The organism is Aminobacter sp. AP02, assembly GCF_003148805.1.
Taxonomy (GTDB): domain Bacteria; phylum Pseudomonadota; class Alphaproteobacteria; order Rhizobiales; family Rhizobiaceae; genus Aminobacter.
On record NZ_QGGX01000024.1, the window covers coordinates 1 to 54,433 of the forward strand.

General features: G+C 62.2%; 59 protein-coding genes and 1 other RNA gene (1 of these 60 cut by a window edge). 28 read left to right on the top strand and 32 right to left on the bottom strand.

From position 1 onward, the window contains the following. The 3 genes from C8K44_RS23315 to C8K44_RS23325 all read right to left on the bottom strand — a co-directional run. A partial coding sequence (locus C8K44_RS23315; protein ID WP_109578168.1) for an autotransporter outer membrane beta-barrel domain-containing protein occupies positions 1-3,107 on the bottom strand: 3,107 nt, incomplete at its 3' end. A 338-nt stretch (positions 3,108-3,445) separates the two neighbouring features. Further along, positions 3,446-4,402, bottom strand: a complete 957-nt coding sequence (locus C8K44_RS23320) for a DUF2950 family protein (RefSeq protein ID WP_109578169.1) — start codon at positions 4,400-4,402, stop codon at positions 3,446-3,448. 22 nt (positions 4,403-4,424) lie between these two features. Beyond that, positions 4,425-5,873: a DUF3300 domain-containing protein gene (locus tag C8K44_RS23325; RefSeq protein ID WP_109578170.1), complete on the bottom strand. Its 1,449-nt coding sequence runs from the start codon at positions 5,871-5,873 to the stop codon at positions 4,425-4,427. A gap of 355 nt (positions 5,874-6,228) precedes the next feature. On the opposite strand from C8K44_RS23325, the gene C8K44_RS23330 reads away from it, so the two are divergent. Then, the gene (locus tag C8K44_RS23330) at positions 6,229-6,588 is read left to right on the top strand and encodes a hypothetical protein (protein ID WP_109578171.1); all 360 of its coding nucleotides are present in this window, start codon (positions 6,229-6,231) and stop codon (positions 6,586-6,588) included. 3 nt (positions 6,589-6,591) lie between these two features. On the opposite strand, the gene msrB is transcribed toward C8K44_RS23330, so the two are convergent. Then, positions 6,592-6,996 carry a peptide-methionine (R)-S-oxide reductase MsrB gene (msrB, locus tag C8K44_RS23335; protein ID WP_109578172.1) on the bottom strand — a complete coding sequence of 135 codons (405 nt, stop codon included), beginning with the start codon at positions 6,994-6,996 and terminating at the stop codon, positions 6,592-6,594. 89 nt (positions 6,997-7,085) lie between these two features. Continuing rightward, on the bottom strand, positions 7,086-8,276 hold the full coding sequence (locus C8K44_RS23340; protein ID WP_109578173.1) for a VWA domain-containing protein: 1,191 nt from the start codon (positions 8,274-8,276) through the stop codon (positions 7,086-7,088). Between the two features lie 228 nt (positions 8,277-8,504). Here C8K44_RS23340 and C8K44_RS23345 point away from each other — a divergent pair, with 228 nt between their 5' ends. Further along, positions 8,505-9,572, top strand: a complete 1,068-nt coding sequence (locus C8K44_RS23345; RefSeq protein ID WP_109578174.1) for a GH25 family lysozyme — start codon at positions 8,505-8,507, stop codon at positions 9,570-9,572. 39 nt (positions 9,573-9,611) lie between these two features. Here the strand turns inward: C8K44_RS23345 and C8K44_RS23350 are convergent, their stop codons facing one another. After that, positions 9,612-10,058 (bottom strand): GNAT family N-acetyltransferase, encoded by a 447-nt coding sequence (locus C8K44_RS23350; RefSeq protein WP_109578175.1) that lies wholly within the window; start codon positions 10,056-10,058, stop codon positions 9,612-9,614. Positions 10,059-10,322: 264 nt separating this feature from the next. Further along, on the bottom strand, positions 10,323-11,162 hold the full coding sequence (locus tag C8K44_RS23355) for a MoxR family ATPase (protein ID WP_109578176.1): 840 nt from the start codon (positions 11,160-11,162) through the stop codon (positions 10,323-10,325). A gap of 425 nt (positions 11,163-11,587) precedes the next feature. Here C8K44_RS23355 and ssrS point away from each other — a divergent pair. From ssrS to C8K44_RS23375, 4 genes are all read left to right on the top strand, one after another. Beyond that, a non-coding RNA gene (gene ssrS, locus C8K44_RS23360) (6S RNA) lies at positions 11,588-11,743 on the top strand. 123 nt (positions 11,744-11,866) lie between these two features. Further along, complete coding sequence (locus tag C8K44_RS23365; RefSeq protein ID WP_109578177.1) at positions 11,867-12,454, top strand: 5-formyltetrahydrofolate cyclo-ligase; 588 nt, start codon at positions 11,867-11,869, stop codon at positions 12,452-12,454. Positions 12,455-12,462: 8 nt separating this feature from the next. Then, positions 12,463-13,287, top strand: a complete 825-nt coding sequence (locus C8K44_RS23370; protein WP_109578178.1) for a TIGR00282 family metallophosphoesterase — start codon at positions 12,463-12,465, stop codon at positions 13,285-13,287. Positions 13,288-13,438: 151 nt separating this feature from the next. Beyond that, the gene (locus C8K44_RS23375; protein ID WP_109578179.1) at positions 13,439-14,203 is read left to right on the top strand and encodes a TerC family protein; all 765 of its coding nucleotides are present in this window, start codon (positions 13,439-13,441) and stop codon (positions 14,201-14,203) included. Between the two features lie 86 nt (positions 14,204-14,289). Here C8K44_RS23375 and C8K44_RS23380 read toward each other — a convergent pair whose 3' ends face one another. Both C8K44_RS23380 and C8K44_RS23385 read right to left on the bottom strand, forming a co-directional pair. After that, the gene (locus C8K44_RS23380) at positions 14,290-14,652 is read right to left on the bottom strand and encodes a hypothetical protein (protein WP_109578225.1); all 363 of its coding nucleotides are present in this window, start codon (positions 14,650-14,652) and stop codon (positions 14,290-14,292) included. 11 nt (positions 14,653-14,663) lie between these two features. Next, entirely contained in the window at positions 14,664-15,149 is a 486-nt protein-coding gene (locus C8K44_RS23385) for an SRPBCC domain-containing protein (RefSeq protein ID WP_109578180.1), read from the bottom strand. 51 nt (positions 15,150-15,200) lie between these two features. Between C8K44_RS23385 and C8K44_RS23390 the strand changes: the two genes are divergently transcribed. Continuing rightward, on the top strand, positions 15,201-15,524 hold the full coding sequence (locus C8K44_RS23390; protein ID WP_109578181.1) for a metalloregulator ArsR/SmtB family transcription factor: 324 nt from the start codon (positions 15,201-15,203) through the stop codon (positions 15,522-15,524). 23 nt (positions 15,525-15,547) lie between these two features. Here C8K44_RS23390 and C8K44_RS23395 read toward each other — a convergent pair whose 3' ends face one another. Beyond that, positions 15,548-15,892, bottom strand: coding sequence for a helix-turn-helix domain-containing protein (locus C8K44_RS23395; protein WP_109578182.1), 345 nt, complete (start codon positions 15,890-15,892; stop codon positions 15,548-15,550). Positions 15,893-16,021: 129 nt separating this feature from the next. Between C8K44_RS23395 and C8K44_RS23400 the strand changes: the two genes are divergently transcribed. Beyond that, positions 16,022-16,729 (top strand): glutathione S-transferase family protein, encoded by a 708-nt coding sequence (locus C8K44_RS23400; RefSeq protein ID WP_109578226.1) that lies wholly within the window; start codon positions 16,022-16,024, stop codon positions 16,727-16,729. Between the two features lie 329 nt (positions 16,730-17,058). After that, entirely contained in the window at positions 17,059-18,438 is a 1,380-nt protein-coding gene (locus C8K44_RS23405) for a GGDEF domain-containing protein (protein ID WP_158282782.1), read from the top strand. Between the two features lie 9 nt (positions 18,439-18,447). On the opposite strand, the gene C8K44_RS23410 is transcribed toward C8K44_RS23405, so the two are convergent. Next, positions 18,448-19,254, bottom strand: coding sequence for an MBL fold metallo-hydrolase (locus C8K44_RS23410; protein ID WP_109578184.1), 807 nt, complete (start codon positions 19,252-19,254; stop codon positions 18,448-18,450). A gap of 165 nt (positions 19,255-19,419) precedes the next feature. Here C8K44_RS23410 and C8K44_RS23415 point away from each other — a divergent pair, with 165 nt between their 5' ends. From C8K44_RS23415 to C8K44_RS23430, 4 genes are all read left to right on the top strand, one after another. Continuing rightward, complete coding sequence (locus C8K44_RS23415) at positions 19,420-20,169, top strand: YebC/PmpR family DNA-binding transcriptional regulator (RefSeq protein WP_109578185.1); 750 nt, start codon at positions 19,420-19,422, stop codon at positions 20,167-20,169. Between the two features lie 118 nt (positions 20,170-20,287). Next, the gene (locus tag C8K44_RS23420; protein ID WP_109578186.1) at positions 20,288-21,070 is read left to right on the top strand and encodes an RDD family protein; all 783 of its coding nucleotides are present in this window, start codon (positions 20,288-20,290) and stop codon (positions 21,068-21,070) included. Next, positions 21,067-21,369 (top strand): SelT/SelW/SelH family protein, encoded by a 303-nt coding sequence (locus C8K44_RS23425; protein ID WP_109578187.1) that lies wholly within the window; start codon positions 21,067-21,069, stop codon positions 21,367-21,369. Before C8K44_RS23420 ends, C8K44_RS23425 begins: the two co-directional genes overlap by 4 nt. A gap of 117 nt (positions 21,370-21,486) precedes the next feature. Continuing rightward, positions 21,487-22,563: a D-alanine--D-alanine ligase family protein gene (locus tag C8K44_RS23430; protein ID WP_109578188.1), complete on the top strand. Its 1,077-nt coding sequence runs from the start codon at positions 21,487-21,489 to the stop codon at positions 22,561-22,563. 90 nt (positions 22,564-22,653) lie between these two features. Here C8K44_RS23430 and C8K44_RS23435 read toward each other — a convergent pair whose 3' ends face one another. Together C8K44_RS23435 and C8K44_RS23440 are read right to left on the bottom strand one after the other, a co-directional pair. Continuing rightward, complete coding sequence (locus C8K44_RS23435; protein ID WP_109578189.1) at positions 22,654-23,142, bottom strand: anthrone oxygenase family protein; 489 nt, start codon at positions 23,140-23,142, stop codon at positions 22,654-22,656. Further along, positions 23,139-23,963, bottom strand: a complete 825-nt coding sequence (locus C8K44_RS23440; RefSeq protein ID WP_109578227.1) for an NAD(P)H-binding protein — start codon at positions 23,961-23,963, stop codon at positions 23,139-23,141. The genes C8K44_RS23435 and C8K44_RS23440 overlap by 4 nt, the downstream gene beginning before the upstream one ends. Positions 23,964-24,081: 118 nt before the next feature. Here C8K44_RS23440 and C8K44_RS23445 point away from each other — a divergent pair, with 118 nt between their 5' ends. After that, on the top strand, positions 24,082-24,705 hold the full coding sequence (locus C8K44_RS23445; RefSeq protein ID WP_109578190.1) for a TetR/AcrR family transcriptional regulator: 624 nt from the start codon (positions 24,082-24,084) through the stop codon (positions 24,703-24,705). A gap of 235 nt (positions 24,706-24,940) precedes the next feature. Here the strand turns inward: C8K44_RS23445 and rpmE are convergent, their stop codons facing one another. Beyond that, positions 24,941-25,162: a 50S ribosomal protein L31 gene (gene rpmE, locus C8K44_RS23450; protein ID WP_109578228.1), complete on the bottom strand. Its 222-nt coding sequence runs from the start codon at positions 25,160-25,162 to the stop codon at positions 24,941-24,943. Between the two features lie 187 nt (positions 25,163-25,349). Here rpmE and C8K44_RS23455 point away from each other — a divergent pair, with 187 nt between their 5' ends. After that, positions 25,350-27,155, top strand: coding sequence for an ABC transporter transmembrane domain-containing protein (locus tag C8K44_RS23455; protein WP_109578229.1), 1,806 nt, complete (start codon positions 25,350-25,352; stop codon positions 27,153-27,155). Between the two features lie 224 nt (positions 27,156-27,379). Then, positions 27,380-27,523: a hypothetical protein gene (locus tag C8K44_RS27590; protein ID WP_158282783.1), complete on the top strand. Its 144-nt coding sequence runs from the start codon at positions 27,380-27,382 to the stop codon at positions 27,521-27,523. Positions 27,524-27,526: 3 nt separating this feature from the next. Here the strand turns inward: C8K44_RS27590 and C8K44_RS23460 are convergent, their stop codons facing one another. From C8K44_RS23460 to C8K44_RS23470, 3 genes are all read right to left on the bottom strand, one after another. Next, positions 27,527-28,216 (bottom strand): nitroreductase family protein, encoded by a 690-nt coding sequence (locus C8K44_RS23460; protein ID WP_109578191.1) that lies wholly within the window; start codon positions 28,214-28,216, stop codon positions 27,527-27,529. A gap of 106 nt (positions 28,217-28,322) precedes the next feature. Next, positions 28,323-31,184 carry an autotransporter domain-containing protein gene (locus C8K44_RS23465; protein WP_245417599.1) on the bottom strand — a complete coding sequence of 954 codons (2,862 nt, stop codon included), beginning with the start codon at positions 31,182-31,184 and terminating at the stop codon, positions 28,323-28,325. Positions 31,185-31,686: 502 nt separating this feature from the next. Then, positions 31,687-33,171: a carboxypeptidase M32 gene (locus C8K44_RS23470; protein ID WP_109578192.1), complete on the bottom strand. Its 1,485-nt coding sequence runs from the start codon at positions 33,169-33,171 to the stop codon at positions 31,687-31,689. Positions 33,172-33,303: 132 nt separating this feature from the next. Here C8K44_RS23470 and C8K44_RS23475 point away from each other — a divergent pair, with 132 nt between their 5' ends. After that, a complete protein-coding gene (locus C8K44_RS23475) occupies positions 33,304-33,657 on the top strand; it encodes a DUF1304 domain-containing protein (RefSeq protein ID WP_109578193.1) in 354 nt (117 codons plus the stop codon). Between the two features lie 57 nt (positions 33,658-33,714). Here C8K44_RS23475 and C8K44_RS23480 read toward each other — a convergent pair whose 3' ends face one another. The 8 genes from C8K44_RS23480 to C8K44_RS23515 form a co-directional block, all read right to left on the bottom strand. Beyond that, the gene (locus tag C8K44_RS23480) at positions 33,715-34,188 is read right to left on the bottom strand and encodes a hypothetical protein (RefSeq protein WP_146203993.1); all 474 of its coding nucleotides are present in this window, start codon (positions 34,186-34,188) and stop codon (positions 33,715-33,717) included. An 852-nt stretch (positions 34,189-35,040) separates the two neighbouring features. Further along, positions 35,041-36,072 (bottom strand): peptidoglycan -binding protein, encoded by a 1,032-nt coding sequence (locus C8K44_RS23485; RefSeq protein WP_109578195.1) that lies wholly within the window; start codon positions 36,070-36,072, stop codon positions 35,041-35,043. A 1-nt stretch (position 36,073) separates the two neighbouring features. Then, entirely contained in the window at positions 36,074-37,093 is a 1,020-nt protein-coding gene (locus C8K44_RS23490; RefSeq protein WP_109578231.1) for a MotA/TolQ/ExbB proton channel family protein, read from the bottom strand. A gap of 197 nt (positions 37,094-37,290) precedes the next feature. After that, entirely contained in the window at positions 37,291-37,980 is a 690-nt protein-coding gene (locus tag C8K44_RS23495) for a hemolysin III family protein (protein ID WP_109578196.1), read from the bottom strand. A 72-nt stretch (positions 37,981-38,052) separates the two neighbouring features. After that, positions 38,053-38,853, bottom strand: a complete 801-nt coding sequence (locus tag C8K44_RS23500) for an inositol monophosphatase family protein (RefSeq protein ID WP_109578197.1) — start codon at positions 38,851-38,853, stop codon at positions 38,053-38,055. 25 nt (positions 38,854-38,878) lie between these two features. Further along, positions 38,879-39,445 (bottom strand): elongation factor P, encoded by a 567-nt coding sequence (gene efp / locus C8K44_RS23505; protein WP_018429990.1) that lies wholly within the window; start codon positions 39,443-39,445, stop codon positions 38,879-38,881. A 103-nt stretch (positions 39,446-39,548) separates the two neighbouring features. Further along, the gene (locus C8K44_RS23510) at positions 39,549-40,673 is read right to left on the bottom strand and encodes a tetratricopeptide repeat protein (RefSeq protein ID WP_245417600.1); all 1,125 of its coding nucleotides are present in this window, start codon (positions 40,671-40,673) and stop codon (positions 39,549-39,551) included. 6 nt (positions 40,674-40,679) lie between these two features. After that, positions 40,680-41,327: a thiamine phosphate synthase gene (locus C8K44_RS23515; RefSeq protein ID WP_109578198.1), complete on the bottom strand. Its 648-nt coding sequence runs from the start codon at positions 41,325-41,327 to the stop codon at positions 40,680-40,682. Between the two features lie 174 nt (positions 41,328-41,501). Here C8K44_RS23515 and C8K44_RS23520 point away from each other — a divergent pair, with 174 nt between their 5' ends. Together C8K44_RS23520 and C8K44_RS23525 are read left to right on the top strand one after the other, a co-directional pair. Then, complete coding sequence (locus tag C8K44_RS23520) at positions 41,502-42,272, top strand: sulfite exporter TauE/SafE family protein (RefSeq protein ID WP_109578199.1); 771 nt, start codon at positions 41,502-41,504, stop codon at positions 42,270-42,272. A gap of 54 nt (positions 42,273-42,326) precedes the next feature. Next, the gene (locus tag C8K44_RS23525) at positions 42,327-43,961 is read left to right on the top strand and encodes an acyl-CoA synthetase (RefSeq protein WP_109578200.1); all 1,635 of its coding nucleotides are present in this window, start codon (positions 42,327-42,329) and stop codon (positions 43,959-43,961) included. Positions 43,962-44,000: 39 nt separating this feature from the next. Here C8K44_RS23525 and C8K44_RS27995 read toward each other — a convergent pair whose 3' ends face one another. Continuing rightward, entirely contained in the window at positions 44,001-44,234 is a 234-nt protein-coding gene (locus C8K44_RS27995; RefSeq protein ID WP_245417601.1) for a hypothetical protein, read from the bottom strand. Next, entirely contained in the window at positions 44,204-44,551 is a 348-nt protein-coding gene (locus C8K44_RS28000) for a DUF2269 family protein (RefSeq protein ID WP_245417602.1), read from the bottom strand. The genes C8K44_RS27995 and C8K44_RS28000 overlap by 31 nt, the downstream gene beginning before the upstream one ends. Before the next feature lie 472 nt (positions 44,552-45,023). On the opposite strand from C8K44_RS28000, the gene C8K44_RS23535 reads away from it, so the two are divergent. The 8 genes from C8K44_RS23535 (at position 45,024) to ruvB (ending at position 49,729) form a co-directional block, all read left to right on the top strand. Then, positions 45,024-45,401 (top strand): hypothetical protein, encoded by a 378-nt coding sequence (locus C8K44_RS23535; protein ID WP_109578201.1) that lies wholly within the window; start codon positions 45,024-45,026, stop codon positions 45,399-45,401. 418 nt (positions 45,402-45,819) lie between these two features. After that, on the top strand, positions 45,820-46,353 hold the full coding sequence (locus C8K44_RS23540; protein ID WP_109578233.1) for a DUF1465 family protein: 534 nt from the start codon (positions 45,820-45,822) through the stop codon (positions 46,351-46,353). Between the two features lie 90 nt (positions 46,354-46,443). Then, positions 46,444-46,965 (top strand): crossover junction endodeoxyribonuclease RuvC, encoded by a 522-nt coding sequence (ruvC, locus tag C8K44_RS23545; RefSeq protein WP_109578202.1) that lies wholly within the window; start codon positions 46,444-46,446, stop codon positions 46,963-46,965. Positions 46,966-47,025: 60 nt separating this feature from the next. Further along, positions 47,026-47,277 carry an AbrB/MazE/SpoVT family DNA-binding domain-containing protein gene (locus tag C8K44_RS23550; RefSeq protein WP_109578203.1) on the top strand — a complete coding sequence of 84 codons (252 nt, stop codon included), beginning with the start codon at positions 47,026-47,028 and terminating at the stop codon, positions 47,275-47,277. 70 nt (positions 47,278-47,347) lie between these two features. Then, on the top strand, positions 47,348-47,617 hold the full coding sequence (locus C8K44_RS23555; RefSeq protein ID WP_109578204.1) for an AbrB/MazE/SpoVT family DNA-binding domain-containing protein: 270 nt from the start codon (positions 47,348-47,350) through the stop codon (positions 47,615-47,617). Then, the gene (locus tag C8K44_RS23560; protein ID WP_109578205.1) at positions 47,595-48,014 is read left to right on the top strand and encodes a type II toxin-antitoxin system VapC family toxin; all 420 of its coding nucleotides are present in this window, start codon (positions 47,595-47,597) and stop codon (positions 48,012-48,014) included. The genes C8K44_RS23555 and C8K44_RS23560 overlap by 23 nt, the downstream gene beginning before the upstream one ends. A gap of 13 nt (positions 48,015-48,027) precedes the next feature. Next, entirely contained in the window at positions 48,028-48,648 is a 621-nt protein-coding gene (gene ruvA / locus C8K44_RS23565; RefSeq protein ID WP_109578206.1) for a Holliday junction branch migration protein RuvA, read from the top strand. A 40-nt stretch (positions 48,649-48,688) separates the two neighbouring features. Next, positions 48,689-49,729: a Holliday junction branch migration DNA helicase RuvB gene (gene ruvB, locus C8K44_RS23570; protein ID WP_109578207.1), complete on the top strand. Its 1,041-nt coding sequence runs from the start codon at positions 48,689-48,691 to the stop codon at positions 49,727-49,729. Between the two features lie 12 nt (positions 49,730-49,741). Here the strand turns inward: ruvB and C8K44_RS27360 are convergent, their stop codons facing one another. The 5 genes from C8K44_RS27360 to C8K44_RS23605 all read right to left on the bottom strand — a co-directional run bounded on the left by C8K44_RS27360 (position 49,742) and on the right by C8K44_RS23605 (position 54,201). Next, positions 49,742-50,014: a hypothetical protein gene (locus tag C8K44_RS27360; protein ID WP_146203994.1), complete on the bottom strand. Its 273-nt coding sequence runs from the start codon at positions 50,012-50,014 to the stop codon at positions 49,742-49,744. A 417-nt stretch (positions 50,015-50,431) separates the two neighbouring features. Continuing rightward, positions 50,432-50,863: a hypothetical protein gene (locus tag C8K44_RS23585; RefSeq protein ID WP_109578210.1), complete on the bottom strand. Its 432-nt coding sequence runs from the start codon at positions 50,861-50,863 to the stop codon at positions 50,432-50,434. 286 nt (positions 50,864-51,149) lie between these two features. Next, positions 51,150-51,830 carry a hypothetical protein gene (locus C8K44_RS23595; RefSeq protein WP_109578212.1) on the bottom strand — a complete coding sequence of 227 codons (681 nt, stop codon included), beginning with the start codon at positions 51,828-51,830 and terminating at the stop codon, positions 51,150-51,152. Continuing rightward, entirely contained in the window at positions 51,827-52,876 is a 1,050-nt protein-coding gene (locus C8K44_RS27365) for a hypothetical protein (RefSeq protein WP_146203995.1), read from the bottom strand. Before C8K44_RS27365 ends, C8K44_RS23595 begins: the two co-directional genes overlap by 4 nt. Positions 52,877-52,950: 74 nt before the next feature. Further along, positions 52,951-54,201 carry a cellulase family glycosylhydrolase gene (locus tag C8K44_RS23605; protein ID WP_109578214.1) on the bottom strand — a complete coding sequence of 417 codons (1,251 nt, stop codon included), beginning with the start codon at positions 54,199-54,201 and terminating at the stop codon, positions 52,951-52,953. A 54-nt stretch (positions 54,202-54,255) separates the two neighbouring features. On the opposite strand from C8K44_RS23605, the gene ybgC reads away from it, so the two are divergent. After that, positions 54,256-54,433 carry the start of a tol-pal system-associated acyl-CoA thioesterase gene (ybgC, locus tag C8K44_RS23610; protein ID WP_109578215.1) on the top strand. It continues 299 nt past the right edge of the window, so the window shows 178 of its 477 coding nt (coding positions 1-178); it begins with the start codon at positions 54,256-54,258; its stop codon lies off the right edge, out of view.

Below are 54,433 nucleotides of genomic sequence, written 5' to 3' on the forward strand. Positions count from 1 at the left end.
TTACCGACGGCAGCGCCGGCGTAATATTGCGCCTGCGCGCCGGTGACCGGGCACTGGAAGTTCTGCGAGGCGTCCTTGCAGAACACCGTCTCGGGGGCCGGGGCGGGTTCTGTCCAGTAGCGGTTGCCGACACGCTGCTGCATGGTCGGCACCGCCGCCAGCGCAAGCAGGTTTTGCGGATAGACCTCGTAGATCGGAACGCCGGGCTGATAGCGGGGCTTCGGCGGCACGGGCGGGACGGGGCCGGGTGGGTTGGGGATCGCCAGCGAGCGCAAGTACCAATTCTGATCGCCGCTATCTGCACCGACGCCGTTGAAGTGAAGCGTGTAGGCATAGGCGCCACCGACCACCGCCGGCTGACCGTCCTTGGTGATGTAGTCGCCGGCCAGCGTGAACGCGGTGGATTCGGACGTCGCGCCATTGATGGTGTCGACGACCAGAATGCCGTTGGCGACGGTCAACGCACCCGGACCGGTGGTGTTCTTGACGATGAGCGTGGTGTCGCCCGTCGTCGTCCCGCCATTGATGACCAGCATGTCCGACGGTGCCCCATCAGCGCCGAGATAGGTGTTGAGCCCTATCTGGCCGCCTTCGCCGACATAGTTGACGACGGTCAGCGTCTTGTAGCTCGCAAGCTGCGTGGGATCACCGGTCGGCGGCGTATACTGGATCAGGCTCGGATCGTTGAGGAGATTGGTGAGATTGGAATTGCCGGTCATGATCCAGAGGCTGTCGTTCAGCATCCTGACGTTGGATACGCTGCCTACAGCGGTGAAAGCCGAGCCGGTCACCGTCGAGCCGTCCAGCAACACGTTTGCCAGCCCCGGCATGGCGCCGGGCGCCGCAGGTGGAGGGAAGGGGCCCATCGGTGGCGGCAACGGATCATCGGGTCCGATCGGGTCCGGTATTCCCGTTAATGGGGGTTCAGGTGCTGCAAGCAGCGGGAAGTTGTCGATCGTGCCAACGCGCAGCCACTGTCCACTGCCGCCGGCAACCGTGCCGGTCAGGGAGACATTTCCCGCTCCGGCGACGCCGATGGTCGGGCCGCTGACGTTGCGCAGCAGGCTGTTGGCGAAGATGGCGTTGGAGACGGGTCCACCTTCGCCGACGACAAGCAGCGCCGAGGCCTCGGCCCCGATCGCTGTCACCCGCGTATTGTTGCCAACGATCAAGCCACCAGCTTGCGCGACTGATCCATGTGCGATCGCGCCCGTAGCGAGGACCACGGTGTCGTTCATGGTGACCGAGGTCGGGTTGTCGCGAGACAGCGCGCCATGCGCGCCGATGCCCTCGGTGAAGACATTGCTTCGGTTGGCGATTACCGCAGCTTCGCCGCGGCCGGTGATCGGGCGCGTGCCGTAGTCCCCCAGCGTCGCCCGCAATCCGACAGCGCCTTCGCCATGGGTTGTTATCGCGCTGTCGTTGACCGTGAGCGTGGCCTTTTCCACCGGCACGTCGTTGCGCGCCTGGGCGGCGGCGCCATGTGCGAACAGGCCAGACGTATCCACCGTCACGCCGCTCGCCGTCAGGTTTGCGGGAAATTGCGCACCTACCTGTTCAGTGACCGAGTACAGGCCGATACTCCTCAGACCCAGCGTCGTGATCGAATTTCCGTTCAAGATCATCGTGCCGCCATCGTCTGCGACAGCGCCCATCGCGGTAATGCCGGTGGTCAACAATGTCGTATTCGTCGACGTGAGAACGCCACCTGGATTCCGCGCGCCAAGCGCATGCGGAAATGACGCTTGCCGGACCGCATCCCCGTGGGTCGTAACCGTGCCGCCGTTCAGCGTGATCTGGCCGCCACCGTCGGCAAGCACGCCTATCGCGTTGTCGGGGCCAGAGGTCGTCACCACCACATTGGTGGCGACAACCGCACCGCCGGCCGCATAGATGCCGGGAGAATCACGCGCTGTCGTTGTCGTGGAGCCCCCGATCATGGTGGCGGATCCTCCAGTGACGACCCGTAGCCCGTAGCCTATGACACTTGGCGAAGTGCTGCCGGTAATTGCGGTACCGGTCAGGGTAACTGTCGAGCCCGCGTCCTGGACGGAAACGCCGTGATTGTTGTTGGAAATCAGAGTGCTGTTGGTGACGGTGGCCTGGCCGCCGCCGAAGATGAATGCAGCAGGGGCGCGGGCGCCGTCGACCGTGATGGTCGAACCCGAAACGGTCGCTTGCGAGCCGGCGTCCTGGACCGAGAACCCGACGCCCCGGAGGCCCGTCGCATCGATGGTGACACCGCTCAGATTAAGGACACCACCGGATAGCGCCCGCGCCGCCGAGGACGGATCGGCGTCGGTGGCGGCAGTGCTGCTGGACGCGATCGTACCGCCGGTCAGGGAAACCAGGCCGCCGCTTTCGGCTCGCGCGCCGCTTGCAAAAAGGCCAGAAACGCTGATCGCAATGCCAGTGCCAACGATCTGGCTGCCGGCCCCCGTTGCAAACAAGGCATGGCTGCCGACCTGAGCGGCTGTGTTCTGCGCGCCTGTAGTGATCACCTGAGCCGCATTGCCAAGTGTTACTACACCGCCGTTTTGGGCCAATACACCGAAAGAGCCTCTCGACAGAGTCGAGATCGTACCGCCCAGATAGCTGATCTGACTGCCTGCGGCGGTCGCCACCAAACCATGGTTGGAAACGCCGTTCGCACCGCCCAGCATCGTGATAGGCGTGTTGGACAGATTGAGGATGCCGCCGCTTTCGGCGATCGCCCCTGTCAGATTGTTCGCCGTCGTCGTGCCGTTAGGCGGTCCAATCGTGATAGCGGACCCGCTCGAGCTGATCGTGCTAGCCGTTCCATTTGCCCGCAAGCCAACCTGACCTGCGGAATTTGCCGTGGTTGTTGCGGTCGTCAACAGCGTGCTGCCATTGAAGATGATGGTGGCGCCCGCCTGCGCCAATGCGCCTGTGGTGCCTGCCGCGGCAAGGTTGACGGTGATACCGCCTCCGACGATCTGCCCAAGCGCGCCAGACGCATTCAGGCCGATGGCATTGGCCGGGGTGACAGTGATGATCGTTCCAGGAGGAACTGTACAAGCCGTGCCAACGACAACAGCCGGATTCGGGCAAACCTGGGCAAAAGCGGTCAGAGGAAATATTGCCATAGTGGCAAAGACAAATGCCACCGCCCGCGGCCTAAGCGCAAATGGAATGAGGTTCTTTGTAGTTTTCTTCCGGAACCTGATTCGAGGCATGCACTGAGAGTTCACGAAAGACCTCCGGCGACCCCCATCAATCCAACGAGAGCGTGCGCGTATATCTTTAAATGCGCAAGTGCTCCTGACGATGGCAGATACATGGAAGGCCGGGTGTTGCTTTTAGGCACTTGCTAACAACTTTCAACCGAGGCCGTGGCAATAGATGATCGCCAGCCGTTCGGCACCGCCGCTAGCGGTATCGAACGGCCGGAAGACCGCGCCGCCAAACGCTGGCGAGCACTTACTCAGTCACCATTGCTGACGACATCCCAGCTGTCATCAGGGTTGAAGCGGTCGATGTACTTGACGATGTCTTCGGTCGCGGGGCCCAGATCAACTTCGTAGACGATGCCCTGCTGGTTGATGGCGAAGGTCTTGACGCCCGTCTCGGCATATTTGACCGGCCACGCTATGAGACCAAAGCCGGCGATCATGTTGCCATTGATGACGTAGTCATGAGCGCCGCCGGCGATATGATCGCCCTGACCGGTCAGGATGCGGAAACGATAGCCGAAATAGCCTTCGCCTTGCTTGGCCTTGTCGAGCGCCTCGGGATCGACGAGGTCGCCGGCAGGGCTGTCGCCAGCTCCAAGCTCGGCCGGCCAGTAAAGGCCGTCCGTCAGGCCCTCGCTGCTGATCAGCTTCTGGGCATATTCCAGCACGCCGTCGCCGTCATGGTCGTCTTGCGCATACTCGTTCTGCGCGTCGAGGTAGCCGCGCATGGTTTCGATCGCCTGGAGTTCATTTTCGCCGACCCGGCGGTTGATGATCTCCTCCAGCCCGGCAAAGGTATCGAAAGCCCATTTGCCGTCGCTGCCCTTGGTGATGGGGAAAGGCAGCGGCCAGAGCCTTTCGCCTATGTTGAGTATCGTGCGATCGCCAACCTCCTTGGCGACGACCTGTTTTGCCGCGCCTTGCCTGATCTGCTCGAAGGTGTCCAACGTGTCGTTGTCAGTCCTGAGCTTGGCGGCATCGAGGCCGAGAACTTTCGCCAGATCATCCAGCTTGTCGTTGGCGAGCGCGGCCTTGAAGGCCTCCGTTGCCGCCGCCGGCGTGTCGAAGACCGGCGGATCTTCCGCCGCCGCGAAGGCCGAAATGTCGATGTCGTCTTCGGCGAAGGCCGGGGCCGCGAGTGCCAGGCCAGTCAGAATTCCGGCCGCGCAAACCGAGCCGAGCAACATGCGATGAATGGACGTTTTCATGATCTTGTTCCTTCATCCGGAATTAGCGACGACCACCTCGGCCACCACCACCGCGACCCATGTGACCGCCGCCACCGCCGCCACGCGAAATGTGATGACCGCCGCCACCACCGCGCTGGCCGCCGCCCATCGATCTTTGTCCGCGGTTGGACTGGATCTGGGTGACTTTGCCGCGATTCACGTTGCCAAGGCCCGAGGGATTCCTCGGACGGTTATCTGCCCTGGCGCCAGGCTTGACCTTGCCTGAGGGACGGTTGGCATTGGGCCGGTTGATGTTCGACTTGTTGATGTTCGGCCGGTTGCCGGCGTTCGGTCTGTTTCCCGCGTTTGGCCTGTTTCCGGCGTTTGGCCTGTTTCCGGCGTTTGGTCTGTTGATATCAGGGCGGTTGGGGTTGGCCCTCGCCGCCGCCAGGTTGCCTGGATTGTTCTTCAGGCCTTGGAGCGTACTGTTGCGAACGTCCTTGATATTGCCGGCATTGCCCCGAATCCCGTTCGGGTGTTCGCTGCGGATGCTGGCCGCCTTGTTGCGGATCGAGTTGTTGCCATTGCGCTCGATGTTGTTCTTGATGTTGGCGCGGTCGAATTTCTGGAGCTGGTTCCTGTCGATGTTGATTTTCGAACGGTCCACGTTCTTCCAGTCGACATCCTTCAGGTTGATCTTGCCGTTGATGTTGTTGAGGCAATTGTTGCAGTCGATATCGACGTCGCCACCCCAGCGGCCACCCCACACACCCCAGTCATCCCAGTCGACGGCCGCGGCCCAGATTGCGCCCGTTACCGCGGCTGCAAAGAAGGGTGCGGTCGGATAGTAGTAGCTGGGATAGGGATCTGGGTAATAGCTGATCGGGGCCGCAGCGTAATTGGGCTCGTAAAGCATTTCCGGCTGGTATTGCGGAACGTAGATTTTCTCCGGGCTTGCCGACTGGATGATGACGTTGTCGTTGTCGTTGACGACCTTGATCTTGTCGTCGGACTTGATGATGTTCTTGGCGACGGCCTCGTCGCGCAATTGCTGGATGGCGACCAGCACGTCCTTTTGCTGATAGGCGAGCGCATCGCCCAGCGACTGGGTCCATTCGAGATCGTCGCTCATCATCTTGACGATCTGGGGATAGTTCAGCAACGAAATGACACTGCCGTCCCAGCTGTCCTTCGGCTTGAGATTCTTGTCCTTGGCGTATTGGTCGAGATAGCGCGACGCCTCGACAATCTGCAGCGGATAAAGCGCTGCGCCCGAGATTACCGCGACCAGCTCGTCGGGATAAAGCGCGATCCGCGCCACCAGAACTTCAAGCTCGTCTTCGGTGAGGGGCGTCGGGGCTTGCGTTTGCGCGGTTGCGTCAGGCGTCGTCGCTGCAGCCGCAGTTGTCTGATCTTGGGCAAATACCGGGGCTGAGGGCCCTGCCACGAGCATTAGCAGCGCGATGGCGCCAGCATAGCCAGAATGTAACAAAAGGAGTCCCCTGCTCATGATACCACCTCCACTGCTGCCTTCCGGCCTGGATAGATCTCTAGCTCGTGCGCATCGCGCGGCGACGTCTTGAACGTCGCTCGCGGATATGGTTTTGGCAAGGGGGCATCTTCTTGGCGTTACTGCAGCCAGGGTCGCCAATGAAATCGGCGAAGCCTCGAAGAGGGCTGATGTTCAGGAGTTCAATGGTTCGTTGTCTCGCCAGGCGTGGACATCGCCTGCGAAAGTCCTTGCCGCGACTGCAGAATTCCCAGTGCTCGCTCTTGTAGAGACAACGCGGACGATGCCCTGCTAGGATAGTGCGATGAGCCCGCTAGTCAGTTGCGGCTCGCTACCAATGCGACGAGGTCGGGGAATGACCAGTACAGGGCAGTTCCATCCTTCTGACAACACCGCTCCTGTTGGCGGACAAGGCGGCATTGCCGGCTTCTTTTCCAGGCGCTGGAACGGAGCGGTTCCGCTCGGGCAGCTGTTCTGGCGCGACATGGTCACGGTCGGAAGCCTGATCAATGTGGCAAGCACGATCGCCGCGCTGGCCATCCTGGCCGCCAAGATGCCGGCGCTGCTGGCGGTCGCCGTCCACCTGATCCCGCTGCCTTACAATCTGTTTCTCTATGGCAGCGTGTTGCGCAGCGCCGATTTGGCAGGCACGCCAAATGCCAGTGCGCTGAAGATCGGCGCTACGCTGTGGATCATCCTGGCCAGCCTGCTGTAAGGCTCAGGCGGCAGGCTCGAAATTCAGCGCCACGCCGTTGATGCAGTAGCGCAGGCCGGTCGGCGGCGGGCCGTCTGGAAAGACATGGCCGAGATGGCTGCCGCAGCGGGCGCAATGGCATTCCGTGCGCACCATGCCGTGGCTGCGGTCGATGGTGTTTTCGACCGAGCCTTCGACCGGGTCGTTGAAGCTCGGCCAGCCCGTGCCGCTTTCGAACTTCAGCTTGGATTCAAACAGTGGCTGGTCGCAACCGGCGCAGGTGAAGGTGCCGGCGCGCTTTTCGTACAGCAGCGCGCAGCTTCCCGGCCGCTCGGTGCCATGGTTGCGCATCACCTGATACTGCTCGGGCGAAAGCAGCGCGCGCCATTCGGCATCGGTGCGCGTGACGGGATAGGTCTTGGTGTCCATGCTATGGTCTCCCACGCTTTGTCTTTTTCTTCGCACAGATAGTTACGAGTGTTCCCTGCTGACAGGGCATCACTTCACGGTGAAGCGCATCAGTGTCTGCGCGACAGCTGCCTGGTCGCGGCTTCAAGCCCGGCCAGCGTCAGCGGATACATACGGTTGGAAAATATCTCGGAGATCATCTTGACCGAGCTGGTGTAGCCCCAGTGCTTTTCTCGTGTCGGATTGAGCCACACGGCCGTGGGCCATTGCGCGAGCACACGGCGCAGCCACACAGATCCCGGCTCCGGATTCCAGTGCTCGACCGAACCGCCGGCGTAGGCGATCTCGTAAGGGCTCATCGAGGCGTCGCCGACGAAGATGACCTTGTAGTCATGGCCGTATTTGTGCAGCACGTCGAGGGTCGGGATCACCTCTTGGTGACGGCGGCGATTGTCCTTCCACACGCCTTCGTAGAGGCAATTGTGGAAGTAGAAATATTCAAGCTGGCGGAACTCCACGCGTGCCGCCGAAAACAGCTCCTCCACCACCTTGATATGGTCGTCCATCGAACCGCCGACGTCGAAGAACATCAGAAGCTTGACCGCGTTGCGCCGCTCGGGCCGCGTCTTGACGTCGAGATAGCCATGGTCGGCGGTGGCGTGGATGGTGCCCGGCAGATCGAGCTCTTCGTCGGCGCCCTCGCGCACCCAGCGGCGCAGGCGCTTGAGCGCCACCTTGATGTTGCGCGTGCCAAGTTCGACGGAGTCGTCGAAATTCCTGAACTCGCGCTTGTCCCACACCTTCACGGCACGGCGGTGGCGGCTTTCGGCTTGCCCGATGCGCACGCCCTCGGGATTGTAGCCATAGGCGCCAAAGGGCGAGGTGCCGGCGGTGCCGATCCACTTCGAGCCGCCCTGATGGCGGCCTTTTTGCTCTTCCAGACGCTGCTTCAAGGTCTCCATCAGCTTTTCGAAACCGCCAAGTGCCTCGACCAGCTTTTTCTCGTCCTCGCTCAGCGTCTTTTCCGCCAACCTGCGCAGCCATTCCTCGGGAATGTCAGCGACATTGACAGCGCCCTCCCCGGCAATCGCCTCGACGCCCTTGAAGTAGTGCGAAAAGACCTGGTCGAAGCGGTCGATATGGCGCTCGTCCTTCACCAGTGCAGCGCGGGCCAGGTAGTAGAAGCCCTCGACATCATAGGTGACGAGATCGGCGTCGAGCCCTTCGAGAAGGGTCAGATATTCGCGCAGCGACACCGGAACCTTGGCCGCCTTGAGCTCGAGGAAGAAGGGTATGAACATGGCGCGCACTCTGCTTCGGCACGAGCCGGCAGGCAACCCCGTTCGAGCTTAAACGGTCAGGGCGCATAGCCAGGGCAATCACGTTCGGCAGCGTTGCAACACCCAGAATCTAATTAAAGTAAAAATCGGATTCAGTCTTTTTTGGTAATTTCCCGTTAGCAAATCAAACAGTGGGGTCCGGGGGCTGAGTCTGGCTGTCGGTCGGTCTTGTTTTGCGTACGGGTAACAATGCGTCTTTCAGCTGCGTCAGCGATCCTTCTCGCCAGCATGGCCCTTGCCGGCTGCACCTCCAGTTCGGGCCTTGGCGGCCTGATGGAACAGGCTTCGCCATCCCTGGAAACAACAAACTCGGTGGTCAGGCCCTCGGCCGACGTCGCGCCGATGGTCGCGCAGGCGCCCCAGCCGGCGATGCCCGTCCCGACGCAAACAACCGAGGTCGCCGCGCCGCCAGTGCAACTGGCCATGGCAGTGCCGACACCGATGCCCCAGGTCCCGATGCAGCCGGCCATCGAGCTTGAAAACATGCCCGTGCCTGACGCCAAGCCGATCGCGCTGATCGCACCGTCCAACCCGATGAAGGCGACGCCGTTCGCGCCGGGCCAGATCTATGGCCGCCGCTTCCGCGACGCCAAGCCGATCAACTTCGGCAAGGCCATGTCGCCCAAGAACTTTGCCGTCCACGGCGTCGACGTCTCGCGTTGGCAGGGCGAGATCGACTGGCCGAAGTTGCGCACCCAGGGCGCCAACTTCGCCTACATCAAGGCCACCGATGGCGGCGACCATCTCGACCCGATGTTCAGGAAGAACTGGCGCGCCGCCGATGCCGCCGGGCTGCGCCGCGGCGCCTACCACTTCTTCTACTGGTGCCGCACCGCCGGCGAGCAGGCCGACTGGTTCATCCGCAACGTGCCCAAGGTCGCCGGCGCGCTGCCGCCGGTCATCGACGTCGAATACAACGGCGAGTCGAGCTGCAAGCGCCGCCACAGCCCCGAAAAGATCCGCGAGAAGATGCAGGTCTTCATGGACAAGCTGGAGCGTCATTACGGCCAGCGCCCGGTCATCTACACCGCGCCCGACTTCTACCGCGACAACCTGCGCGGCCACTTCCAGAATTATCCTTTCTGGCTGCGCGCCGTGGCCGAACCGCCCTCCAAGGTCTATCCCGGCCGCAACTGGGTGTTCTGGCAATATTCGGGGTCGGGCCTGTCGCATGGCGTCGACGGCAAGATCGATCTCAACGTCTTCCGCGGCAACGAGGCCCAGTGGCACCAGTGGGTGTCGAAGTCGGCCGGCTAGGTTGCGGCCGCTCGAGGCGGCCGCTGACCAACTGAAGGTCTATATCAAGTCATACTCGATGAAGCCGGTGCGGCGGGCGACGCGGTCGTAGAGCTTGCGCGCCGTGGCGTTGGTCTCATGCGTCATCCAGTAGACATTGGTGACTCCGAGCTTAGTGGCTTCCGCCTTCACCGCCGCAATGAGCGCGGCACCCACGCCCTTGCCCCGCGCCGCGGGGTCGGCGAACAGGTCCTGAAGATAGCAGTTGTTGGCTTCGGACCAGCCCGAGCGATGGTAGAGATAGTGGGTCAGCCCGACTGCCTTGCCGTCGACGACGGCGATCAGGCCCTTGGGCTCGAACTCACCTTCGGTGAACAGGCGTTTCCAGGCGAGCTCGTAGATCTTCTCCGGCAGAACCGTGTTGTAGAAATCGAGATAGGCCGTCCATAGCCGGCGCCATTCGGCGTGGTCGGCAAGCTCAAGCGGGCGGATGGTGATGTCGGTCATCGGGCGTTGCTTTCATAACTGCGTCTGTTGCGCGGAACCTGCCCGAGCGGCGATGCGTCGCCAACAGTCCAGAGCGCAAAAAGCGTTGTCCGGGCGGCGGCGCCCTTACCCCCACCCCTAACCCCTCCCCACAAGGGGGAGGGGGATCTTCATCATCGCTGCTGCCAAATCCTTTGAAGGCCGGATCCAGCCTGTGCCGAAAAGTCCCCCTCCCCCTTGTGGGGAGGGGTTAGGGGTGGGGGTACCTTCAACGTGGGTATTCGATCACCCCTGCCTTCTGGCCATGAATGCCAGGCGCTCGAACAGATGCACGTCCTGCTCGTTCTTGAGCAGCGCGCCATGCAGCTTGGGCAGCGCGTTCTTGGGATCGGCGCGGAGGTCTTCGGGTGCGACGTCATCGGCAACGAGCAGGCGGATCCAGTCGAGCGCCTCCGAGGTCGAGGGCTTTTTCTTGAGGCCCGGCACCTCGCGGATCTCGTAGAACTGCGTCACGGCCGCGCGCACCAGGTTCTGCTTGATGCCGGGATAATGGACCTCGACTATTCTGTGCAGCGTGTCGACGTCGGGGAAGCGGATGTAATGGAAGAAGCAGCGGCGCAGGAAGGCGTCGGGCAGTTCCTTCTCGTTGTTTGACGTGATGATGACGATCGGGCGTACATCGGCCTTGATCGTCTCGCCGGTCTCGTAGACGAAGAACTCCATGCGATCGAGTTCCTGCAACAGATCGTTGGGAAATTCGATGTCCGCCTTGTCGATCTCGTCGATCAAAAGCACGACCTTCTTGCCGGCGGCGAAGGCGTCCCACAGCTTGCCGCGCTTGATGTAGTTCCTGATGTCGTTGAAGCGGCCATCGCCGAGCTGGCTGTCGCGCAGGCGCGACACCGCGTCATATTCGTAGAGGCCCTGCTGCGCCTTGGTGGTGGACTTGACGTTCCATTCGATCATCTCGAGGCCGAGGCCCGATGCGACCTGACGCGCCAGTTCGGTCTTGCCCGTGCCCGGTTCGCCCTTGACCAGAAGCGGCCGTTCGAGCGCGATCGCCGCGTTGACCGCCAACATCAGATCCTTGTCGGCGACATAGGCCGACGTTCCTTCAAAGCGCATGCGAAACTCCAAAATTCGTCGGTGGGGACACTAGGGAGGTGCGGGCGATGGGGCAAGGTCGGTAGCGATACCGGTGTTCTTCGTTGGCAACGTGGCAATCTGCGCAAACCGTCACCGTCTCATTTCTTCGCACCCCCCTCTGCCCTGCCGGGCATCTCCCCCACAAGGAGGGAGATTACTCACCTCCACAGCGGCCCTCATCTTGTTAGATCGCAAGGCGTTAGCAACCTTGGTGATTGGCTACGGCGCCGATGAAGGCGTGATCTCCCTCCTTGTGGGGGAGATGCCCGGCAGGGCAGAGGGGGGTGCGAAGAAGCGGGCCGTCTAAGGTTGGGAAACTTCTTTCGCACGCACCGCATAAATATCGTCGCGCGAACGGCCGTATCGCCATGGCGCATCGCAACCATAGCGCCTATATTGGCGGTGACGGTCTGCGCCTCGCGGCAGGAGAGCATTTTCCCCGGGGCCTTAACGATCCTTAGGGAGCTGTCCCTGGGAGGACCCGTGGGTTCTTTCATACGGCGCCCACCTACTTTGTAGGTCTCCGGGATCGACTTCTTCACCGGTTGCGTGGATCGTCACCTTCCCCCTCCAAATCAATCCTGTTTGGCCCCCAACCGGGCAACGCGGCAACATCCTTGGTTGCCGTGGCGACAAATGATGTGCCAAACACTGGCGACGACAGGAGAATGGGGCACACGGGCATGACTTCCCATCGCGAGATCAAGAAGCAGTTGCGCAAGCAAGCGCTGGCCCGCCGCGACGGGCTCGACGAATTCTGGCGCATCGAGGCCTCGCTGGAGATGGCCGAGACCGCGCGCGACAACCTGACGTTCGAGCCCGGAACGATCGTTTCGGGGTTCTGGCCGATGCGATCCGAGGTCGACGTCAGGCCTATGATGTTTGCGCTGCGCGAGCACGGTGCGCGTCTTTGCCTGCCTGCGATCCTCGACAAGCACACCATCGTTTTCCGCGAACTGGTGCGCGGCGCGCCCATGGTCGACATGGGTTTCGGCACTGTCGGCCCGCATGAGGAAGCCGAGGTGCTCGACCCCCAGATCATGCTGGTGCCGCTGGCCGCCTTCGACGCGCGCGGCCACCGCATCGGCTACGGCGCCGGCTACTACGACCGCGCCATCGCCAAGCTTCAGGACAAGGGCATCGAACCCAGGCTGATCGGCATCGCCTTTGATTGCCAGCAAGTCGAGCGCGTGCCCGACGAAAACCACGACGTGATCATCCCCGAAATACTGACCGAAAGCGGGTTGCGCAGCTTCGCCCCTGAATTGTAGATGATTTCATGAGACTTCTTTTTCTAGGCGACATGGTGGGCAAGGCTGGACGCACTGCGGTGTGGAACCAGTTGCCGGGCCTGATTTCGGATTTCCGGCTCGATTTTGTCATCGTCAACGGGGAAAACGCCGCCGGCGGTTTTGGCATCACCGAAGAGATCTTTCGCGAAACGTTGAATGCCGGCGCCGATGTGGTGACCACCGGCAATCACGTCTGGGATCAGCGCGAGGCATTGGCCTTTGCGCCGCGCGAGGAACGTTTCCTGCGCCCGGCGAATTTTCCCAAGGGCACGCCGGGCCGTGGCTCGGGGCTGTTCATCGCCAGGAACGGCGCCCGTGTCCTGGTGTCCAACATCATGGGCCGGGTGTTCATGCATCCAGAACTCGACGATCCGTTCCAGGCCGGCGAGCGCGAACTGTCTGCCTGCCCGCTGGGCGAACAGGCCGACGCGGTGGTGATCGACTTCCACGCCGAGGCGACGAGCGAAAAGATGTGCTTTGCGCATTTCGTCGACGGCCGCGCCAGCCTCGTTGTCGGCACCCATACCCACCAGCCGACCGCCGACCACCAAATCCTCAATGGCGGCACGGCCTACCTGACCGATGCCGGCATGTGCGGCGACTATGATTCCTCCCTCGGCATGGACAAGGAAGAGCCGCTCAACCGCTTCCTGTCCAAGGTGCCGAAGGGCCGCTTCGAGGCGGCCAACGGACCCGCGACGATCTGCGGCGTCGGCGTCGACATCTCCGACCGCACTGGTCTTGCCGAGCGGATTGCACCATTGCGTCGCGGCCCTCGGCTCGAAGAAACCGTACCTTCCTTCTGGTCCTGACATTGACGAGGGGCCAGTGGACACCTACTTGCCCGCCGCACGTCAGCAAATGTTAGAGCACGGCGCGTCCGTTCGGACGTGCGTCGCTGCACGGGCAGCAGCGGCCGCCGGTCGCTCGTATGTTATCTAGAAGAACAACGGGGACACATAGATGATCGAATTCCTGACGCCGTATTTCGGCTTCATCAACGATCCGACTGCCTGGGTGGCGCTGCTGACGCTGATTGCGCTCGAGGTCGTGCTCGGTATCGACAACTTGATCTTCATCTCGATCCTGACCAACAAGCTGCCGGAACACCAGCGTGCCAAGGCGCGGCGCCTCGGCATCGGCGCGGCATTGATCATGCGGCTGCTGCTGCTTGCCACCATCTCCTTCATCGTGGCGCTCAAGGAGCCGATCTTCGAGGCCTTTGGCCATGGCTTCTCCTGGCGCGACCTGATCCTGATCGCCGGCGGCCTGTTCCTGGTGTGGAAGGCGACCAAGGAAATCCACCACTCGGTCGACCCAGTGGACAACACCACCGAACTGGCTTCGCGCACGCTACAGCTTTCGCTGGGCGCCGCGATCTTCCAGATCCTGCTGCTCGACCTGGTGTTTTCGGTCGACTCGATCATCACCGCAGTCGGCATGACCGATGAGATTGGCATCATGTACATCGCCGTGATCGTGGCGGTGACGGTGATGCTGCTGGCCGCCACCCCGCTCGCCAACTTCATCGAAAAGAACCCGACCATCGTCATGCTGGCACTCGGCTTCCTCTTGATGATCGGCATGACGCTGATTGCAGACGGCTTCGGCTTCCACGTGCCCAAGGGCTACATCTACGCCGCGATGGGCTTCTCGGCTCTGGTCGAAGGGCTCAACATGCTGCAGCGGAACCGGCGCGCGAGACAGCGCGGCGCCGACGGCCACTGACCAGAACGAAGAACGGCGGGCCTGGTGCCCGCCGTTTTCATTTCAGCCACCGATTTCAAGTCGGCCTGGCCAACAAGCCGGCGCCGTCACCAGGCGTCGGGCTCGCGCACCATGTGCACGATGTTGGCCGGGTTCATGATCCAGCCGCCACGGAAGCTGTCGCCCAGCGGCTCGATCGGGTCGCAGCGCACCGCGCCGGCCTCGCCGAGTTGCTTGAGTGTGCCGGCGAAATCGGGCGTGAACAGCTCCAGCCAGACTTCGGCCTGGCTCATGGTCGGCGCCTCGTCGATCCAGAGCTGGTTCGGACCGAGCTTGAATCCAACCGCAGGCGCCTTCTCCGGTATGCCTTCGAGGCCGACCACGTCGCGGTAGAAGGCGATGGTCGCCTGGTACTGGTGGGTCGGCACCTTCATGGCGATGTTGATGCCGCCTTCGATCCTGGCACTCATGTTGTCGCTCCTCACTTGCGTTCGCTTGTCGTCGGCAGTTCGCCGCGCATCTCGCTTGGATAAAAACCCTCGCGCAGGTTGATGCCGTATTCGAGCCAGGCCTTCATCGCCGACAGCATCTCGGCCCAGCCCTCGCAATTGCCGTAGGAAGCCTTGCGTCCGACTTCGTCTTCGACCCAGCCGGATTCGCCAATGGTGACGAAGGTAGCGCCGTCCTCGAGCACCTCGAAACCCATCTCGATCCTGGTCTTGTAGGCAGGCTGGCCCTCGGCCACCTCGGCATCCCAGCGCAGCACGATGCGTTTGTCCTGTTCGATCGCTTCGACCTCGACCGGCACCGAACCCCACCATGTGACCTTGGTGCCGGCAACGAGCGGCGCACTGGCACCGCGCAGGGTGGTGAAATAGGCGCTTAGCTTCGTCGGGTTGACGACCGCGTCGAACACCTCGTGGACGGGCTTGGCTATGCGCCCCGAAACCTTGAACCCTAAGGACATTGTGAACCTCCTATGCTTGCAGTTGGCGAGAATGTGTTATAAAAACATAACATGTCAAGCGATTCGAAAGATGACAATGTTTTCAAGGCACTAGCTCATCCGCGCCGGCGCCTGATGCTCGATTGCCTGAAGGACGGCGCGCTGACCACGGGCGCGTTGTGCGAGCGCTTCGACGACATGGACCGCTGCACGGTGATGCAGCATCTGAAGGTTCTGGAGGAGGCCGATCTGGTGGTTGCCCGGCGCGACGGCCGGGAGCGCTGGAACCACCTCAATTCACTGCCGATCAAGCAGATCCACGACCGCTGGATCAGCGAATATGCCAGCCACGCAATGTCGATTCTCGACCGGCTGAAACTCGACCTGGAAGGCTGAAACCGGCCGGTGCCCGTTGCGGCCTAGGCGACGTTGGCCTTGCGCGCCTCGATGGTGGCACCGTGCTGCTTGCCCCAGTTGGCGAGCGGCACCAGCGCGTCGTCAAGCGACTGACCGAGCGGCGTCGCCGAATACTCGACACGCGGCGGCACCTGGTGGAACACCTCGCGGTGAACGAGGCCATCGGCTTCCATCTCACGCAGCTGCTGGATCAGCATCTTCTCGCTGATGTCGGGCACCAGTCGCTTGAGCTCGCCGAAGCGGCGCGGTTCGGTATGCACCAGCCACAGGATCAGCGCCTTCCATTTGCCGCCAATGACCTGGAAGGCCGGGCCGAGGCCGCAACTTTCTGGTTGGGTCTTTGCCACGAAATCCTCAATTCTTACTTTGAAGTCAGTGCCTTACAAATTTGTATGTACTTGTCGGCGCAAAAGCAATGCATAGGTTTCGTGCCATGCTGCGAAATGTATCGCGGTCCGATTTCGAAAGGACAAGACATGGAACCTGTACTCTTCTACGGCGTGCCGCATGGCTGCTCGTTCGGCTCGATCGTCGCCCTCGAATGGCTCGGCCAGCCCTACCGCCTGCACCGCATCGACATGCTGGCCGACAAGCCGGGCGGCGCCTTTGCCAAGGCAAGCCCTTTTGGTCAGACGCCGGCCCTGCTCGTGGGCGGCGGAGGCGCGCTGAGCGAGAGCCTGGCGATCCTGCACCACATCGCCGCACGTGGGCTGGACAAAGGGCTTGGCTTTGCCCAGGGCACAAAGGAGTTCGACCAATTGAACTGGATGCTGTCTTATCTGCATACCTCGTTCCACTCCAATCTCGGTCTTGGCTGGAACGCGTTCAAGCTAGGCAAAAACGACAAGGCCGGCCGCGAACTGTTGCGCACCATGGCGCGCGAAAAAGCCGCCAAGGACTACGCTTATCTGCAGTCCCTGCTCGACGGCAGCGAATGGCTTGTAGGCGACCACAAGACCGTTGCCGACGCCTACTTCATCGGCATTGCCCGCTGGGGCGAGGATCTTGGCCTGTTCGATCTCGCCAAGGAGTTTCCACGCCTGCACCAGCACATGGCCAAGCTCGAGGCCGACCCGGCAGTGATCTTTGCCCATGCCATCGAAGACGAGAAGCCGGCGACCTCTACTGGTGGCTTCCGCGGCCATGCCGCCTTGCGGGAACTGGACACCCGGCTGGCAGCCTAGTGGACGACACCGAGAACCGGAGCCGATTTTCGGAACGGACCAAGCTTTGGAAATGCGGCCGAACGTACAGAGGCTCTCCCGTGGTTTCGCGGGAGAGCCTTCGTCGTTTGCATTTGAGCAAACCTCGCCGAACCGCCAGAGGGCCGTCGTGAGTTCCCGAAGCCGCTGCGACTCATTCAACAGGTCTGGCAAGCGTTAAGCGGATTTGAACCGCTGCCTGCAACGAAGGAGGGTCTTCAACAGGCATATTAGGAACGGCTATATCTAGAACCATGTCTGCAACCGAAGCAAAGAGCCAAGTTGTCGAGTCGCATGCGACGCGATCCGTGGTGGGCATTTTGATTGTCGGCGTTGTGGTATTCGCGGCCTCGCTGCTAGGAATTCTCACGCGTCCGGTCGGCTTTCTTGCCAACGTCTGGCCTGCCAACGCCATCCTGCTTGGCATCATGGTGCGCAATCCTCGGTACGCCGGCCTCGCCGGATGGGTCGCGGCGTTCATCGGCTATGTCGCGGCTGACCTTGTGACCGGCGGCACCTGGTTCATCACGCTGTGGCTGTCCGCGGCAAACACGACCGGCGCCATTACCGGCTATCTGTTGTTCCAGCTCGTCAGCGAAGACGACCGCAAATTGCAGCACTCGGTTTCGGCCCTCTATCTTTTTGGCATCTGCCTTGCCGCAGCGGCCGCGTCTGGTCTCGTAGGCGGAGGGGCTGCGAACCTGCTGTTCGACCGCAACTTCCGGACCGGGTTTACGCTTTGGTCGGTTGCCGAACTCGTCAACAACCTGGTGATCTTGCCGGTCGTACTGACATTTCCGGGATTTCGGGCGCTGTCTCATCTCTGGCGGCTCTCCGGCGTCCCCTCTGTGGCCGCCTTGCGGCGTAGCGCGCCGTGCGTTGCCCTGTTCGTGTCGGTCGCCGCAGGCGTGCTGATGGGAGGCCCGGGGGCGATCGCTTTCCCTATTCCCGCCCTGTTGTGGTCCGCCCTCACCTACAGCCTGTTCACCACCTCGGTGCTGACCATGCTGTCATGCATTTGGCTGCTGCTCGCCATTCCAGCTGGCCTGGTTGATATGGGAACCCAGGCGGATCTGTTTCGCTCGCTCGATTCGCTGCGGCTGGGTATCGCGCTGATGGCGCTCGGACCGCTGACGGTGGCGAGCGTCAATACCGGTCGCAAGAATCTGATTGCGCGGCTCCAGCACATCGCAGATTACGACGTCCTGACCGGCGCACTCTCCCGAAGCGCCTTCTTCGAGCGAGGGCAAGCCAGTCTCGATGAACTAATCCCCACGCGTGGCAACATCGCCGTCCTGATGCTCGATCTCGACTACTTCAAGCGCATCAACGACCTCCATGGCCACGGTGCCGGTGACGCCGCGCTCAAGGCATTCTTTCCATTGGTGTCGAAAAATCTGGGTGCGGACGACCTGTTCGGCCGCCTCGGTGGCGAGGAGTTCGCCGTGCTGATGCCGGCAACGGCGCTGGCGCAGGCAACCGCCGTGGCCGAACGTATCCGCATGTCGGTGGACGCTGGCGAAGTTTCGATGCCGTCGGGCACGCCGCTGAAATTCACGGTGAGTATCGGCGTCGCTGCATTCGAGACCGAGCCCAGCACCTCCATCGATGCGATGCTGGCGGCAGCCGACAAGGCGCTTTACAAAGCCAAGGCCGGGGGACGCAACCGCGTGCTGGTCCACACGTCCTGACTCCGGTGCTCAGACGCCGTCGAGAACGACGATAGTCGGGCGATTTGGCAGCGACCTCAGTGACACCTTGAGCGATCGGCTGGGCCGGAATTCGACGGCAAAACCATCGCCCATCAGCGACGTGAACTCGCCGATCGGGGTCGAATGCCGGTGCATCGGCAGGATCATCGACGAATATAGCCGGGTGGTGATTTCGGTCATCGCGTCGATGGACAGCGTCATGCCGCCGTCGATCGGCACCATGACCACGTCGAGCCGGCCGATGGCGCCATAGTGCGCATCCTCGAGCCGATGATGGAGATGGCCGAGATGGCCGATGCACAGGCCCGCGACCTCGAAGATGAAGATCGAGTTGCCGTCCCGCTCCATCTCGCCGAAGCGCCTGATGTTGGTTGGAACGTTGCGGACATAGACGTCGTCGACCACCAGCGCATGCTTCGCCGGCCCGCCGTCGGGGTTCCAGCCGCGCAGCACATGTTCGATGCCCCGGTCGGGCAAGTCGGTGTAATGGGTGCGGTGCGCCTTGTTCATGGTGACGATGCGCGGCAGCGGGTCCGAGCCGTAGAGCCCGCTATAATCCGTGGCGATGCGCACCCCGCCCGGCGTTTCGATGACATAGGTCGAGTGGCCGGCATAGGTGATGGTGACGTCGCCATCGACAAATGCCTGGGCCGGCGTGAAGCTGGCATAGGTGGCCTCGGGCAGCCCTTGGGCGATGGCCGTGCATTTGCTGGGAACCGGATCATCGGCCGCGCGTGTGGGCAGCGATCCAAAAAACAATGCGGCAAGGAAAGCGGCGAACAGGCGAAGGGGCATGGCGCTCTCAGGCGTTCGGGGCAGCAACGCACTATCTCAGCCACTTCGGGCAGCGCGGAGTCACGTTTTCGCGAGTTGCGGAAATTCCAAACGCTGGACGTATTGAGCCGATTTATCTATAAGGCGGCCCATTCCAACACTGCCGAAGCGACAAACAGGGGTCCCATGGCCGGCCATTCACAGTTCAAGAACATCATGCACCGCAAGGGCCGCCAGGACGCGGTGCGGTCCAAGATGTTCTCAAAGCTCGCACGCGAAATCACCGTTGCAGCAAAGACCGGCGTGCCCGACCCCTCGATGAACCCGCGCCTGCGCCTTGCCGTGCAGAACGCCAAGGCCGTGTCGATGCCCAAGGACAACATCGCGCGCGCCATCTCCAAGGCCTCGATGGGCGATGCCGAAAACTACGAGGAAGTGCGCTACGAGGGCTATGGCCCCGGTGGTGTCGCGCTGATCGTCGAAGCACTGACCGACAACCGCAACCGTACGGCTTCGAACGTGCGCGCCGCCTTCACCAAGGCCGGTGGTGCGATGGGCGAAACCGGCTCTGTGTCGTTCATGTGGGACCGCGTCGGCGAGATCGTCTATGAAGCCAAGGCCGGCAGCGCCGACAAGGTCATGGATGCGGCAATCGAGGCCGGCGCCGACGACGTGCAGTCGGACGAGGACGGCCACACCATCACCTGCGCCTTCGAAAACCTCGGCGAAGTCTCCAAGGCGCTCGAAAGCTCGCTCGGCGACGCCGAGTCGGTGAAGATCATCTGGAAGCCGCAGAACAACATCCCCGTCGACGAGGAACGCGCGCAGTCGCTGATGAAGCTGGTCGGCACACTGGAAGACGACGACGACGTGCAGAACGTTTACGCCAACTTCGAGGTCGACGAAGCAACGCTCGCCAAGCTCAGCGCGGCGTAAGCAAGTCCAAAAGACTACACTTGAAATCATTGGCGCCGGTCGAAAATCCTCGACCGGCGCCAATTGCATTTCAGCGGGGGATAGTCCAGCCTTGACTTGGGTGAGGGGGACTATCCAGATGACGGTAATTGAAGGCGCACCAGTGCGTGCGGGTTTTTGGCGACGCTTCGGCGCGCTGCTGATCGACTCCATCGTCGCCGCCGTACTGTTGATACCAATACAGGTTTTGATCGCAGTCTTGTTTCTGCAGACCAATGGCGCAATACAGGGCAATCTTGGATTGGCTTTCCCTAGCTGCGAGACCGTGAACCAGCTTCCACCAACACTTGAGCCATCACCCCCCGCCGACTTTACATTGAGTGTGGATTGCACTGAGTCGTTCTTTGGGCTCCACGCTTCGCGAGCCCTGACAGTAGTCAAGATCGAACAGGGCAACGGCAAGACCTCCATGCTCTCCTGGAACTATTCACTTGGACCGGACGGTCACCAGGTCGACGCTTTCTATGTGAGCTGGGTCGGGGGGCTGGTGTTTTTTGCCTATCTCGTTCTGATGGAGACTTGGCGAGGCGCCACAGTTGGCAAGCAGGTGCTCAACATTCGGACCGTGGATGTCCAATCGCCATCGACTGTCGGCCTCCCATTGCGGAAAGCGGTTGCACGCCAGTTGGCTATGATGATCGGTCTCATCCCTGCATTCGTCCCAGCGTTCTGGTGGGGGGATCCGTTTTTCGCAAACGGTGCGGATATCTCCGAAACGCTGAGCACAAGCTATATCGCAACGACCGCCATAACCGGCGTGATCGAGATCGCCTGGTTCATCTGGATCATCGTTTCGGTTTCCAAGAAACGCGATCCCATCTATGACCGGATTGCCGGAACCAGCGTATTGAGAACTTCATGAGCCTTCCCCAGATCCGCATCACCTATTGCACCCAGTGCATGTGGCTGCTTCGTGCCGGCTGGATGGCGCAGGAGCTGTTGTCGACCTTCGGCACAGAGCTTGGCGAGGTGACGCTGGTGCCGGGCACGGGCGGCGTGTTCACCATCACCTGCAACGAAACCCTGGTCTGGGACCGCAAGCGCGACGGAGGCTTTCCCGATGCAGCCAGGCTGAAACAGCTGGTGCGCGACATCATCGACCCCGAGCGCGACCTCGGCCATTCCGACCGCAAGGGCCACAAGTCCAAGGACGATGGCTGAGCGCGGCGAAAGCTGCGCAAACCCCGAACCAGCGCCACAGATAAGTTCGAATTGCTGAGCAAGCAGGACGTCGCGCCGCGGCATGGCGCAAACCCGACGGCAGAGCGGAAAGCACCCATGACCACCAAACCACGCATCGCAGTTCTTTTCGGCGGACGCTCCTCCGAGCACGACGTCTCGCTCATGTCGGCAAGCAACGTCGTCAAGGCGATCGACACCTCCAGATACGAGGTGGTGCCTGTCGGGGTCGCCCGCGACGGCCGCTGGTTCCTGGCTGCGCTCGACCGCGATGGCGCGCTGCCCAAGGCCGTACCCGTAGGTGGCACCGAGGTGGCGCTGGTGCCCGGCGGCAAGGGACGGATGATCGCATTGCCCAAGGGCGAAGCGCCGTTCGAACTGCCCAGGATCGACGTGCTGTTTCCGGTGCTGCATGGCCCGTTCGGCGAGGACGGAGCGGTTCAGGGTCTGGCCGAAGTTGCCGACATTCCTTATGTCGGCTCCGGTGTTCTCGGCTCGGCCAACGCCATGGACAAGGACGTGGCCAAGCGGCTCATGAAGCAAGCCGGGGTGCCGGTGGCACGCGGCATGACCATGCATTTCGGCGACCGGCCCGCTTTCGATGCGGTCAAGGCCGAGTTGGGGCTGCCTGTCTTCGTCAAGCCGGCGCGGCAAGGCTCATCCGTAGGCGTCAGCAAGGCGGAAACGGCAGAGCAGCTTAACAAGGCGCTGGCCGAGGCCTTCAAATATGACCGCAAGGTGCTGATCGAGGAATTCGTTGCCGGCCGCGAGGTCGAATTCGCCGTGCTCGAGGCCCCCGACGGACAGCTCTCCGTCTCCGTGCCGGGCGAGATCGCGCCGGCAGCGAGCCACGGCTTCTACACCTACGAAGCCAAGTACATCGATGCAGACGGCGCGGCCCTGCGCATCCCGGCGGAACTGCCGGAAGCGGCCATGGCGAAGCTGCAGGAGGTTGCCCGCAGCGCCTTCCTGGCGCTCGGCTGCGAAAGCATGGCGCGCGTCGACTTCTTCGTGAAGGCGGACGGCTCGGCGCTGGTCAACGAGGTCAACACCATCCCCGGCTTCACCAATATCAGCATGTATCCGAAGACCATGGCTGCCTCTGGCGTATCGTACCCCGATCTCGTCGGCCGGCTGATCGAACACGCCGTGGCGCGCTGGAAGCGCCAGGCTTGAGGCAAAAAAGGCCGGGCATGCTCGGCCTTTTCGTTTCTTGCTTTCGCATCATGCTTCCCGAAGGTCGAACCCGATCTTCGGACCGATGCATCAGGCCGCGCGGGCAAAGGCCATGACGAACGAGGCCAGCGACACCAGGCAGGCGACAGTGCGGACGTGGTTCCACGGCAGCCAGTCGCGCAGATAGGTGGCCCAGACCGCCGCCCCTTCAGCACTTGCCGGATCGACGGCGGCGAGCGCGTCGTTGAGCGGTACGTTGAAGACGACCGTCACCAAAAAGCAGCCAACGAGATAGGCGGCGCTGCCGGCGAGCAGCCATGCAGCGCCCGCCTCGCTCCAGCCGAAGAGGGCTTTGGCTGCAAGCACCAGCGACAGGACAGCCATGCCCATGAACGCCGCCATGAACAGCGGGTTGATGATGGTGACGTTGATCTGCTGCATGGCGGCGATGCCCTGGGCGGCGGGCAGCCGGGCAAAAGACGCCATGATGGTGTTCGAAAAGATGAAGAACAGGCCTGCGGTGACGCCGCCGCCAATGGCTGCGACGAAGACAAGCGCGGTGAACAGCGGCGCGATCATTGCGCACCTCCCCACACGCCTGATGTGGCGACCGCCCTGGCATAGTCGGTGAAGTCCCGGGCCGGCCGATGGAGCGCGTCACTGACACCGTCGGACAGATGCTCGTTGCGGCCGTCCAATACCTCCGTGAACAGCATCTTCAACAGGGCGATGAGATCTTCGGGCAGCTGTTGTTCGGCAAGGCTTGCCGAAAACTCCTCCGGCGTCAGTCGGACAAACCGGATGTCGCGGCCGCTGGCCTCGGCGATTTCCTTGATCGCCTCGGCAAAGGTCAGCAGACGCGGGCCGGTGAGTTCGTAAAGTTGGCCGATATGGCGATCGTCGATGAAGGCCGCGACCGCCACATCGGCAATGTCGTCGGCATCGACGAACGGCTCGCCCACCGCCCCAACCGGCAACGCCACCTGGCCGGACAGCACCGCGTCGAGCATGAAGCTCTCGCTGAAATTCTGCATGAACCAGCTGCAGCGCAGGATCGTCCAGTCGGCGCCGGAACGCTTGAGCATGTCTTCCGCGCGCTGCGCCTCTGGCTCACCGCGTCCTGACAGCAGGATCAGGCGCTTCACGCCCATGGCAACCGCCAGATCGGCGAATGCACCGACAGCCTCCGAAGCACCCGGCGCCGCCAAATCGGGATTGTAGGAGATATAGGCGGCGCTCACGCCAGCGAGTGCCGACGCCCAAGTGGCGCGGTCGTTCCAGTCAAAGGACGGCGTGTTGCCGCGCGAACCGATACGGACCGGGATTGCGCGTGCCGCGAGCTGGCTGGCGATGCGACGACCGGTCTTGCCGGTTCCGCCAAGCATCAGAATGGGCTTCATGGGCTGTTCGGGGACTGTCACTATGGCCTCCTTCACAAACATGAGCATTACTCACATTTGCAAATGTGATAACCCCTCATATTATGACCGTCAAGCGGAATCGTTTGGGCTGGACGCCATGGAAGTGCTGGAAGAAAACAAAGCGCTGCGCCGTGCGCCGACCCAAAAGCGCAGCCAGCAACGTGTCGAGCGCATGCTCGAGGCGGCAAGCGCGCTGATCTCGGAAGGCGGAAGCGACGCAATGCGGATGGGTGAAGTGGCCGAACGCGCCGGCGTATCGATCGGCTCGCTCTACCAGTATTTTCCCGACAAGGGGGCGATCATCCGCACGTTGGCCGAGCGCTACAACGCCGAAGGCCGTGCCTGCATCGCCGACGCCCTTGCCGACGTACGTGACATGCAGGGGCTGGTCGGCGCCTTCAGCGGGTTGATCGACACTTATTACGGCATCTTCCTTGCCGAGCCGGTGATGCGCGACATCTGGTCCGGCACCCAGGCCGACAAGGCTTTGCGCGACATCGACCTCCGAGACAGCCGCGCCAATGGCACGCTGTTGGCGGAGGCCTGGCGCCGCGTCGCGCCTATTGCCGATGCGGCCGAGATCGAGCGCAAGGCCTTCCTGATCATGTCGCTGGGCGAAGCGACGATGCGGCTGGCGATTTCGGTGGACCGTGCGGAGGGCGACGCGCTGGTGGCGGACTACAAGGTGATGGCGCTGCGAGAGATCGGGGCGAGCGGCTAGGGCGAGGCTTCCCGGTCCGCTTTGCGCCGCAAGGACGGGGAGAAGGAGGCTGGCCGCAACGCAGGCAACAACCAAACGGCCGCAACGCTGACGCCCTCTCGCCCCCGTTCTTACGGGGAGAGGGTAAGGGTGAGGGGCAGCGCAAAGCGTCACTGGTGGCGATCGACCATCTAACTCCGGTCAACAAAAAACCCGCCACAAGGGCGGGTTCTTGATAGTCGCGAAACGGGCTGGCTTAGATGCCGAGGCCTTCGTAGCGCTTCTTGAACTTCGACAGACGGCCACCGCGGTCGAGCAGGTTGTGCTGGCCACCGGTCCAGGCCGGGTGCGTGGTCGGGTCGATATCGAGGTTCATCGTATCGCCTTCCTTGCCCCAGGTGGAGCGGGTCATGTATTCGGTGCCATTGGTCATGACGATCTTGATGGTGTGGTAGTCGGGATGGATATCGGCTTTCATCGCTTTGTTCCTGCTGTCGCGGCGCGGCTTGCGCAGGTATCCTGCGGCGATGCGCCTCTTTCGAAAATTCGAAGCCACGGCTAGATAAACCACAGCTTCAGAAACGGTCGGCGTGCCTATACATCAGCCGATTTCGAATCACAAGGCCGCACGCCGGCAAATGGACCGCGGCCAAGAGGGAAATACCATGGCGAACACCACAACGGCCGCTAACGAAGAGCGCCGGCGTTCGCTGCGCCCGCTGAACCGGCTCTCGCCTTATCTCTACCGCTACCCCAGGCTTGTAGTCGGCGCGCTGATATCGCTGGTGGCGGCCGCCGTCACCACGCTGACGCTGCCGATCGCCGTGCGCCGCATGATCGACCATGGTTTTTCTGGCGCCGATTCGAACTTCATCGCCAAATACTTCGCCATGCTGGTGGCGATCGCTGCCTTGTTGGCACTGGCCTCGGCCTGCCGCTATTATTTTGTCATCACGCTGGGCGAGCGCGTCGTCTCCGACATCCGACAGGATGTGTTCGGCCACGTAACCTCGCTGTCGCCGGCCTTTTTCGACACGGCGATGTCCGGTGAGATCGTCTCGCGGCTCACCGCCGATACCACCCAGATCAAGTCGGCTGTCGGGGCAACAGCATCGGTCGCGCTGCGCAACCTGATATTGTGCCTGGGCGCGCTCACCATGATGGTGGTGACGAGCCCCAAGCTGTCGGGCCTGGTGATTGCCGCCATCCCGCTGATCGTGGTGCCCTTGGTCGCCTTTGGGCGTTCGGTTCGGCGCAAGTCACGCGCAGCGCAGGACACTCTGGCAGATGCCACAGCCTTTGCCAGCGAGCAGATAGGCGCCATCCGCACGCTCCAGGCCTTCACCAACGAAAGGCTGGTGACTGCCAAGTTTTCCGCTGCCGTCGAGACAGCCTTTGCCGCCGCCCGCTCTTCGGTACTGGCGCGCTCGGTGCTGACCTTCTTTGCCATCTTCACCATTTTCGCTTCCGTCGTGGCCGTGCTATGGTTCGGCTCGCGCGACGTGCTCGAAGGCACATTGTCGCCAGGCACGCTTGGCCAGTTCCTGCTCTATTCAGTGTTTGCCGCCGGCGCCCTGGGCAGCCTGTCGGAGGTCTGGGGCGAACTGAGTTCGGCTGCCGGTGCCGCCGAGCGCATCACCGAGATCCTGGCGGAAAAGCCGACCGTCGCCGCACCCGCCTCGCCGGTCGCCCTGCCTGCCAGGAGCACCGGTGCGATCGAGTTTCGCGACGTGATTTTCTCGTACCCGGTGCGGCCCGACCGCGCCGCTGTGCATGGGCTGAGCTTCATCGTGAAGCCGGGTGAGACCGTGGCCATCGTCGGACCGTCAGGCGCGGGCAAGAGCACCGTCTTCTCGCTGCTGCTGCGCTTCTACGACCCCGAGGCGGGGTCGGTTCTGATCGACGGCGTCGACCTCCAGAAGGCCGACCCGCAAGCGGTGCGCGACCGAATCGCCATCGTGCCCCAAGATGTGACAGTGTTTGCCAGCACGGCAGCCGAGAATATCGGCTTCGGCCGTCCCGGCGCAACGCAGGCTGCTGTCGTGAAGGCCGCCGAGGCGGCCTTGGCCGACGAGTTCATCGAAAAGCTGCAGAACGGCTATGAGACGGAAGTCGGCGAACGCGGAGTAACTCTGTCAGGCGGCCAGCGCCAGCGCATCGCCATCGCGCGCGCCATCTTGCGCGACGCGCCCATCCTTCTGCTCGACGAGGCGACATCGGCGCTCGACGCCGACAGCGAGAGGCAGGTTCAGATCGCGCTCGAACACCTCATGCAGGGCCGCACCACGATCGTGATCGCACACCGACTGGCGACCGTTCTCAAGGCCGACCGCATCCTGGTCATGGATGGCGGCGCTATCGTCGAGGAAGGCACCCATCAAAGCCTGGTCGCCAAGGGCGGCATCTATGCGCGCCTGGCCAAGCTGCAGTTCGACGCCGGCGCCGACGCGTTCAAGGGCGCCGCAGAATAGCCCGCGCCTGGGTTCCTGCGCCAGATGATATAACTGTTGGCCAAGGACTGCAGCATCAGCGTCCAGGGGCTCAACGAGTTCGCCAATGTCGCGCATCGCAAGCTCGCCATGAACTGTGCCGAGATTGGCGAGGCCACCGCAATCATTCGCTAGCTTTGCCAGCGCATTCTGCCGCTGGATGCCGAGACCACACGGAAGCCCTTAAGCAGGCCGAACGGAATGGATTGCCGTTCTATGACGCACTGGTGGTCGCCGCCGCCTTGCGCGCCAACTGCGCCGTGCTGTGGTTGGAGGACATGCAGCACGGCAGGACGATCGAAGGCCGGTTGCGGATCGTCAATCCCTTCGCTGAGAGCGCGGGCAAGTAGCCCTTAAAGGAATGTCGCTATCTCCGACAGCGGACGCTTCTCGGTGGCGTGAACCGGGATAGTGGCGCCTTCCTTGGGGTAGCCCACGACCATCAGGATGTAGGGCTTGTCGTGCGGGTCGCGGCCGCAGATCTCGTTGAGGAAGCTCATCGGATTGGGCGTGTGCGTGAGCGTGGCAAGGCCCGCGCGATGCAGTGCGGCGATCAGGAAGCCGGTGGCGATGCTGACCGATTCCGGAACGTAGTAGTTCTTGCGCGTCACACCGTCGGCCGAGCGGCTTTTGCGTTCACCGAAGACGCAGATCAGCCACGGCGCCTCTTCCAGGAACGGTTTGGAGGCATCGGTGCCGAGCGGCGCCAGCGCCTTGAGCCATTCTTCTCCGGCCCGCCCCTCGTAGAAGGCACGTTCCTCGATTTCCGCAGCCTCGCGGATCCGGCGCTTGATGTCGGCGTCGCCGATGACGGCGAAGTGCCAGGGCTGGTGGTTGGCGCCGTTGGGCGCGGTACCGGCAGCCATGATGCAGGTTTCGATGATGTCGCGCGGCACCGGCCGCGTCGAAAAATCGCGCACTGTGTGGCGGGTCCTGATCTCGTCATAGAAAGACTGAGCTCCGGCCCGCATCTCCTCCACCGGCTTTTCCTTATAGTCCGGCAGCGGAACGGTACGATAGGTATGGGCAGACGAGATGGTCATCGGATTGCTCGCGAGTTACCGGAATTTGTCACGGACAATCTTCAAAATACCTGCCTGCGTCAACCGGATGCCGGCAACGCCACAGAAGACGCTGCCGGCAGAAGCATCAGAACTTGACGGCGAAGTTCGCCTTGACGCCGTGGTCGCGCGCGCTGCTGGCGATCTGGCCAAAATAGTTGAGCCCCAGGCTTGCCTTGGACGAAATCGCAACATCGAGCCCGGCCTCGACCAGGAGCGCGTCGCGGGCGATTGGCGCACCGTAGACGGTGAAACTGTCGCCGCCAGCAAAGGCAACGATGCTGCTTGGACTGACATCGCCGAAGGCGTGGCGCCACCCCAGGCCACCGCGTACCGTGGCGGCCGTGCCACCAAAGCTGACATCGGTCGCAGCACGCAAGCCAAGCGTTGTCGTGGTGCTGTCAAATCTTGTCTCGGCACTGGAAAGAGCAGCCGATCCACCCGTTTCGGCAAACGCATCCGTCGATGTGCTGACATAGGCGAGCCCGGCGAACGGCTCGAAGGCAAACCGTCCCATTTCGGTCCGATAGCCGGCCTCGATGAAGGCCTGCGCCGTGCTCGCATCGTAATCGGCCTTCAGCGTTTCGTTGAGCCCGGGGAACGACACATTGCGGCTGGTTTCGATGGCGTGCCATGTGTAGGCGGCCCCGGCGCGCAGGCCTATGGCGCCCCAATGGCGGCCACCATAGGCACCAACGTGGTAGTTGTTGCTGTCGCCGGAGGACGCCCCATCGTCAGTGTCGAAACTGGTGCGGCTGTAGCCTGCAAGCAAGCCGAGGCGCCATTCGTCGCCAACGATCGTGTCGCCCCCAGCTATCAGGCCGCCACTCGAGTGATCAAAGCTATCAGCGCTGCCGTTGCCGTCGACCGAACCCCAATTGCCAAGGGCCTGCCCCCAGACAACGAAGCGGTCGTTGTCGGCCGCAACCCATTCTATGCCACCGTCTCCGTAGGCCATGACTGGCAGATCTGGCGCCGCAACATCGCCAAAGGCGGAACGAACTCGATCGTTGGCGAACTCGCCCAGAAAGGAACTCGTCTGCGTTGAGGCGCCGGAAGCAGAAGCGTGGATGTCACCCGAGAGTTGGTCGAGCGCGTCGCGGGCTTCAGCTGCATTGGACGACATCGAGAAGGCGGCACGGACGCGATTGTTCGCCGGCAGACTGTCGATACCGCCGGCGACAGACGCCTGGTTGGGCGTTGTCGCGACGCTGCCAAGCGAGGCGTCGTTGCGCGTCAGCGTCAGCGTCACATCGTTGCCGCCATCACCACCGGCGTAGCTGATGGCGTGATTGAGGAAAAGAAGGTTGTTAAGATTGCCGACCGAGGCGAAAGTGCCCACGACCGCATCCGCACCATCATTTTGGATCAGCGTGAACGGGCCGTTGGTGGGGTTCCAGCTTGTGTTGGTCGGCGGCGACATGAGCAGGTTTAGCTTGGCGCCAGTGATGTCGACTGCGCCATTGACCACCAGCTTGTCGGCGCCCGCAGGCATGGCTTCGATCTCAAGAGTGCCGCGATTGACGTAGTTGCCGTTGATCGTCTGGGTGTGGACGAGACCGGTAGCCAGCGGATTGGCAGTATCGCCCACGCTATGTGTTGCGCCCGTAGCTATCGTCACGTTGCCGATGACGGTGCCGCTGCCGCCAAACCGGGCGCCCGCATCGACCACAATCGGCCCAGCCAACTTACCGCTGCCCTTGTAGCCCACATTGAGCGTGCCGGCGTTGACAAACGTCTCGCCAGCGAATGCGGAACTGTCGCCCCTCAGAATGATGGTGTTCGATCCCTGCTTGAAAAAGTCGCCTGCCCCGGCAAGCTTTCCGCTCCATGAGTACGAGTTGACGTTGGCCATGTTGGAAATCAGCTTGCTACCGGCGTCGATGGTTATCGACCCAGCGGCGCCACCGAGCCAACTGCTCACCCCGCCATTGCCAAATTGCAGCGTACTGTTATTTGAGATCAACACGCTGGCCGAACCGCTGCCACTGTTTTGGCCCCCTCCTGTAAGGGTCAGCTTGCCGCCGCCGACTTGCCGGAACGCGCCAGCGCTGTTGATGACGCCCGTATAAGTGATGTCGTCGGAACGGTTGAAGATCAAGGTACCGTGGTTATTAATTGAGCCGGCAACCATCCCGGTAGTGCCACCAGAACCCAACTGCAAAGTCGCACCACCGTTGATGCCAGCGCTTCCGGTGTAGGTGTTAGTCCCCGTGAAAATCTGAGTTCCACCCGCGATGTTGATGCCAGCGCTTCCAGAGATCACACCGGAAAACGTGCCACTGGCGGCTGTAATGGATAAAGACGTGCCGCCAAGAACGACTGAACCAGTTCCAGTCAAAGCCTTGATGCTCACACCAGCCGTGCCTAAACCCGAAGCATCGAAAGTCCCGCGGACATCGACGCCGCTCGAAGCAGCGATTTTGCTTTGCCTGATAAGCCTCAGCGTGGTGTTGGTGTCGATGGTCGTCGCGCCAGTGTAGGTATTGTTCGCATCGGACAGCGTGAGCGTGCCGCCTCCGGTAAGGAATAATCCGCCCCCCTGCAGTACCGAGCCGATTTCTGCGGTTCGTCCACTATCAAGGGAGATCGTCGCGGCAGAACCCACCAAGTTCAAGGGACCGCCCGTGATCCTATAGTCATCCACAGTGAATTTGAGCGCCTCAAAGCTCTGCGTGCCAGAAACGGAAACGCCTCCACCGATGCCGCCGAACACAGCGCCTCCGCCGGCCCAGATACCACTGCCCGCGCCATTGCTGTCTGTCCAGTTCGTAGACGTTGCGTCCCACTGCCCCGCACCGCCATCGGCCGCACCCGAAGTATTGCTGCCATCCCAATACTGGTCCGCCCGTGCGGGCGACACACCACCCAGCACAACAGCTACGGCAGCAAGCGTCACCAGCGCCGTACCGGCCCGCAACGGGCCGACACGCGCAGTTGTTAGGTTCAAGGGATGATTTTCAGAAGACCGGGTAGCCTGAAATGAATCAAAACGAGTCCGCGTCGCAACGCTGCGGCCAAAAAGTTGCATTGTATCCCCACCATTGATATGCGCGCCCGAACGGACAAAGGCACTATGTGGGGACACCCCGCCCGCCACTCAAAACTTAACAACGGCTTTACTTAGAGCAGCCAAGTTATCGGAGCAATGCAAAATATTAGCGACGATTCACTCAACTAGGGATAACTGGCATGACAGTCAGCTAGACTCGTCTTCGTAGTACGATGACTCGCGCATTTGTGCGAAATTGCACCTACCTTGGGACAGGAAAGCGGCGAGCTTCACGACCGCGTTCCGCTTCCTGGTTGTGGCCCGCCGGCCGATTGCAGACTGGGCGGACGAGCTGCTTGCATCACCCCGCCGCGTGCCTGGCGGCGCTCCTCCCCGAAAGCTGCAGCCGCCGAAATTCAAGTGGAAATCGAGACACAGCCACTCCGCAAGGGAAGGTCTATCAGGCCCCGTAGCGCTTCTTCAGATGCGTGGTGAAATGCACGGCGTTGAGCTTTTCGCCTGTGGCACGTTCGAGCAGTTCGGGTGCCGGCCAGCGCGAGGCCTGCGACCAGATCTTGTCGCGGCGCCAGTTGTTGACGGTCTCAAAATGGCCACGCGCGATCTCGTCGTCGACCGAAGGGTGCGTCTTGGTCAGAGCCGCCCATTGCTGTGCCGCCATCATCGCGCCCAGCGTGTAGGACGGAAAATAGCCAAAAGCGGCACTCGGCCAGTGGACGTCCTGCATCGGGCCGTCGCCGGGATTGTCGATGGTCGAGAGGTCCAGATACTCGCGCATCTTGGCGTCCCACGCTTGGGGCAGGTCCGACACGGACAGGCGGCCTGAAACGAGTTCCTGTTCCAGTTCGTAGCGCAGGATGACATGCAGCGGATAGGTGACCTCGTCGGCATCGACCCTGATCAGGCCGCGTTCGACCTGATGCACATGCGGCAGGATCTCTTCCATCGACCAGCGCTCGCCGAGATGTTGTTCGACCAGCGGCAGCGCCCAGTGCCAGAAGGCCGGATTGCGGCCAAGCTGCTTTTCAACGAACAGGCTCTGGCTTTCATGGACGGCTGTACCGCGCGCCTTGCCGAGCGGCCAATGCGACCAGGCTTCGGGCAGGTTCTGCTCGTAGAGCGCATGGCCGGTTTCGTGCAGCACGCCCATCAGCGCCGACAGGAAATCGGTCGTCTTGTAGCGCGTGGTGATGCGCACGTCGGATGGCACCCCACCGCAGAACGGGTGGTGCGACACAGAAAGGCTGCCGCGCGTCAGGTCAAAACCGATGGCGCCCATCATGGCCAGGCCAAGTTCACGCTGGCGATCGATGGCGTAGACACCCGAAAGCGCCCGCACCGGGTTCTTTGCCCGACGCTCCGCCTGAACGGCCAATGCTTCCGGCACGAAACCTTTCAAGAAGGCCTTGAGGTCGGTGAAGACGGGCGTGATGTCAGCAGTGCGGTGGCCCGGATCGTACTGCTCCATGAGCGCGTCGTATGGATCGAGGCCAAGTGCTTCCGAGCGCAGCGCCGCCTCCTCACGGACGAGCGCCACGATGCCTTCGAGCGCCGGCTGGAAGCCGGCCCAGTCGTTCTTGGCGCGCAGGTCGCGCCACAGCTGCTCAGACCGCAGCCGGGCGGAGGTCTGACGCTCGACGAACTCCGACGGCAGGCAGGTCATGTTGGTGTATTGGCGGCGGAATTCCTGCAGGGCGGAAACCTGCTCTTCGTTCAATGCCTCCGTCTCGGCGGCAACGATCCAGTCAGCGATTTCGGGCGCTGTGGCTTGGCGGTGGTGCATTCCGGCGAGCGCCGACAGCGCCTCGGCGCGCTTGGCGCCGCCACCCACTGCCATGTGGGTTGCCTCATCGGCGCTCAAAACGGCGAGCGCATGTTCCAGCGCTTCCAGCTTTCGGCCGAGGTCGTCGAGCTTTGCGAAGGACATGGTGATTCCCCTGTCTCAAGATCGCGGCGAGAGGATACCAAACTGCCCGCATCCGCAAGACGGTTCGGATGGGCCAGCCCTTGCCGATGCATCCGCCGGCGTGGTCAAGTCTGGTGAATCCGGGGGACTGCGATGCTTTCGAACATACTCGTCGGGCTGGTGGCACTCATCCACCTTTACATCGTCTATCTGGAAATGGTGCTTTGGGACACGCCGCGCGGCCACAAGGCCTTTGGCCTCGAGCCAAGGTTCGCCAAGGCCTCGAAGTCGTTGGCGGCCAACCAGGGGCTCTACAACGGCTTCCTCGCAGCCGGCCTGATCTGGGGCCTGTGGCTGGGTGTGGCAGGTTTCGAGGTGAAGGTTTTCTTCCTGCTGTGCGTGGCAATCGCCGGCGTCTATGGGGCGGCCACTGTCAGCCGCAAAATACTGTTGATCCAGGCACTTCCGGCGACGCTTGCCCTCGCAGCACTATGGCTCGGCTGGTAGCTCACTAAAAGAAACGCCCCCGGATTTGCTCCGAGGGCGCCTGGCAGGTTGCCGAAGTCAGCGGCCAGCATCGCGGCTGATCTGCGAGCCGAGGCTGGAGACCTCCGACTGAAGCTGGCTGTATGTACCCGCCGACAGCATGCCGCCGTAGCCTGCATCGCTCGTGGCCGTACGACGTATCGCCGCATCCTCGCCGGTGAGCTGGCGGGCTTGGGCGGCGCTGATCCGCCTCATGTGCCGATCATTGGCAATGCGGGCGTCGTCATTGCGCAATTCAGAGAGGATGTAGCTGACAGGATGGACCTGAAGATGACCCGCAATTGATGTCGAATTGCCGGTATTGTCGCCGCCGTCAAAGAAATCTCTATAGGTTTCGTGACTTGGCGAACCGCTTGTATCGGAGGTGTGCTCCTTTGCAAAAGCCGAGGCCATCGGAGCCGTAATCAGAAGTGCGGCAAGCGCCGCCTTGAATGCCATAGAGCGCATCTTTGCGTCTCCTAGATTTTTGTGGGGCGGCTTTCGCCCCAGCATTCGTAGTCCGTCTGGAAACGTCGAGTCACGGTGGGAGGCCATCGCCGGCGTTTCCCGGACTGCAACAGAGTCTAGGTCCGATGCAAACAAGAACATAATTAAGAAAAAATAATTTTGGGCGCCCAAGCTGCCGTGGCGATTACGGCGATCCAGCCACAAATCTGCCGCACATGCGGCAGGGTCTTCGGCACACGATATCTTGATTTCCAGTGAACTTGCGAGGGGCGAGGTTTCCAGCAAGATCAAGCATGACAAGAGGAGGCGGCAAGCCACCTCCCCCTACGGATGTCACACCCAAATCACGGGATGGTGTGGGAGTACCATGCGCTCAGGCGCAACCCACCGCCTGGCAGGTCATCGTGTACTCGGTACACAATACCAAGCCGCGTGCCCTGGCACGCAAGCCGATCGCGGCTGCCCCGAGATCGGAAGCTGCGAATTCGAACTGTCGTTGTCATCCTTGCCGTTTGAGAACACATCACGCGCGTGTGTGCGATCGTGATCGCCATGGCCGCCGCCGCCTTCATGGCCGCGTGCGAAGGCTGTTGCCATTGGTGCGGAAACAAGGATTGCAGCGAGAGCTGCTGTTAAAGCCAAAGAGCGCATTGTTGCGACTCCCGAAATGCCCGGCGGCGAACCGCCGTAGCGTTGACTGCCCGTCAAGACACGTCGAGTCACGGTGGGAGGGCCATCGTCGGCGTGTCCCGGACTGCACGTTGGAAAATAGAACCATCGCCGGCGAAAGCATAATTAAGAAAAAATAATCTTCGAGACCGCCAAACTCACGCCAGTCAAGACTGGAAACACCGGACATGCGCCCTAGACGCAGGTTCTTTCTCACGAACTCTTGATCTAGCGCTCCGTGAGCTTGAGCTCGATGCGGCGGTTCTTGGAACGGGCCTCGTCGGTGCCGCTTTCGTCGAGCGGCTGGAACTCGCCAAAGCCGGCGGCAACCAGGCGATTGGCTGGCACGCCGTTCTCGATCAGGAACTTGACCACCGAGGTCGAACGCGCCGAAGAAAGCTCCCAATTGTCCCGATAGCGGCCGGTTCCCGACAGAGGAATGTTGTCGGTATGACCATCGACCCGCAGCACCCAGTTGATTTCAGGGGGGATTTCCTTCTGCAGCTCGATGATGGCGTCGGCGAGCTTCTTCATCTCGACCTTGCCGGCGTCGTTGATCTGCTCGGAGCCGGTCGGAAACAGCACCTCGGATTGAAACACGAAGCGGTCGCCGACGATGCGGATGTTTTCGCGATCGGACAGAATCTCGCGCAGGCGCCCGAAGAAATCGGAACGATAGCGGTTGAGTTCCTGAACGCGCTGGGCCAGCGCGACGTTCAGGCGGCGGCCGAGATCGGCGATCTTGGTGTTGGATTCCTTGTCTCGGGTCTCCGAGGCGTTGAGTGCCTCTTCCAGGGCGCCGATTTGCCGGCGCAGGGCCGCGATCTGCTGGTTGAGCAATTCGACCTGGCTCAACGCGCGCTGGCTGACCTGGCGCTCGCTGTCGAGCTCGCCGGTCAGCGAACCGATGCGAGCGGTGGCCTCGGCGCCGGCGCCGGAGCCCTGGGAGAGCAACTGCTCGAGCCGGCTCTTCTCGCTCTCGGCAGCCGACAGCGACGCCTGCAGATTGGCGAGCGCATCCTCGGTGTCCTGGGAATTGGAGCGCTCGAGCGCCAGAAGCTGCGTCAGTTCGTTGATTTGCGAGTTGAGCCGGGTCAGCACCTCGTCCTTGCCCGAAATCTCGCGGCTGAGCAGGAACTGCGCCAGCACGAAGACCGACAAAAGGAACATGATCGCCAGAAGCAGCGTCGACAAAGCATCGACAAAGCCCGGCCAATAGTCGATGCGGCGGTCGCCGCGCCGCCCGCGCGCCAATGCCACCTTAGTGCACCCCTTCCTTCTTCAGGGCGTCGGCGATCTTTTCGAGCGTGCTGCGCATCGCCTTCTGTTCGTCCGACTGAGCCTCGACCCAGTCGCGCATGATCTGCTGTTCGCTGCGCATGTTCTTGACCAGGCCGGAGATGCCGTCGGCGAGATTGGCCATGGCGGCGGCGACGCGTGGATTCGAGCCGCCATGTTCCTGCATGTTGCGAAGGCGTTCCGACAATACGCGGATTTCGTCGGAGGAGCCGTTCTTCGCATCGGCGACGACCATGTCGGAGGAAAGGTCGGTGACGCTGGAGAGCCAGTTTTCCAGCTCGGTGTAGAAGCGCGTTTGAGCGCGGCCGGCCTGAAGGTCAAGGAAGCCCAGCACCAGCGAGCCGGATAGACCAAACAGCGACGACGAGAACGCGGTGCCCATGCCTTGCAGGGGTGCCGCGAGTCCGGCTTTCAGCGATTCGAGCACGGCTGACGCATCGCCACTGCCGGGATCGAGCGACTGGATGGTTTCGCCAATCGAACCGATGGTCCCCAGCAGGCCCCAGAAGGTGCCGAGCAGGCCGAGAAATACCAGCAGGCCGACGAGATAGCGCGAAACGTCGCGGCTTTCGTCAAGGCGCGTGGCAATGGAGTCGAGCATCGTGCGCATCGAACTGGTCGAAAACACCATCGCCGAGGACCGTCCGAGCATCGCCTTCATCGGCGCGAGCAGCACCGGGTGCGTCGCCTCCGAGCCGGCGCGGAAGGAATTGACCCAGCGCACTTCGCGGAACAGGCGGCCGACCTGGACGAACGCAAGTATGATGCCGACCACCAGCACACCAAGGATCAGGCCATTGAGCCCGGGATTGGTGCTGAAGGCATGCGAAATCTGCCGCGTCAGGATTGCCGCGATGAAGGCGACGATCGCCAGGAAGATGATCATCGTCAGCAGGAACACCTGCGGAGACGACAGGCGGTGCGGATCGTAGCTCAGCACGTCGGAGCCTTTGCCCACCCCGAGAGATTTCAACAATGCCATCGACGCCCCGGTTCCGGTTCCCTGCGGCTGGCGCCCGCGCATCCATCCGGACGCGCCCTGGCAGCCATCGCCTTGAAGTCTATGCACCGCACTTTCGGGAAGTTCCGGCGCAATGCGTTAGTGGACTACGACTGTAAGCGGAAATGTGACGAAAATGAAAGGCGCTTGCGCTTCCCGACGCCGGGATCGCACCGCAATCAGAGCCGCGCCACCACCAGAAGGTCGATCATCGCCGCCACATGCAACCCGGCACCGGTGACGACGAAGCTGTGCCAGACGGCACTCTGGAAGCGCAGCCGTTGCCAGGCGTAGAAGACGACACCGCAGGAATAGACCATCCCGCCCGAAAACAGCAGCCAAAGCGTGGCCGAGGGCAAGGTCGCGATCAGCGGGCGCAGGATGACGACGCCGCTCCAGCCCATGGCGAGATAGAAGGCGATCGCCAGCCGATCGAGCCTGCCGGGCAAGAAGAGCTTGATCGCCATGCCCGCGATTGCCGCCGTCCAGACGATGCCGGCCATCACGCTTGCGGTGAAGCGATCGTCGAGCTGGACGAGGAAGGGCGTGTAGGTCGCGGCGATGAGCAGGTAGATCCCGGCGTGGTCGAAACGGCGCAGCACCCATTTTGCCGGCGAGATCGGCCACAGATTGTAGAGGAACGACACCGACAGCACCGTGAGCAGCGCTACGACAAAGACGACGGCAGCGAGATATTCGCCGGTGGCGGTATGGGAAGCGGAGACCGCCAGCAGCACCGAACCGGCGGCGGCGGCAAGCAAGATGCCAATCGCGTGGACTACGCCGTCGGCAATGAGTTCGGCGCGCGAATGGGTATAGCGCCCGACGAAGGGCACAGCTGTTTCATGCTTGGCGTTATTGTCCGACATGGTCCGTCCCTGCGCGGAGCCTAATATGGCTACCCGCAGGGAACGAAGACAAGAAGCCCGTGACGCGGCGGATCAGCGCGGCGCGATGGGCCGCTTCAGCGTCTTGATAAGGGCGCGGTGGATGGTCTCGTTGCCGGCGACGATCGAACCGCCATCGAGCATATCCTGCCCACCCTTGTCGTCGGAGACGAAGCCGCCGGCTTCGCGCACCAGAAGGATGCCTGCCGCGACATCCCAGGGCGACAGCGCGGTTTCCCAGAAACCGTCCATGCGCCCGGCGGCGACATAGGCCAGATCGAGAGCGGCCGAGCCGAGGCGTCGGACACCCGCCACTTCGCCCATGACGTTGCGCAGTTCGAGCAGGAAGTTGCCGTGATGGCTGCGGCCAAGGTGCGGCACGCCGCAGCCGATGACAGCATCCGACAGCTTGGTGCGGCCGGAGACGCGCAGGCGGCGGTCATTGAGGAAGGCGCCGCCACCACGCTCGGCGGTGTAAAGCTCATCCATCGCCGGGTTGTAGACGACCGCGGCGACGATCTGGCCCTGACGTTCCAGAGCGATCGAGATCGAAAACACCGGAATGCCGTGCAGGAAGTTGGTGGTGCCGTCGAGCGGATCGACGATCCAGCGATGCTGGTCGTCTTCTCCAGCGACAACGCCGCGCTCTTCCATCAGGAAGCCGTAGCCGGCACGCGCCTTCGACAGCTCTGCAAACAGGATGTCCTCGGCCTTGCGGTCGGCCTGGCTGACATAGTCGCCAGGGCCCTTCAGCGAAACCTGCAGGTTCTGCACTTCGCCGAAGTCGCGGGCCAGCGAGCGGCCGGCCTTCATGGCGGCCTGCACCATGACATTTAGGATCGCTGAACGCGCCATGATCTAGAACTTTCCGTTGCCGTGCTCAGTCCGCGCGGCGGACGTAGGTGATCTCGTTGGTGTCGACGATGATACGCTCGCCCGAAGAGATGAAAGGCGGAACCAGAACGCGGACGCCGTTTTCCAGCACCGCCGGCTTGTAGGAGGAAGCAGCCGTCTGGCCCTTCACCACCGGGTCGGCCTCGGTGATCGTCAGCGTCACCTGGTCAGGCAGCGCGATGCCGATCGGGCGCTCGTCATAAAGCTCGACCGTGACCATCATGCCGTCCTGAAGGAACGCGGCGCGATCGCCGACGAAATCCTTGAGAAGCTCAAGCTGCTCGTAGCTTGCGGTATCCATGAACACCAGTGCGTCGCCCTGCTCGTAGAGGAACGAGAAGTCCTTCTGCTCGAGGCGAACCTTTTCCACCGTCTCGGCCGAGCGGAAACGCTCGTTGAGCTTGGTGCCGTTGATGAGGTTCTTGAGTTCGACCTGGTTGTAGGCGCCACCCTTGCCGGGCTTGACGTGGTTGGTCCTGACCGCCACCCAGAGGCCGCCGTCATGTTCAATGACGTTGCCGGGACGGATTTCGTTGCCGTTGATCTTGGCCATGATTGGGTTCCGGAAGAGAGGTTTGCGCCGGAAAGGGCGCTATCGGCGCCTCCAAGACCACAAAATGGCTTTTTAGGCAAGAGAAGTCGCGATTTTCACCATATCAGCGAAGCCGGTTTGCGCGCTCCAGCGCCTGCTTCATCTCGGCATCGGTCAGGCCACGCAGGAAGTCGTCCATCTCGGGATCGTTCAGTCCGGCACGGCGGGCATTGATGTACCAGGCGGCTGCGAGAATGGAATCGGGCTCGACACCGATGCCGCCCATGTAAAATTTCGCGAGACGGTTCTGAGCGGCGACATTGCCGCCGTCGGCCGCAAGCTTCATCCAGCCGAAAGCCGACTTCAGGTCGCGGTCGCCTCCGCGCCCGTCGGCCATCCACAGTGCAAGGTCGAACTGGGCGGAATCGTAGTTCTGCCTGGCGGCGCGCACGAGCAGCAGACGCGCCTGCTTGTCGTCGCGGAGCCTGCCGCCAACGCCGTTGGCATAGACCTGGGCCATGGCGTACTGGGCGTCGGCCAGCCCGGTAGCCGCGGCCCGTTCATAATAGGGCACGGCCTTTTCGAGACCTTTGTTGCCCGGCTCGCGCTGTACCAGCATCTGGGCATAGTTGAACTGGGCCAAACGGTTGCCAGCCTCGGCCGCCGACTGCATCAGGGCGCTGGCAGCCTTTTCGTCGCGGGCGACGTAGCGCCCGTCGAGCAGCAACAGCGCATACTGGAACTGTGCTTCGGCAACACCCTGCTCGGCAGCGCGCGCATACCACTTGGCCGCCTCGCCATCGTTGCGCGCAACGCCGAGCCCGCGCGACAGGATTTCGGCAACCAGCGTCTGCGCCGCGGCATCCCCGGCCTCGGCGCGCGGCAGAGCCAGATTGTAGGCCGTCATGTAGAGGCCGCGCTGGAACGCGCCATATGCCTCATCCGAGGGCTTGCCGCCAAAGCGGTTGGGGTCGATGCCGTCAGCCGGCTTGGCCGCCGGATTGGCACCCAGGTCGGGAGTGCCGGCAGGTGCCGGTGCGGCAACGGGTTCTGCCGCTGGCGCGGGTGATCTGTCCAGCGGCATGGGTGCCGGACCGAACCGGTTGGGATCGATGGTGCCGAGCGGCTTGCCAAGTGATGGCACAGCGCCATGGTCGGGCTGCGGGATCGGCGCGCGCTCGACAGCCATCGCGGGCGCGAGCCCGAAGCCCAGGCACAACAAAGCGGCAAGGAGGCGCGAACGATCCATCAAAGGCTACTCCTCGAAGCGCGGCGCGGTCTCGTCGAGCAAGGCATTCGCGCGGGCCACCGCCTCGCGTGGGTCGATACCCTCGCCAAATACAGCCGACGAGACTGCAACGAACTCGACGCCCGTTGCCGCGACCACCTGCACCGAGGCAATGTCGGAACCGGCCATGACGATGCAGGGGATTTCGATCATCTCCGACCACCATTCGCCAAGCGACAGATTGCGCGAATGCGGCTCGGGCTTGTTGTCGTAGCCGAAGCGGCCAAAGAAGATGTAGTCGGGACGTTCTTCGCCAAGCTCGAGAGCGTCGTCGCGCGTCTTGGCGCCACCCGCACCGACCATCATGCGCTGCTGGTAGTTTTCGACGGCTTCGGCGAGTTCATCCTTGTTGCCCTCGATGTGGATGCCATCGGCATGCACGCGGCCGGCCACCCGGGTGTCGCCAGCCACGACCACGGCCACGTCGGCCTTTTGGGCTGCGGCCACGACCTTTTCTGCAAAGCCCTGGAACGACGCCTCGTCGACGCCCTCGCCCGGCAAGATGAGCGATGCGACATCGCCACCGGCGAGTGCTGCCTCGACATCGGCAGGCTTCACCGAGGGCGGCGCGATCAACACGATGCGGCAGCGGTTGGGCGGCGTGGTTGGGTTCATGTTCTTCGATCCGGATGCTTGACGCCTATGCAAGGCGATCATGTTTGCATTGGGGCATAGAGCAAAGTGCCGCCGTTGAACAGGACACGCAGCGCGACCCAACCACATGAAAAGATTGGCGCAGCCCTCGCCAACCTGCCACGATGCAGCCATCCGCGAGCAGAAAGGCCGCCCATGACTTCGCTTCTGCTCGATCCATGGTTCTACGCAGCCGCGGTGCCCGCGGTGATTCTCGTCGGCCTGTCCAAGGGCGGTTTCGGCGGCGCTGTCGGTTTTGTCGGCGTGCCGCTGATGGCGCTGGTGATCTCGCCGGTTCAAGCGGCCGCCATCCTGTTGCCGATCCTCATCCTGATGGACGCGGTGTCGCTGTGGACGTGGCGCGGCGTGTTCGACCGCACAATCCTGTGGCAGATGCTGCCGGGCTCGATCATCGGCATCGGCGTCGGCTGGCTGACAGCATCGCTTGTGACGGCCGACGATGTGCGTTTCATCGTCGGCGCCATCGCCTTCGCCTTCGTGGCACGCTGGATCTACACCAGCCTGCGCCACGGGGCCGACCACAAGGCCGAGCCGAACAGCATCGCCGCCGCCTTCTGGGGCTCGATCGCCGGCTTCACCAGCTTTGTCGCCCATGTCGGCGGCCCGCCCTTCCAGGTCTACACGCTGCCGCTCAGGATGGATCCGAAAGTGCTCACGGGCACGAGCGTGATCTTCTTTGCCGTAACCAACGCGATCAAGCTTGTGCCCTATTTCGCGCTCGGCCAGTTCGACACCGCCAACCTTACCGCGTCGCTGGTGCTGATGCCTCTGGCACCTTTGGCGACACTTGCCGGCGCCTGGCTCGTCCGGCGGATGAAGCCGGAAATCTTCTACCCCTTCACATACGCCACGGTAGCCGTCGTCGCGCTAAAATTGCTCTATGACGGGGTACGCGACTTTATGTGAGGATGACCCGGCTTGAGCGCTGAACTAGCTTCGCGGCGACAAGGGAGAAACGTCATGGCAAAATACGAGGAAGACCTCGACAAGAACCCCGCCAACCACCAGCCGCTGACGCCGCTGAGCTTTCTCGAGCGCGCGGCCAAGACCTTTCCCGACCAATTGGCCATTATCCATGGCGACCAGCGCACGAGCTATGTCCAATGGTGGCAGCGTTCGCTGAAGCTGGCTTCCGCACTGGCCAAGCAAGGCATCGGCAAGGGCGACACGGTGACGGTAATGCTGTCGAACACGCCGCCTATGCTGGAAGCGCATTTCGGCGTGCCGATGACCAAGGGCGTGCTTCATTCCCTGAACACGCGCCTTGATGCGGCGATCATCGCCTTTCAGCTCGACCACGCCGAGACCAGGCTTCTGATCGTCGACCGCGAGTTCTCCGCCGTGGTCAAGGAGGCGCTGGCGCTCGCCACGGTCAAGCCGCTGGTCATCGACTATGACGACCCCGCCTATCCGGCGGATGCGCCTTACCCCAAGGGCGAACGCATCGGCACCATCGACTATGAGGACTTCGTCGCATCCGGCGACCAGGACTTCGCCTGGTCGATGCCCGACGACGAATGGGATGCGATCTCGCTCAACTACACGTCGGGCACGACGGGCAATCCCAAGGGCGTGGTCTACCATCATCGCGGTGCCGCGCTGATGGCCTACACCAACACCATCCATGCCGGCATGGACAAGCACGCGGTCTATCTGTGGACGCTGCCGATGTTCCACTGCAACGGCTGGTGCTTTCCCTGGACGCTCGCCGTGCAGGCCGGCACCCATGTCTGCCTACGCTGGGTGCGCGCCAAGCCGATCTACGACGCCATCGCCGATCTCGGCGTGACGCATCTGTGCGGCGCACCCATCGTCATGTCGGTGCTGATCAATGCGCGCGATGAGGACAAGCGCGAGTTTCCGCAGCTCGTCACCTTCAACACCGCTGCCGCCCCACCACCCGAGGCGGTGCTCTCCGGCATGGCCGATGCCGGCTTTGCCGTCACCCATCTCTATGGCCTGACCGAGACCTATGGACCTGCCGTCGTCAACGAATGGCACGGCGAGTGGGACGGGCTGGACAAGGGTCCGCGCACGGCCAAGAAGGCGCGCCAGGGGGTGCGCTATGCAGCGCTCGAAGACCTGACCGTGATGGACCCCGAGACGATGGAAAAGACACCCGCCGACGGCGAGACCATCGGCGAGGTGATGTTCCGCGGCAACATCGTCATGAAGGGCTATCTCAAGAACAAACGCGCCACCGACGAGGCCTTTGCCGGCGGCTGGTTTCATTCCGGCGATCTCGGCGTGATGCATCCCGACGGCTACATCCAGATCAAGGACCGCTCCAAGGACATCATCATTTCGGGCGGCGAAAACATCTCGTCGATCGAGGTCGAGGACGCGCTCTACAAGCATCCCGCGGTTGCTTCGTGCGGGGTGGTGGCGCGCGGCGACGACAAGTGGGGCGAAGTGCCGGTGGCCTATGTCGAACTCAAGCCCGGCAAGACGGCGACCGAAGCCGAGATCATCGAGCACTGCCGCACCCTGCTTGCCCGCTTCAAGGTGCCCAAGGCGGTGATTTTCGCCGAAATTCCCAAGACCTCGACCGGCAAGATCCAGAAATTCCGCCTGCGCGACATGGCGAAGGATTGAAAGCCACGGCGGCGCCCACACGGACGCCGCCTCGGAAAGTCAGGCAGCAGCTGTCATGGACGGCCGCAAGCCGTCGAATGCGGCCCAGAGACCGACAACGAAAACGGCCGCCATCGCCAGCAGGATCGGCAGGTCGGACGGCGTCGGCTTGAGCACCATGTCGGCAACGATGATCAGCATCATGGCATAGTCGAAGCGCGCCACCTTGAGGATGCGGCGGCCCTGGTCGAGGGCGGCAGGCGTTACGCCGTCGCGGGCGATGATCGCAGCCATGTGTCGGCAGCGGGCTTGAACACCAGCGTGCCGATCAGGAAGGTCGTCACGTATCCGGCCAGCCCGATGATGATCCAGAGATCGCTGAAGCCGACCCAGAACCAGCACATGATGAGCCCGAGCACGAGGGTTACCAGCGACGTCGGCGCGAACAGCTTGTTGCCGAGTTCGCCCACCGAACGCATCGCCTGAAGCATGCCATCGACATTGCCGGCACGGTCCGCACGCACGGCGAGCAGCATGAGCGCGAACCCACCGCCCACCCACACCACGGCTGCAACGACGTGCAAGAACTTGACGAGAGAGTACCAGTCCATCTTCCGAACCTTTCCAATCCGGTTTTTGCGAAAACGCAGGCAGCCGTTTCAGCCACCGCTAATTTTCGAGGCCGGCAGATAGCATCGGCGCTGTTTCGCCATTGTGTCGGGGGAGAACGGGGTGTGTTTCCAGCGGCCGCCCTATCGAGGCCGCGCAGGGGCGCCGGAAAACCGCGGAAATTCCGGTTGAAGGCGCCCGCAAAAGCTGCGCAACTGACATATCAGCAAGCAGAAATATGATACGTTGAGGTGCGTCGTGGGGGACGGCGCCGTGCACAACCGGCCTTGGGGGGAGGCAAACGGCCGGCACATCTTCCTGATGAAACTTTCGATGTAACTGCCCTGCAAGCGCGCGGCCCGACCGCGCGGCATGCGGTGGAAGCACGGCCGGTGCACATGCGCCGTCACCACGGCCCTCATGGCCGAGATCAACCCATTCCCTGCGGGGGGGAAAAGGCATTCGGAGAAAATTATGCAAGGGGTAGCACGGAATTTCTTCACGCTCGCCATCGTCTACGCGCTCGCCGGCATGGCGCTTGGCCTGCACATGTCGATCAGCCAGGACCACAGCCAGATGCCGGTCCATGCCCACACCATGGTGGCGGGCTGGTTGATGTCGGCGGTCTTCGCCTTCTTCTATCATCTGTTTCCGGTGGCGCGGGACAAGATGCTGGCCAGGATCCACTTCTGGCTGACGGCAGTGAGCGGCATCGGCCTTCTAGTCGGGCTGTTCTTCCTGCTCGGCGGCAATGCGGCGATCGAACCGGTGGTTGCGATCTCGTCGATGGGCTTTTACGCGGCGATGCTCCTGTTTGCCGTCATCGCACTTCCGGTCGCCTGGAAGTCGTGAGTCGACATAACATCGGCGCGGCATTTCAAGCATCGCCGATGTGCCGTGACGGCACAGTCAAAACGGGCGCATTGCGAAATCAGCGGCACCTTTAAGCGTCCATTAAGCATTCCGGTTGTTTACTGTGCATATCCAGTCATCTGGATTCTTACCGAGTGGTTGGAGCCACTTTGTTTGACGCCTCCCTGTTAAACTCCTGAGAGCCGCGCTTTTCCGCGGCTCTTTTTTTTGCGCGCAGTGCCCTGGGACGCCCTCCAAAAGCGCCTCGATCCGGCGCGTTAACCCTTTGTTAAACATGCGCTTGCGTTCAGAACAGCGGAAGCGCATTTTCATCGGGCTTAGCGTATAGGAGCGGGCCGCGCAGAATCCGTCGACAAAAGATCGGCAGAACGCGGATCAGGGTTGCAGGGTAGCGATGATGAACGAGCCTTCGAGGGAAAGTGCGAATACGATCAAGCTCGCCGAAAGGCGGGTGTTTTCGCCGTCCTTCAAACCTCTCTACAATGAAGGCATGGGGCTGGTCGAACAGGCCGCCGAGTATCTCGACGGCGCCGGCCGCGTCGAGGCCAAGAAGCTGTCGCGGCTTGCCGCGACGCTTTACGCCGCCGAATCGATGCGGCTGACCACGCGCCTGATGCAGATCGCTTCCTGGCTGCTTTTGCAGCGCGCCGCCAATTCCGGCGAGATGACCCGCGACCAGGTCGCATCCGAGAAATCCAAGGTTCGCCTCGACACCGCTTCCGCCCATGACGACGCCGCCGGCTGGAACGAGCTGCCCGACGAATTCGTCGATCTGGTGCGCCGTTCGCTCCGCCTGCAAGCGCATGTGCGACGCATGGACGAAGAGATCTACGGTAACGGCACGACCGTGATGCCGGTGCAGGCGATGCGCCGCAGCAATCCGGTTTCCGACCAGATCTCGCTGCTCAACACCGCCTTCGCCCGCAACTAGGCAACGATACTCCCTGCGCCACAGCAGGGATTGTTTCTGTTTTGTTCACATTTTTCTGGTGTCTTGCCTCCGTGGAGATAGAGTTCGCGGATGAGAGAGACGATTCGTATCATTGGCATCGACCCCGGGCTGCAGCGTACCGGCTGGGGGATCATCGAAAGCCTTGGCAATTCGCTGCGTTTTGTCGCCGCAGGTACCGTCCGCTCCGACAGCAAGACGACGCTCGCCACCCGCCTGTGCCAATTGCATGACGGGCTCGCCGATGTGCTGCACCGTGAAATGCCGCATGAGGCGGCCGTCGAAGCGACCTTCGTCAACAAGGATGCCACAGCGACACTGAAGCTCGGCCAGGCGCGCGGCATCGCCATGCTGGTGCCGGCTCGTGCTGGGCTGGTCGTCGCCGAATATTCGCCCAATGCGGTGAAGAAGGCGGTCATCGGCGTCGGCCATGGCGACAAGAAGCAGATCGCCATGATGGTCAAGGTGCTGATGCCGAAGGCCGTGTTCGACACCGCCGACGCCGCCGACGCGCTGGCGATCGCCATCTGCCACGCCCATCATCGCCAAAGCCCGGCATACCGCCTGGCCGCCCTGGCTGCCGCCCAGGCCTGATGTTCTTGACTTGTTCTCATCGCTAAATCATTCCTTGCCAGCAACAAAGGGAATGATTCCATGCGCGTGACCAGCAAGGGCCAAGTGACGATTCCGCGCGATCTGCGCGAAACCTTCGGCATCGGAGCCAACACCGAAGTGATATTCGGCATCGAAGGCGGCAAGATCACCATCGTGCCCAAGGACGATATCGAGCGACTTGCCGAGCGCGACCGCCTCGACCGGTTCATTGCCATTCTCGACCGGCTTGAGGGAAGCGGGGAGCAGGCGACAAACGTGGATGAACTCCTGGCAGTGGCGAGGAATCGGTGACTGGTCGCAGCCACGCATGTTCTTGACTTGTTCTTGTCTCGCCGGTAAGTAATACCTGTGAGGTATTACCATGCGCGTGACCACAAAAGGCCAGGTGACAATCCCAAAGGAGATCCGCGACCGACTCGGCATCGAGCCCGGCTCCGAGGTGGATTTCGTGGCCGATCAGGAAGGTGCCCGCATTGTCCCGATCCGGCCAGCACAAACGCCCGAAGAAAGAGCACAGCAGTTCAAGCAATGGCTTGATCGCGTGGCAGGCACAATCGATCTCGATGGCATGACAACCGACGAGTACATGGAATGGCTGCGGGGACCGCGTGACGATCTCGACCCTCGTTGACACCAATATCTTCATCGACGTCCTGTTGCCGGGACATTTTCAGGCCGTCTGGTCCGCAAGACACCTCGAGGCGTGCTTCGATGCAGGCGACATAGCGATCAACCCGATCATCTGGTCGGAACTTGCCTCGCCGATACGCGACGAGGCAAGTCTCGAAGGTGCCTTGGCTTGGCTCAAGCCACGTCGCGAGCAGATACCTTGGGAAGCCGCTTTTCGCGCCGGCCTTGCGCAAGCGCAGTATCGGCGAGCGGGCGGAACTCGCGAGCGTACCCTGCCCGACTTCCTCATCGGCGCGCATGCGCAGGCTGCGGGGCACCGACTGCTGACCCGCGACGCCACGCGTTATCGCAGCTACTTCCCCGACCTCGAAATCATCGCACCTGACACCCATCCATGACGGGACACACCACATGATCGGCAAGTTGAAAGGCACCGTCGACGAGATCGGCGAGGATTTCTGCGTGCTGGACGTCCATGGCGTCGGCTATGTCGCCCATTGTTCGGCGCGCACGCTTGCTGCCTTGCCCGGCACCGGCGAGGCGGCGGTGCTGTTCATCGAGACCTATGTCCGCGAGGATATGATCCGCCTCTACGGCTTCAAGTCGGAGCTGGAGCGCGAATGGTTCAAACTGCTGATGGCCAACGTCCAGGGCGTTGGCGCCAAGGTGGCGCTCGCGATTCTGTCGACATTGGCGCCGGCCGATCTCGCCAATGCCATCGCGCTGCGCGACATCGCGATGGTCTCCAGAGCCCCCGGCGTCGGCAAGAAAGTCGCCGAGCGCATCGTCACCGAACTGAAGAACAAGGCGCCGGCCTATGCCGGCGAGGCCACAGGCACTATCGGGCTCAAGCAGGAACTCGGCGAGGGCGTGGCCCCTGCCCCGATCGCCGACGCGGTCTCGGCACTGGTCAATCTGGGCTATTCCCGCGACATCGCCGCCAATGCCATCGCGGCCGCCATGAAGGCTGCTGGTGATGACGCCGATTCCTCCAAGCTGATCCGCCTCGGCCTGAAGGAACTGGCGCGGTGAACGCCTTGCCCGGGGCTGGGGTCCGTGCGAGGACGAGCGCATGAATACGCCCACCCGTCTCATTTCCCCCGACAAGCGCGGCGAAGACGCCGACAACAGCCTGCGTCCGCAGACCCTCGACGATTTCGTCGGCCAGGCGGCGGCGCGCGCCAACCTCAAGATATTCATCGAAGCGGCCAAAGGGCGCGGCGAAGCGCTGGACCACGTGCTGTTCGTTGGCCCGCCCGGGCTCGGCAAGACCACGCTCGCCCAGATCATGGCGCGTGAGCTCGGCGTCAACTTCCGCTCGACGTCCGGTCCGGTCATCGCCAAGGCGGGCGATCTCGCCGCTTTGCTCACCAACCTCGAAGAACGCGACGTGCTGTTCATCGACGAGATCCACCGGCTCAATCCGGCGGTCGAGGAGATCCTCTATCCGGCGATGGAAGATTACCAGCTCGACCTGATCATCGGCGAAGGCCCGGCGGCGCGCTCGGTCAAGATCGACCTCGCCAAGTTCACGCTTGTGGCCGCGACCACCCGGCTAGGCCTTTTGACCAACCCGCTGCGCGACCGCTTCGGCATCCCGACACGTCTCAATTTCTACACGGTGGAGGAGCTGGAGCTGATCGTGCGCCGCGGCGCCCGCATTCTCGGCATGCCGCTCGCCGACGACGGCGCCATTGAGATCGCGCGCCGCGCCCGCGGCACGCCGCGCATCGCCGGGCGCCTGTTGCGCCGCGTCCGCGACTTCGCGTCCGTGGCCGGCTCCGGACCCGTCGACCGCCGCATCGCCGACGAGGCGCTATCGCGGCTCGAGGTCGACGCGCTGGGGCTCGATTCGCTCGACAGGCGCTACCTCTCGATGATTGCCATGAATTTCGGCGGCGGCCCGGTCGGCATCGAGACCATCGCCGCCGGCCTGTCCGAGCCGCGCGACGCCATCGAAGACATCATCGAGCCCTATCTGATCCAGCAGGGCTTCATCCAGCGCACCCCGCGCGGCCGCGTGCTGACGGCCAACGCCTGGAAACATCTCGGCCTCGAAATCCCGCGTGATCTCGCCGTGCAGCAGATCAATCTGTTCCAGGAAGAGGACTGAGCGAAGACGAAATCAGGGCCCTTGTTCTACCGGAAAAGGCGTAGGCTCCCAGATACGGGCAAAGCCCTTCGGTAGCTTGGCGATCCGCATCGCTTCCCATGACGCGAGTTGGCGGGCGATGCCCGCTCGGTCGCCCTTGTCGAGCAGCGGCCCGAGCGGCTCGACCACAGAGGCGACTTCCGCCTCGGCGAAACCGGGTATGCACCACAAGGAACGGCCATGCCTGAGATCATCAAGCTTGGCGCGCGCGGTTTCGAGGTCGCCGCGAGCGGCATGCAGCGACACCCCGCGCAGCTCGTCGATTTCGAAATGGCGATAGGGGATCGGCCTGGTTTCGACATAGGCCCCAGATCGTCCAGCGTCTGGATGCTGTGAAAAACCGGCAGCACCACACTTTCGAGCCTGGAGATGAAGTACTCCGGCATATCCGGGTCATCCCACAGCCAGAGGCTCGGACTATCGTGATAGAGGCGGTCGCCCCAGTTGAGCGGGAAGTTGCCGACAGGTTCGCAAAAATGCGTTACGGCCCACTGAGGGACGAAATAGGAATCGTGATCACGGCTCAGTATGACGATGCCGCGAAGCACATGCCTGATCGGCTTCATGACAAGCCAGCGGCCGACAACCTCGATATCCGAGTGGCGGTTCAAAAGCGGTCCGATGTGACGTTTAATCAGCTGCGAGGCGGTCATTCGTAGGGCCTCATGGTAATTGCGAACGTTCAGGCTCTGCCTCTACCGGAAACGGCGTAGGTTCCCAGATCCGCGCAAAGCCCTTCGGGAGCTTGGCGATCCGCATCGCTTCCCAAGCGGCAAGCTGCTGGGCGATGCCCGCCCGGTCGCCCTTGTCGAGCAGCGGCCCGAGCGGCTCGACCACAGAGGCGACTTCCGCCTCGGCGAAACTGGGTATGCACCACAACGAACGGCCATGCCTGAGATCATCAAGCTTGGCGCGCGCGGTTTCGAGGTCGCCGCGAGCGGCATGCAGCGACACCCCGCGCAACTCGTCGATTTCGAAATGGCGATAGGGGATCGGCCTGGTTTCGACATAGGCGACCAGATCGTCCAGCGTCTGGATGCTGTGAAAAACCGGCAGCACCACACTTTCGAGCTTGGAGATGAAGTACTCCGGCATATCCGGGTCATCCCACAGCAGAGGCTCGGACTATCGTGATAGAGGCGGTCGCCCCAGTTGAGCGGGAAGTTGCCGACAGGTTCGCAAAAATGCGTTACGGCCCACTGAGGAACGAAATAGGAATCGTGATCACGGCTCAGTATGACGATGCCGCGAAGCACATGCCTGATCGGCTTCATGACAAGCCAGCGGCCGACAACCTCGATATCAGGGTGGACTGGTGCCAGATGACGTTTGATCAGATTCGAAGCGGTCATTCGTAGGGCCTCACGTTATTTACGAACGATCAGGTTCCTGCCTCTACCGGAAACGGCGTAGGTTCCCAGATCCGCGCAAAGCCCTTCGGGAGCTTGGCGATCCGCATCGCTTCCCAAGCGGCAAGCTGCTGGGCGATGCCCGCCCGGTCGCCCTTGTCGAGCAGCGGCCCGAGCGGCTCCACCACAGAGGCGACTTCCGCCTCGGCGAAACCAGGCATGCACCACAACGAACGGCCATGCCTGAGATCGTCAAGCTTGGCACGCGCGGTGTTGAGATCGCCGCGTGCTGCATGTAGCGAAACGCCGCGCAACTCGTCGATTTCGAAATTACGGTTAGGAATCGGTTTGGTAGCCAAATAGGCGACCAAGTCGTCTAGTGTTTCGACGCTGCGAAAGACGGGAAGTACTACCCGCTCGAACCTGCTCATGAAATACTCTGGCATGTCTGGGTCATCCCACAGCCACAGCCCCGGGCTGTCGCGATAAAGGCGATCGCCCCAGTTTAGAGGAAAATGCCCGACCGGTTCGCAGAAATGGGTTACGGCCCATTGAGGCAGAAAGTACTCACCCTTGTTCCAAGTGGTGAGCACGATACCGCGCATGACATGCCGGATTGGCTTCATGACGATCCACCTTCCCGCAGCCACCAAATCCGTATGGCGCGCGAACAATGGTGCGAGATGTTTCTTGATCAGCTGTGCCGAACTCATTCGTAGGGCCTTAACTCGATGACGATGATGGGGCGTCCATAACCAAGCAGGCGCGTCGCAAACTCAATTGTTCGCGCGCTGCTGAGCCCTCTGCGTCCGGTCTTGAGATCGTAGACGCAGATCGGTCCAAACTCGCGATCCTCAAGCACGTCGACCCGGACTGCTGTGAAATCCCGCGGGGCTTCCTCAACCTTCTTAAGAAGTGATACCTCTGCTTTCAAAGTCGTATCTTCGAGTTGAAGGATCTTCGCTCGCAATCGCGTATGTATTGCGGTGCCAAACACTGCCGCACTGGAATATGGCCCGGCGAGTTTCGCTTCCTCCATCGATTCATTCGAAAGCCGCTGAACGAGTTCCAGCTTGGTACAGACCGCCTCGGTCTCGACGCGCGAAAGCATGCCTACGAAGCTGAGACTAGGCAGTATCGACCCGTTTGGCCGAAATTCCTTCGCCGTAAAAGCAAGACATGCCCGCTGGTCGCGCGTATTGCCAATCGACAAATGATTGTAGAGCTGTCGCCCCGCCTCTAATGCCTGGCGGGCAACTGGCGCATTTACGCGCTGGATCATCGGCAGGGACATCGGCCCCTGAGAAGTCCACAAGGTCTTGCTGACCGGTTTGCCCGCGCCATCCAGTACGGTTTGGGTAGCTCCCTCAGTTTGGAATACGAATCGCCTCCCGCCGTTCAGGGTTACGGTATGTCGCACGTGCGGGCTTCGCGGGCTGTTTGCTTGTCCGACATGTGTTGCAACTCGCGCCTGGCCGGCGCTCGGTTTGCCTGATGGCCTAGCCGCAGAGTCCCGGCCGGGCATCGCGCTCGGTGATGCCCCAAGCCCTGTCGGATTGCGGTTCGGTCGCGAGCGACCGGCATCTGCATCGCCATCCGTCCACTGTCCGCCGTCTGGCTCACCGGCCGGCACACGGGGCTGGCCAGGATTGAAGCCTGCCTTTAGCCGAAGCCGCAGCAGTTTGACATCGAGATCGACGCCGACATGCCTCGTGCGGAACTTCCTCAGTACGGCCTGTTCATCGTTTGTGTTCGTCATGCTTGTCCCATCGCCAAACAACGGCAATGGTACATGAAAATATTCCTACAATCAATGATTGAGATTGCCAGTTATTATTCCAACCCTCTCACAACCTCCAGAACATCCGCTTCCGCCTTGCGACCCTCGAATTCGTCGACGATGCCGAAGGCGCCGCCATAACCCCAGATCGACCAGGCAAAGCCATGCGCCTCGGCGCGGCCGATCATGTCCTGGACGTAGGCCGCACGCCAGGCGCCGGGAATGACATGGGGATTGTTGTACTCCTGCCGGATCATGCCGAACTCGCCGAGATAGATGTTTTCAGGCGCGATACCGTGCTTTTTCGCCCAGGCCGCGACCTGCTGGAACGGCGCGTCGAGCGTGGTTTCGAGTTTTTCCCTGGTGTCGATGAGTGTCACCTGCTCATCTAGATAGGCGAGCATGCCGGTGCGGCGCAGCATAGGCGCTTCGGCCCTGATCCTGGCCCTCACCTTGTCGAGGGCTGCGTCGAGTTCCGCGCGCGGCACGGCATAGAGGGGATAGGGCAGCCCGGTGACATAGGGAATGAAATCGCCGGCCCAGGTCGCGCCCTGGTGGGTGAGAAGGAAAGGCTGGTAGGAATGAAAGGTCCAGATGACATTGTCGTCGGGGATGGCCTTCGGGTCGAGCGCGGCGAGACCAACGGCGCTGCCCCAACAGCTCCCTGACAGGATAAGCGTCAGCCGCGTCGCCGAAGCGCGTGCGGCGGCGTGAAGCCGCCTGAGCCGCTCGGGCCAGAGTTTTGGCGCGTCCGGCTCGCAATCGACGACCGGCTCGTTCATCAGTTCGAAGGCCAGCAAGGTCGGATCTTCCTTCGACAGGCGGAGCGCCATCTGGCGAACCAGATCGACATAACGGTCGAAATTTGCCGGATCGTCCATCACCTCGGCCATGCCGATCTGGCCGTTGCCGCCAGCCGAAATGAGATGGAGGTCGACAACCGCCTTGAGCCCGGCAGCGTTGACGAGCCGGGCGGACTGGAGAACGCTTTCCAGCAACTGCTCGCGCAACGTCACTGTCTTGCCGGACAAAAACACCGAGGGATCCACGGGGATGCGCACGACGTCGAAACCATCGGCCTTGAGCGCCCTGAGGTCGCTTTCGCCGAGCCGCTTGCGCCACTCGGGAAAGGGCAGGATCACATCTGGGATGCCCCATTTGTCCTCGCCGGGCCAGGTCTCCCAGATGTCGAGATTGATGCCGCGCTTCATTGAAAAGGTGGCCGCACCGACTGATGCAACCGGCACGACCAGCATCAGCAACGCCAAAAGACAGGTCTTGATCATCGCCATTATTGCTGCCATCCGGTTCGCTGCAGACAAGACTGGTGCCCAAAAGCCCGGAAAAAGGAAAGCCCCATGGCCGATCAGGGTGAACTCGACGTGCTGGCTGCTGGCCTTGCCGGCGGATTGACGCCTTTCGGCCACCGCCTCATGGCACGGGTCTATTATGCCGACACCGACTTTTCCGGCGTCGTCTACCATGCGCGCTATCTCGAGTTCTTCGAGCGCGGCCGCTCCGATTTCCTCAGGCTGG

What these genes read in the sequence shown, in the direction of transcription:
- C8K44_RS23535 (WP_109578201.1), top strand. Translation starts at nt 45,024, where the DNA reads ATGCAAGGGGTAGCACGGAATTTCTTCACGCTCGCCATCGTCTACGCG.
- C8K44_RS23540 (WP_109578233.1), top strand. Translation starts at nt 45,820, where the DNA reads ATGAACGAGCCTTCGAGGGAAAGTGCGAATACGATCAAGCTCGCCGAA.
- C8K44_RS23435 (WP_109578189.1), bottom strand. Translation starts at nt 23,142, where the DNA reads ATGATCGCGCCGCTGTTCACCGCGCTTGTCTTCGTCGCAGCCATTGGC.
- C8K44_RS23420 (WP_109578186.1), top strand. Translation starts at nt 20,288, where the DNA reads ATGACGGTAATTGAAGGCGCACCAGTGCGTGCGGGTTTTTGGCGACGC.
- C8K44_RS23390 (WP_109578181.1), top strand. Translation starts at nt 15,201, where the DNA reads ATGTCAAGCGATTCGAAAGATGACAATGTTTTCAAGGCACTAGCTCAT.
- C8K44_RS23495 (WP_109578196.1), bottom strand. Translation starts at nt 37,980, where the DNA reads ATGTCGGACAATAACGCCAAGCATGAAACAGCTGTGCCCTTCGTCGGG.
- C8K44_RS23380 (WP_109578225.1), bottom strand. Translation starts at nt 14,652, where the DNA reads ATGAGTGCCAGGATCGAAGGCGGCATCAACATCGCCATGAAGGTGCCG.
- C8K44_RS23320 (WP_109578169.1), bottom strand. Translation starts at nt 4,402, where the DNA reads ATGAAAACGTCCATTCATCGCATGTTGCTCGGCTCGGTTTGCGCGGCC.
- efp (WP_018429990.1), bottom strand. Translation starts at nt 39,445, where the DNA reads ATGGCCAAGATCAACGGCAACGAAATCCGTCCCGGCAACGTCATTGAA.
- C8K44_RS28000 (WP_245417602.1), bottom strand. Translation starts at nt 44,551, where the DNA reads ATGGACTGGTACTCTCTCGTCAAGTTCTTGCACGTCGTTGCAGCCGTG.
- C8K44_RS23470 (WP_109578192.1), bottom strand. Translation starts at nt 33,171, where the DNA reads ATGTCCTTCGCAAAGCTCGACGACCTCGGCCGAAAGCTGGAAGCGCTG.
- ruvB (WP_109578207.1), top strand. Translation starts at nt 48,689, where the DNA reads ATGAATACGCCCACCCGTCTCATTTCCCCCGACAAGCGCGGCGAAGAC.
- C8K44_RS23605 (WP_109578214.1), bottom strand. Translation starts at nt 54,201, where the DNA reads ATGGCAGCAATAATGGCGATGATCAAGACCTGTCTTTTGGCGTTGCTG.
- C8K44_RS27365 (WP_146203995.1), bottom strand. Translation starts at nt 52,876, where the DNA reads ATGACGAACACAAACGATGAACAGGCCGTACTGAGGAAGTTCCGCACG.
- C8K44_RS23555 (WP_109578204.1), top strand. Translation starts at nt 47,348, where the DNA reads ATGCGCGTGACCACAAAAGGCCAGGTGACAATCCCAAAGGAGATCCGC.
- ruvA (WP_109578206.1), top strand. Translation starts at nt 48,028, where the DNA reads ATGATCGGCAAGTTGAAAGGCACCGTCGACGAGATCGGCGAGGATTTC.
- C8K44_RS23375 (WP_109578179.1), top strand. Translation starts at nt 13,439, where the DNA reads ATGATCGAATTCCTGACGCCGTATTTCGGCTTCATCAACGATCCGACT.
- C8K44_RS23585 (WP_109578210.1), bottom strand. Translation starts at nt 50,863, where the DNA reads ATGCCGGAGTACTTCATCTCCAAGCTCGAAAGTGTGGTGCTGCCGGTT.
- C8K44_RS23445 (WP_109578190.1), top strand. Translation starts at nt 24,082, where the DNA reads ATGGAAGTGCTGGAAGAAAACAAAGCGCTGCGCCGTGCGCCGACCCAA.
- C8K44_RS23515 (WP_109578198.1), bottom strand. Translation starts at nt 41,327, where the DNA reads ATGAACCCAACCACGCCGCCCAACCGCTGCCGCATCGTGTTGATCGCG.
- C8K44_RS23455 (WP_109578229.1), top strand. Translation starts at nt 25,350, where the DNA reads ATGGCGAACACCACAACGGCCGCTAACGAAGAGCGCCGGCGTTCGCTG.
- C8K44_RS23525 (WP_109578200.1), top strand. Translation starts at nt 42,327, where the DNA reads ATGGCAAAATACGAGGAAGACCTCGACAAGAACCCCGCCAACCACCAG.
- C8K44_RS23490 (WP_109578231.1), bottom strand. Translation starts at nt 37,093, where the DNA reads ATGGCATTGTTGAAATCTCTCGGGGTGGGCAAAGGCTCCGACGTGCTG.
- C8K44_RS23355 (WP_109578176.1), bottom strand. Translation starts at nt 11,162, where the DNA reads ATGCGCTTTGAAGGAACGTCGGCCTATGTCGCCGACAAGGATCTGATG.
- msrB (WP_109578172.1), bottom strand. Translation starts at nt 6,996, where the DNA reads ATGGACACCAAGACCTATCCCGTCACGCGCACCGATGCCGAATGGCGC.
- C8K44_RS23550 (WP_109578203.1), top strand. Translation starts at nt 47,026, where the DNA reads ATGCGCGTGACCAGCAAGGGCCAAGTGACGATTCCGCGCGATCTGCGC.
- C8K44_RS23480 (WP_146203993.1), bottom strand. Translation starts at nt 34,188, where the DNA reads ATGCTGGGGCGAAAGCCGCCCCACAAAAATCTAGGAGACGCAAAGATG.
- C8K44_RS27995 (WP_245417601.1), bottom strand. Translation starts at nt 44,234, where the DNA reads ATGGCTGCGATCATCGCCCGCGACGGCGTAACGCCTGCCGCCCTCGAC.
- C8K44_RS23370 (WP_109578178.1), top strand. Translation starts at nt 12,463, where the DNA reads ATGAGACTTCTTTTTCTAGGCGACATGGTGGGCAAGGCTGGACGCACT.
- C8K44_RS23430 (WP_109578188.1), top strand. Translation starts at nt 21,487, where the DNA reads ATGACCACCAAACCACGCATCGCAGTTCTTTTCGGCGGACGCTCCTCC.
- C8K44_RS23345 (WP_109578174.1), top strand. Translation starts at nt 8,505, where the DNA reads ATGCGTCTTTCAGCTGCGTCAGCGATCCTTCTCGCCAGCATGGCCCTT.
- C8K44_RS23385 (WP_109578180.1), bottom strand. Translation starts at nt 15,149, where the DNA reads ATGTCCTTAGGGTTCAAGGTTTCGGGGCGCATAGCCAAGCCCGTCCAC.
- C8K44_RS23500 (WP_109578197.1), bottom strand. Translation starts at nt 38,853, where the DNA reads ATGGCGCGTTCAGCGATCCTAAATGTCATGGTGCAGGCCGCCATGAAG.
- C8K44_RS23325 (WP_109578170.1), bottom strand. Translation starts at nt 5,873, where the DNA reads ATGAGCAGGGGACTCCTTTTGTTACATTCTGGCTATGCTGGCGCCATC.
- C8K44_RS23520 (WP_109578199.1), top strand. Translation starts at nt 41,502, where the DNA reads ATGACTTCGCTTCTGCTCGATCCATGGTTCTACGCAGCCGCGGTGCCC.
- C8K44_RS23440 (WP_109578227.1), bottom strand. Translation starts at nt 23,963, where the DNA reads ATGAAGCCCATTCTGATGCTTGGCGGAACCGGCAAGACCGGTCGTCGC.
- C8K44_RS23460 (WP_109578191.1), bottom strand. Translation starts at nt 28,216, where the DNA reads ATGACCATCTCGTCTGCCCATACCTATCGTACCGTTCCGCTGCCGGAC.
- C8K44_RS23400 (WP_109578226.1), top strand. Translation starts at nt 16,022, where the DNA reads ATGGAACCTGTACTCTTCTACGGCGTGCCGCATGGCTGCTCGTTCGGC.
- C8K44_RS23410 (WP_109578184.1), bottom strand. Translation starts at nt 19,254, where the DNA reads ATGCCCCTTCGCCTGTTCGCCGCTTTCCTTGCCGCATTGTTTTTTGGA.
- C8K44_RS23510 (WP_245417600.1), bottom strand. Translation starts at nt 40,673, where the DNA reads ATGGATCGTTCGCGCCTCCTTGCCGCTTTGTTGTGCCTGGGCTTCGGG.
- C8K44_RS23595 (WP_109578212.1), bottom strand. Translation starts at nt 51,830, where the DNA reads ATGAGTTCGGCACAGCTGATCAAGAAACATCTCGCACCATTGTTCGCG.
- ruvC (WP_109578202.1), top strand. Translation starts at nt 46,444, where the DNA reads ATGAGAGAGACGATTCGTATCATTGGCATCGACCCCGGGCTGCAGCGT.
- C8K44_RS23475 (WP_109578193.1), top strand. Translation starts at nt 33,304, where the DNA reads ATGCTTTCGAACATACTCGTCGGGCTGGTGGCACTCATCCACCTTTAC.
- C8K44_RS23330 (WP_109578171.1), top strand. Translation starts at nt 6,229, where the DNA reads ATGACCAGTACAGGGCAGTTCCATCCTTCTGACAACACCGCTCCTGTT.
- C8K44_RS23425 (WP_109578187.1), top strand. Translation starts at nt 21,067, where the DNA reads ATGAGCCTTCCCCAGATCCGCATCACCTATTGCACCCAGTGCATGTGG.
- C8K44_RS23415 (WP_109578185.1), top strand. Translation starts at nt 19,420, where the DNA reads ATGGCCGGCCATTCACAGTTCAAGAACATCATGCACCGCAAGGGCCGC.
- C8K44_RS23350 (WP_109578175.1), bottom strand. Translation starts at nt 10,058, where the DNA reads ATGACCGACATCACCATCCGCCCGCTTGAGCTTGCCGACCACGCCGAA.
- C8K44_RS23340 (WP_109578173.1), bottom strand. Translation starts at nt 8,276, where the DNA reads ATGTTCATACCCTTCTTCCTCGAGCTCAAGGCGGCCAAGGTTCCGGTG.
- C8K44_RS23365 (WP_109578177.1), top strand. Translation starts at nt 11,867, where the DNA reads ATGACTTCCCATCGCGAGATCAAGAAGCAGTTGCGCAAGCAAGCGCTG.
- rpmE (WP_109578228.1), bottom strand. Translation starts at nt 25,162, where the DNA reads ATGAAAGCCGATATCCATCCCGACTACCACACCATCAAGATCGTCATG.